This is a genomic window from Vibrio hibernica, assembly GCF_015223435.1.
Taxonomy (GTDB): Bacteria; Pseudomonadota; Gammaproteobacteria; order Enterobacterales; family Vibrionaceae; genus Vibrio; species Vibrio hibernica.
On record NZ_VHKO01000016.1, the window covers coordinates 1 to 57,671 of the forward strand.

A 57,671-nucleotide genomic window follows, 5' to 3' on the forward strand; every position below is an offset into this window, starting at 1 on the left:
GTAAGCGTTCACCAGGAACGTATTGACATAAAAAACGTGACCAATAGCACTTGATCCCACTTTGACTATTGAGTGATCATTTTCAGCGTTCAAGCTTACGGCATGACAAAGAAAAAATCCAAATTCTCATCTACGCCGCCTATAGCCTCGGACATCAACGAAGCGAACGCTTTGATCGTCGAGCTTTGGGAGCAATTGCGCGATTATGAAGACAAGCTAAAAATCAACAGCGCTAACTCTTCCAAATCCCCCTCGTCCGACGGGCCTAAAGAGCGAGCGGAACGAAAAAAGCTCAAAGCCCTAGTGGTCGCAATCCGAGAGGAGCTAAACAGGGTCACGAAGGGCATAAACGACAACTCTCTGAACTAAAACAATCTGATACTCAGGCACTCCTCCAATGACAATTAATGAACCTGGCATAGGATTCATCTTAAACTGTCGGTTCATAAGTATTTCCCTTTTATCTTTGTATGTAATTCAACCATCTAACAGCATTTTATATTGATGATAAGAGGTATTACTATATCGATAAATAAAAGTTTCCCTGTCTCAATAATGCGACAATTTAAAAATTAGCGCTTATTAATCCAGCGAATTAACACTATTTTGAAAATGATAATCTATAGGTACAAAAAAACCCGCTATCAGGCGGGTTTTATAAAATAACTGATAGATCAAACAGTTAGTATCTAAGATTACAGTTTATTGCTGTGGGCGCATTGCTGGGAATAAAATAACATCACGAATAGTATGTGTATTAGTAAATAACATCGCTAAACGGTCAATCCCAATCCCTTGTCCTGCTGTCGGTGGTAAGCCATGCTCTAATGCGTTGATATAGTCAGCATCATAAAACATTGCTTCATCATCACCTGCATCTTTCGCATCCACTTGTGCTTTAAAGCGTGCATCTTGATCTTCTGCATCATTAAGCTCAGAGAATCCATTTGCCACTTCACGACCACCAATAAAGAACTCAAAACGGTCAGTAAAGAACGAGTTTGAATCACTGCGACGTGCAAGTGGAGAAATATCCGCTGGATAGCCAGTAATGAAAGTCGGTTGAATCAATTGTGGCTCAGCCGTTTCACCAAAGATCTCTTCAAGTAACTGACCACAAGTCCAGAAAGTTTCAACATCAACATGAACAGATTTTGCGATCTTAACCATAAAGTCACGATCTTTCACCGTTTCTTCATTTAGATTAGCAATATCGGCGTGATCTGGATTGTATTGTTTAATCGCATCGATCATGCTCATACGTGCATATTTACCACCAAACTCAACACGTTCTTCACCGTATGGCATAGAAGTTTCACCTAACACTTCCACCGCAACCGTGCTCAGCATATCTTCGGTAAGATCCATCAGATCGTTATAATCGGCGTACGCCATATAGAATTCCATCATGGTAAATTCTGGATTATGACGTGGCGATAAACCTTCATTACGGAAGTTACGATTAATCTCAAATACTCGGTCAAACCCCCCCACCACTAAACGCTTCAAGTAAAGCTCTGGCGCAACACGCAAGTACATATCAATATCTAATGCATTATGGTGAGTAATAAATGGACGAGCCGTTGCACCACCAGGGATCACATGCATCATTGGTGTTTCTACTTCTAAGAACGCTTTCTTAGACATGAAGTTACGAATAGCCATCACTAATTTAGAACGGATAATAAAGGCATTGCGTGAATCTTCATTCACGATCAAATCAACATAACGCTGACGGTAACGCGTTTCTTGATCGGTTAAACCGTGGAATTTTTCAGGTAATGGACGAAGCGCTTTAGTCAGCAATTCGTAGCTTTCCATATTCACGTAAAGATCGCCTTTACCTGATTTATGCAGTGCACCTTTCACGCCAATAATGTCGCCAATATCCAAACCTTGATATTGCTCTTTTAAGGCTTTTTGAACATCTTTTGACGCATACGCTTGAATACGACCAGACACTTCTTGGATAACAAGGAATGGGCCACGTTTTGCCATAATACGACCAGCAATGGCAACCACATGGTTTAGAGTTTCTAATTCTTCTTTACCCTGCTCACCGAATTCAGCTTGAAGATCAGCCGCTAAATGCTCACGGCGAAAATCATTTGGGTGTCCATTGGCTTTACAGTTTTGACGAATATGATCGAGCTTTGCACGACGCTCAGCGATCAATTTATTTTCTTCTACTGCATCGATTTGATTTTGGCTATTTGATTCAGTCATCAGGTGCCCTTAAATTAGTAAATTGGTTTCTTCTTTCGAAAGTTATTTTGCTATTTTCTGCAAGTTTCTGGTTTCAACTACAAACCTGACTTCAAACTTGCTTCAATAAATTTGTCTAAATCGCCATCTAATACTGCTTGAGTATTACGATTTTCGATGCCAGTACGTAAATCTTTAATCCGAGAATCATCTAACACATAAGAGCGAATTTGACTGCCCCAACCGATGTCTGATTTCGAATCTTCACTGGCTTGTTTTTCTGCATTTTGCTTTTGCAGTTCATACTCAAATAACTTAGCGCGCAATTGTTTCATTGCTTGATCTTTGTTCTTATGCTGAGAACGATCATTTTGACATTGCACCACAATATTGGTTGGAACGTGAGTAATACGCACCGCAGATTCGGTGGTGTTCACATGTTGCCCACCCGCGCCCGAAGCACGGTACACATCAATACGCAGATCCGATGGATTAATATCGATTTGAATATTGTCATCAATCTCTGGATAAATAAACGCAGAGGCAAATGAAGTATGACGACGACCACCGGAATCAAATGGAGATTTACGTACTAAACGGTGAACACCTGTTTCGGTACGCAGCCAGCCATAAGCGTATTCGCCACTCACTCGCACTGTCGCCCCTTTAAGACCGGCTACATCTCCGTCTGATACTTCAATGATTTCAGTTTTAAAGCCTTTAGATTCAGCCCAGCGTAAATACATACGCAACATCATTGACGTCCAATCTTGAGCCTCAGTGCCGCCAGAGCCTGATTGCAAATCAATGTAGCAATCCGATGGATCATGATCGCCCGAAAACATACGACGGAACTCAAGCTTAGCCAGTTTGCCTTCAAGCTCAGCGAGTTCAGGTTCAATTTCATCGAAAGTTTCTTGGTCTTCTTCTTCAACCGCCAGTTCCAATAAACCTTCGACATCTTCACCACCTTGCTCAAGAAGATCAATGGTTTCGACCACCGCTTCTAATGAAGCGCGTTCTTTACCAAGGGCTTGTGCACGTTCAGGTTCATTCCAAACATCGGGTTGTTCAAGTTCTGCGTTAACTTCTTCTAGACGCTCTTTCTTAGCATCATAGTCAAAGATACCCCCTCAAAACGTTTGTGCGCTCGGCAACGTCTTGAAGGCGATTTTTGATAGGATTGATTTCAAACATTTTGGCTCATCGCTAATTTGGAGAAATGGGTTTATTTTAACCCGACGATTCTACCTAAATATGCTTGAATATCACAGCGTTTTCAGATCACTATTTAGCCTCTAAATGATCCACCATTAATTGCAACGATTGGTTGCCCCTAAACTCATTAATATCGAGCTTATACGCTAAATGGACCGTTTTAACGGAAGCATCCGGCCAGCGGCGTAAATCAATATTAAAAGCGATGGCATCAAGCATAATATTGGTGCGATTGTCTTGACCTTCTTGATTTGAAAAAATAGGTTCTAACATCATTTTTAAATGCTTCTCACCCACCAGTTTTTGATGAAGCAACTTAAACTCACCATCAAACACAGGTTCAGGAAAGGCTTGTCCCCAAGGTCCACCAGCTCGTAATACTTCAGCTGTCTGCATGGAAAATTCTTCTGGAGACAATTCGCCATCGGATAAAATAACCCCTTTAAGGTCAGATTCATCCAACTCGGCGCGAACGGCTTGATCAAATAATTGGCTAAAGTGTTGGTATTGGTCGAGTTGAATCGTTAGGCCAGCGGCCATCGCATGACCACCAAATTTAATGATCACACCAGGGTTTTGAGTATCAATTCGATCCAATACATCGCGCATATGTAAACCAGCAATGGAACGACAAGATCCTTTTATGACCGCAATACCTTGGTTATCTTCGCCGCCGTCAGCAAATGCAATGACTGGTCGATAAAATTCATCTTTAATCCGTGAGGCTAAAATACCTATCACACCTTGATGCCAATCGGCTTGATATAAAGTCACCCCGTACGGCAATTGACTGTCTTTAGCTAAGCAATCTTTACCATTAAGTAATCGTTCACAAAATGCCATCGCTTCTTGCTTCATGCCTTGCTCAATCTCACGGCGCATTTGATTTAAACCATCAAGTTCACTGGCCATTCTTCTTGCAGCATGAATGTTGTTACAAAGCAGTAATTCAACCCCATACGACATATCTTCTAAACGGCCGGCAGCATTGAGCCTTGGACCCAATGCAAAGCCAAAATCGGAGGCGACTAATTTTTTTGCATCTCGCTTTGCCACTTCAATAAGTGCTTGAATACCCGGGCGAGCTTTACCGGCGCGAATACGTTGCAAACCTTGATGCACTAAAATTCGGTTGTTTTCATCTAAAGCCACCACATCGGCCACCGTTCCAAGTGCGACGAGATCAAGCAACTCTGCTAAGTTTGGCTCAGCAATATTCTGCGCAGCAAACCAATTTTGTTGACGCATTTGTGCTCGCAGCGCCAACATAAGATAAAAAGCTACCCCAACCCCCGCTAAGGCTTTAGACGGAAATGAACACTCTTGCAGATTAGGATTGACCATGGCATCCGCATTGGGTAATTGGTGTCCCGGCAAATGGTGATCGGTCACAATCACTTTTAAACCTTGCTGCTTGGCATAAGCAACACCATCAATTGAGGAAACACCATTATCCACTGTCATGATCACTTGCGCGCCCAGTTCAATCGCTTGATCAACCACTTCAGGGCTTAATCCATAACCATCTTCAAATCGATTAGGAACTAAGTAATCCACGTTATTGCTGCCTAGCATACGGATTGCTAATACCGATAATGCGGAACTGGTAGCACCATCTGCGTCAAAATCCCCAACGACAATAATTCGTTGATTGGTTTTAATTGCCTCAAATAACAGCTCAACTGCGCGCGTAATACCATGCAATGACAGATAAGAGTGCAGCCCTTTCGCCCCTTTTTCTAATTGTGTCGCATCGGTAATATTACGATTCAAATAAAGGCGTCGAAGCAACGCGGGTATAGTATCGGGTAATAATGCGACATCAACATCTGGGCGTCGGGTAATAGCGGTCATAAATAATAGCGTTCTTTATTGAGGGGAAACTAAGTGATAATGAATGACATATAAAGCGTCAAGATCTGGATAAATCTCAGAAATCACGGTTTTTAATTCATCAAGCGTCATATTCTCTTGCTGCGCATGAAATTCATTTAGGTTGGAAAATGAAATCGACTCCACCGAATCAATCTGAAGCTGGCAGAAAACACGGCCCTGCTCTAAGGTTGAAACCGTCACCACACTATTAGGGACATAATGACTCTCAGCTTCATCTCGAATAGTAATCGTTTTCTTACCCGACAAAATATCAGCCTCAAAGCGAGCAAAAAAAGTCATCGCTGTTGGTTGTTCTTGATTGCTTAATTTATCCATTATCTCATAGACTCCAATGTTTTAATTAATTCGGTTGGTGGCAAATAACCACCCACTAACTGGCCATTAGGAAGCAAAATAGCAGGCGTACCGCTAATACCCACTAATGCACCAAAGGCATATTGTTCTTCAATTATTTTCTGACAGGTCGCTAAATTTTTACTATCAAAATCAAAACGACGATTTAATTTAACCGCATCCAGAGCAGATTTTTTATCATCGGCACACCATACTTTTGCCATGCTAGCGGCAACGTCGCCTCTCGGTCCTTGGCGTGGATAAGCCATATAACGCACAGTAATGCCTAAATCATTATAACCTTGCATATCTTTGTGCAATTTTACGCAATAACCGCAAGTAATATCGGTAAAAACAGTTACGACATACTTCTCATTTTTGGCCGGATACACAATCATATCACCAGAAAACTTCTCGACCATTTTGGCGTATTTCTTCGCCATTAAGTCCGTAAAGTTACCTTCCTGATCTAATCCGTACAGCTTACCTTGCAGGAAGTAATCCCCATTGGCGGTAACATAAAAAACACCTTGATTAGTCGTGACTTCAGCAAGCCCCGCAATGGGAGAGGCTTGAATCTCCGTTGTATTTAAACCTAATTTGCTAAAACGTGAAGTTATTTCTTGCTTGTTTATTGTGTTATCAACGGATTGATTATCAGCGGCTTGCGTCATAAATGAAACACAAGCAAGCAATGCTATACAACCGTGACGAATAAAAACTGAATAACGCATGATTCACCTTACCAATTTGAAGTAGAACATTAGAATAAAAAATTAAGCGCGTGGATGATGCTCTTGATGGATTTGCTTCAATCGCTCAGTGGCAACATGAGTATAAATTTGTGTGGTCGATAAGTCACTATGACCCAACAGCATTTGTACCACTCTAAGATCCGCGCCATGATTCAATAAATGCGTAGCAAAAGCATGTCGTAATACGTGAGGTGATAAAGCTTCCGTATCAATCCCAGCATGAACAGCATAAAATTTGATTCGATGCCAAAAGGTTTGCCGCGTCATTTGTCTGGCTCGTTTACTCGGAAAAACCACATCAGAGCTTTTTTCCCCTAACAATGCTGGTCGACCTTGCTCTAGGAACGTTTCAATCCATTCAATCGCATTTTCTCCAAGAGGAACTAACCGCTCTTTTCCCCCCTTCCCAATGACTCTCACCACGCCTTGACGTAAGTTCATGTTTTCCATTGTCAGGCTAATTAATTCCGTTACACGTAACCCCGTAGCATACAATAATTCCAGCATGGCTTTATCACGTAACTCAATCGGGTCTTCAACAATAGGTGCCATTAAAAGATCATTAATTTGTTGTTCTGATAAATCTTTAGGTAAACGCTTGGGTAGTTTTGGCATTAGTAATAATGCACTAGGATCATCTTCACGGACCTTCTCACGAGTTAAATATTGAAAAAATCGACGGATAGCTGAAAGCATTCTAGCGCGAGTCGTTTGCTTATAGTCTTTATCAACTAACCAAGCTTGATAGGTTTGAAGGTCAAGATGCTGGATTGTCAGCCAAGTCAGTGATGAATCCATCATCCAACCAACCAAACGATCTAAGTCGTGACGATAAGACTGTAAGGTATTTTCAGATAACCCTTTTTCTAGCCAAATCGCATCTAAAAAACGTTCAACTAAAATTAACTCAGTGTGTGCCTTTGAACCCGCTTGTTTTCCCCCCACGAACAACCTCATAAATGACTTTTACTTATGCAAGCGAGATTACGGCAGCCGATCGGGAATTACCACCCTTTTTGATTTGATATTTGCTAGAATACTTGTTCACCTCATTCATTACTTGCAAAGATTTATTTATGAAAATTGGTCTATTCTATGGCTCCAGCACTTGTTACACCGAAATGGTTTCTGAAAAAATCCGCGCCATCATGGGTGAGGATTTAGTTGATATTTACAACATCAAAGACACCCCCGTCTCGACCTTACAAGATTATGATTTCCTTCTTCTTGGCATCTCAACATGGGACTTTGGTGAAATTCAGGAAGACTGGAATGCGGTGTGGCAACAACTTGATGGACTAACATTAAGTAACAAGCATATCGCTTTATTTGGGCTCGGTGATCAAGAAGGCTATGGCGAATGGTTTTTAGATGCGATGGGATTACTGCATGATGAATTACAAGCCACTGGTTGCCAGTTTTTAGGGTACTGGCCAAATGAAGGGTATCAATTTGAACAATCTAAGGCGTTAACCGAAGATAAACAATTCTTTGTCGGTTTAGCATTAGATGAAGATTCTCAATACGAACTTACAGATGATCGTTTAGCCACTTGGTGCGAACAAATACTGATTGAATACCACGACAGCTTATAAGTTTCTTGCGTCTAAACACCTAATGAAAAGGCTTAACATTTGAATATTAAGCCTTTTTTAAAATATTAAATTTTATACGCGAAAATAAATCACCGCATTATTTGTGTTTTCAAACCACTTCGATGTCACTATTAATTGATACTTCGTCTTCTTGAACGTTCACTTTTTTGGGAACAATCAACATAAAAAAGATAGCAACCAAAGTCGGCAACATCCACGCCATACCATAATCAAATAGTGGCAAGAAATTCAAAGCTGACATATCAATACCTATCACTTTACCTGCATCAATTAAGGCAAAGAGTAACGAGATCAATACCACAACTCGATATGCTAATGGGCGATTAGGCAAACGAAAACGAACTAATGTTAAGAAAACAATCGCAATCGCTACCGGATATAATGCGAACAATACCGGCACAGATAATGTGATCAACTGTGATAACCCAACATTCGCCACTAATGCACAAGCCGAACCTACAATCACAACCCAAACTTTATAGCTTACCGGCGTTAATGAACTAAAGTAATCGGCACAAGCAGAAATCAAGCCAATTGATGTCGTTAAACACGCTAACAATACAATGGTTGATAAAACAAACTGCCCCTCAGTGCCAAATAATGCTTGTACATAAATACTCAGGATCGCCCCACCATTATCTAAACCAGAAGCAATAGAGTTACTCGTTGCCCCTAAATAGAACAATGAGATATACACCAAAGCCAAACCTGTCGCGGCAATAAATGCAGCATAAATAACGTATTTCGTTACCGCAGACTTTTCAGTAATATTCTTACTGCGCAGTGCTTCAATTATCAAAGTACCAAACATTAAAGAAGCAAAGGTATCCATGGTGTTATAACCATCAAGAAAACCGGTACTAAAGGGCTGCTGAATATAGTTAGCTTGAGCGGCTAAGACGTCACCTTGTGGATTCAAAAATACCATCACAGATAAAATGGCTAAACCAATAAATAAAACCGGTGTTAGCACCTTACCAATCACATCAAGCAACTTACCTTGTGACCAAGCAAAAGAAATGGCTACCACAAAAAATACGATAGAAAAGAAGGTTAATTGCATTTGTGACGGATTATCTAAAAATGGTTTAATACCCATTTCATAAGCGACCAAACCAGTACGAGGTGCGGCAAACGCAGGCCCAATAATAATAAAGAACAGCACCGCGACAATGGTTGCAGTCTTTTTCGGTAAGTCTTGCGTCAGCTTATCCCAGCCACCACCTACAACGGCAATAGCAATAATCCCTAATAAAGGCAATCCAACCGCTGTACTTAAAAAACCAAGCATAGTTGGAATAAGCTCATCACCAGCAAGTTGGCCTGCTCGTGGCGGAAAGATAATATTCCCTGCACCTAAAAAGAATGCAAATAACATAAAGCCTAAGGCAACAATATCGGTTATTTTTAACTTTTGGTTCAAAATAAACCCTTAATAATAAAAATGGATCCAAAGGTGTGCTTGAAAGTATAACAACCCCACCCGTTACAATAGGGGCAAGATAATGACGAAAACACAGATAATCCGCAACCTTTCGACAAAAAACACAACTATATAACAAGTTCACAACTATAATTCAGTTTTAAATTCCACATTAAAGCCACTTAAGCAGAGTAAAAAACTTAACATTTATGATAATTTAAATACACAAGACAAGATAAAAAACCAACAAACAACCAACAAATAGCACATACAGCTAATTAAGTTCTAAGTATTGATATGACCAATAAAACAAAGATATTTACTTTCAAGCAATTTTCAATATTCAGAGGTGACTCGGGTATGGCGGTCAGTACCGATGGTGTGCTGCTCGGAGCTTGGGCACAATTACAGAATGAACATCAGATTCTCGATATTGGAACGGGAACCGGTTTATTAGCCTTAATGTGCGCGCAGCGAAGTAGCCAAAGCCAAATACACGCCATCGATATTGATGAAGGTGCAGCTCAAGCCGCGCGATATAATGTCACACACAGTCCTTGGGCGAATAGAATACAAGTTCAACAAAGTAATATTACCGAAACTACATTTGAAAAAGGCTTTGATCGTATTATTTGTAACCCGCCTTATTTTACCTCTGGAGAAATCGCCTTAGATCACGCACGTGCCCAAGCTCGTCATACTCTGACTTTATCTCATCAGGCATTATTAACTGCATGCAAAAAAAACCTGACGAAAGAAGGTAAAGCCAGTTTTATCTTACCGAAAGTGGAAGGGACTGCTTTTATTGAATTAGCACTATCTCAAGGTTGGTTTTTAAGTCGCTTATGTCATGTTCATACCACGTCTAAAAAAACTAGCTATCGACTATTATTGGAATTAACGCTTACCCCTATCAAAACGGAGTCGAATGAGCTGGTGATACATCAAGATACTCAATACAGCGAGGCGTTTATCGCTCTCACTCAAGCCTTTTACTTAAAGATGTAACTTTTAACTCTTTGGGTATATAATGCGCGACCGTTTTACCATCCCTATTTATTGCGAGTGGTAACATCCATAACCACACGCTTGCTGGAGAATATACGTGATCAGAACTTTTGCTGAACTCGAACTAGACCAAAACCTTATTTCTGCTATTGAAGATATGGGGTTCGAGCGTCCAACTCAAATTCAATCTGAAGCTATTCCACAAGCACTTGATGGTAAGGACATTCTTGCTTCAGCACCAACCGGTACGGGTAAAACAGCGGCATTTGTTCTACCCGCATTACAATTTTTACAAGACTTCCCTCGTAAACGTGCCGGCCCTGCTCGTGTATTAATCTTAACGCCGACTCGCGAACTCGCAATGCAGGTCGCTGATCAAGCTCGTGCATTAGCGAAAAATACTAGCTTAAATGTCTTCACCATTACCGGTGGAGTCATGTATCAAGATCACGCTGATATTCTGGCCACGACACAAGATATCGTAGTCGCAACACCAGGTCGTTTGATGGAATACATTGAAGCAGAACGCTTCGATTGTCGTGCGATTGAATGGTTAATCCTGGATGAAGCCGACCGTATGTTGGATATGGGTTTTGGCCCTGTCGTGGATCGCTTATCGGCTGAATGTCGCTGGCGTAAACAAACCCTTTTATTCTCAGCCACACTTGAAGGTAAAGGCGTTGAAGGGTTCACGGCCGATCTTCTTAAAGATCCAGTCAGACTTGAAGCTGATCCTTCACGTCGCGAGCGTAAGAAAATCACTCAGTGGTATCATCGCGCTGATTCCTCTATCCATAAATTATCATTACTCAAGCATATTTTGACTGAGCAAGCTGAACGCACCATTATTTTTGTTAATACCCGTGAGCGCCTTGCTGCGCTGCGTGGACAATTAGAAAGTGCCCAGATTATTTGCTCATGGATACAAGGCGAAATGCCTCAAGATCGTCGAAACAACGCGATTACTCGTTTTCGTGAAGGGGAAGTCAATATCCTCATCGCCACGGATATTGCCGCTCGAGGTATCGATTTACCAGATGTTAGCCATGTCATTAACTACGATATGCCTCGTACCGCCGATGTCTATTTACATCGTATCGGACGTACTGCTCGAGCAGGTAAAAAAGGTAATGCGATTTCAATTGTAGCTGCCCACGACCAAGAGATGATTGAGCGTGTCATGCGTTATATCAAAGAAGAAATAAAAGAACGTTATATTAAAGATATGCGTCCAGAACACAAAAAACCGGCCCTGAAAAAGAAAAACAAGAAAAAAGTCAAAGCTGCTGCTGCCGCGAAGAAAAAGACGCCAGTAAAGAAGAAAAAGAAAGCTTAAGCTGAAATATAGCTTAGAGGAAAATCTAAAAAGGGAGCCTATATTTGCTCCCTTTTTTAATGGCTATTTTGCTCACTAAAGTGACATATACCAAAAGTGATTGAAGCTTAAAGTAAGATGGGCATCAACTACTTCTGCTCTTCTCGTTTGAAAACTAATTCTGTTGCCGTTGATTCAGCTTTCACAAAATAATATCCCGAAATATCAAACTGTTTCAATTGCTCCAGAGTGTTCACTTCATTTTCAATAATATAGCGCGCCATCATACCGCGAGCTTTTTTAGCATAAAAACTGATCACTTTATAAGTGCCATTTTTACAATCTTTAAACACCGGAGTAATGATAGTTCCGTCGACCTTCTTCGGTTTCACTGCTTTAAAATATTCATTCGACGCTAAGTTAATCACTGTAGAATCACCTTGAGCGGCCAATGCTTGATTAACTGCATCAGTAATAATATCGCCCCAGAATTGATACAAATTAGTTCCACGCCCATTCGCAAGACGAGTCCCCATTTCAAGCCGATAAGGTTGCATTAAATCCAAAGGCTTTAAGAGACCATATAAACCAGACAACATACGCAAATGTGATTGTGCAAATTCAAGGTTGGTATCTGAAAGACTCTCAGCATCCAAACCGGTATACACATCACCTTTAAAAGCAAAAATAGCTTGGCGAGCATTATCGAAATCAAAGGTTGGTCGCCATTGCTCAAAACGAGCCACATTCAAACCTGCAATTTTGTCACTAACCTTCATTAAGCTTGAAATGTCGTTAGGCGTAAGCTTACGGCACACATCAATCAATTCTGCCGAATGCTCAACAAACTCTGGCAGAGTATGGTTTTGAGTGCTCAGTGGTGAGTCATAATCCAATGTCTTTGCAGGGGAAACCAAAATCAACATAATTCATCCGTTCATTGAGAAGATTAATATTCAATATAACAAAAAAAACCGCACATCACTGTACGGTTTTTTCTATTACTGCAATAAGATTCAATAACACAAGCAAGAGATTATTTATTCTCTTCTTTCCCCCATACACCGGGTTCGATTTGTGACATCAACTCGGGGAAATCATCCGCTTTAAAAGTGGGTAATTTACCTTCATCTAATTGCTTATTATAATCTTTCGCAAGTTTAATAACGATACCAGAAAGCAATATAATAGCGACTAAGTTAACCATCGCCATTAACCCCATCGATGCATCTGCCAAAGCCCAAACGGTTGGAAGCGTGGCTAAAGAGCCAAACATTACCATCGCCAAGACAATCACACGAAAGATATTCTTAGCATGACGTGACTTTTTGAAGATAAACATAATGTTACCTTCTGCGTAAGAGTAGTTAGCAATGATTGAGGTGAATGCAAAGAAGAAAATAGCAATCGCAACAAACACTTTACCCCATTCACCGACTTGAGAGCTCAATGCATTTTGAGTCAGGATGATACCGGTTACTTCGCTATGAGGAACATATTCACCTGATAATAAAATAATAGATACCGTCGCCGTACAGATCACAATCGTATCCACAAACACACCTAGCATTTGTACATAGCCCTGTGATGCTGGGTGTGGTGGATAAGGCGTTGCCGCTGCTGCCGCATTTGGCGCAGAACCCATACCCGCTTCATTGGAGAACAAACCACGAGCCACACCCGTTTTAACTGCATTCATGACCGCATAACCGACACCACCAGCCGCGGCTTCTTGTAGGCCAAATGCGCTCTTAAAGATAAGCTCTAGCGCACCAGGAACTCGGTCTAAATTCATTGCAATAACGATCACAGCTAAAATTAAGTAGAAAATAGCCATAATAGGAACAAGAATTTCAGCGGTACGAGCAATTTTACGAATACCGCCAAAAATAACAAATCCAGACAGCACGACTAAAACGCCACCGACCATGGCTTTATTCCAATTGAAAGCGGTATGCATAGCATCAGCAATCGAGTTTGACTGCACTGCATTGAAAACTAAACCGAAAGCAATAATGAGGAAGATGGCGAATAAAATCCCCATCCAACGCATCCCTAGACCTTTCTCCATGTAATACGCAGGACCGCCACAATAAATGCCGTCATCACCACGCATTTTATACAGTTGAGCTAATGTACTTTCTGCAAATGCCGTCGCCATGCCTAGCATTGCAATTAACCACATCCAAAAAATAGCACCAGGGCCACCAACCGTTAACGCAACAGCAACACCCGCCATGTTCCCTGTGCCAACACGTGCCGCAAGACTAGTACAGAAAGCTTGAAACGATGAAATGCCAGAAACATCTGCTTTACGGCTATTTTTTAATACCGAAAACATATGACCAAAATGGCGGAATTGAATAAAACCAAGGCGTAATGTAAAAAAGATACCAACCCCAACCAATAAATAAACTAAAATCGATCCCCAAAGTAGATCGTTTAACAACGCGAGTAGATCCGTCACGTAAACCTCATATATTATTATGATAACATTCACACCCGCCATAACCTGGCAGGTTCCTTATGTTTTATCTTTTCTATCCCCTCTAAGTTAAGCGGCGACTTCAACTATTTTAAGTTTCTATAAAAGCCAGCTTTAGAGTCGTAGAGAAAAGCAAAACACTGACACTTTTCATTTCTTAGTGCCCATCAAATATTCCGACCGGCAGGATAATGCAGCCTTCAGCCTCAAAAATCAATATGAGTTTTATCTCATAACTATGCATTATTTAACCATTTAGTGTTAAATATTCGATATATTAAATCAGTAAAATGTCATATTTATAGTATTTAAATCTGATGTCAGCCCGATTTAAATATTAGCTATATAGAAAAAACAAATTGAACTCATCCAAAAAACACTAACTGAAACAAGGTATTTAGCGAACTAAACTTCCTAAAAAATATTTTCACTCCAAAATCAAAACTCTCCCCCGAAACATCCAATTACCTCATGCAAAATAAAGCAATGATCCATTAACACTCCCAGGAAAACTAGATGCTATTTTTTTATGTACAGAAAAGTAAATAACCGATTCTTAATCAAAAATATTAAAACTTTGATGAGCATTGCAAAATGATATAAAAGTTTCATTATTTCGAAATAAATGAGAAATAGTTCAAAGTTAACCTTTGAAAAAGTGTGATATCAATGACCTCTAAGAAAAGTGCAATCTGTGCTTTGCTTAGAAAATTATAGTAGAGAGGGATCGTATTATGGAAAGCTTTCAATTAGATGAAATAATGAACATGGAAACTGACCAATATCGCTCAACCAGAGCAAAAGCGACCAAACGAAAATGGAGAGAAATAGAAGCGATTCAAGACAGGCGGTTACTCCAAAAAGAGTTAATGGAGTTGGATTTTACGCGTGAATATAAACTTTCTGACATCCAAATTTAACGTTAACTTTTTCACTATTAACATTTGATATATTTACTTATCAAAAATAGGCGCCCATCGTGCCTATTTTTTGAAGAAAATCCGAGCATCTACTGCGATATCAACGCCTGTAATTTGGCGTAATCATTTTCGATGTCCGACCCAAATAATGGGTCTTTATCCTCCTCCCCCCATAGCTTTTCAACTTGCTGCCAGTCTTGAGCGGTAAACATTTTTTTTAATTGAGGTAAAATTTCACGTTCTTCAAAATCAAGATGCTTTTTTTGCTGATGGATAAAATGCGCTAAAGCCTGATAACACACATCATTAGGTACCACTGCATCATTATTTACCATTTCAACTAAGTCAGAAAACTCTCGTGTTACTTGCGCTAATTCAGAATGGGCCAAAGCTAAATTAGCAATTTTTTCACTTTCACCATAATGCTCTAAATAATAGTGATAAATAATATCTTCTTTAGGGTGATGAGTTTGTTCGGAATGCCGCTGAAGATAATGGATAATTTCCGCTACCACTTTATAGTCAACGGGTTCTTCTGATTTTAAATTATGAAGAATATCATCTAAAATGACTAACAACCGCACCATATAGCTGTGCTCTCGACTTACGATATCGCTTAACATAACCATCTCCTTGTACATTTTTCAATCATCTCTTTACTATAGACCCATTTAAGCCCTCACACTTATCACCGATCAATAAATCCCCTAAAACGCTAAACAACTAATCTAAAAACAAATCAGAAATCAGCACGGTTCCATCGGTAATGACCAGTCAATTGGGGCTTTGTTCAATGAATCAAGCAGCTGATTCGTTTGAGAAAAATGCTGACAACCTAAAAAACCACGATGTGCCGATAGTGGAGAAGGATGCGGCGCCGACAACACGAAATGTTTATTAGTATCAATTTTAGAACCTTTCTTTTGCGCATGTGCTCCCCATAATAGGAAAATAACGCCTGATAGATCTTGATTAATTTGTTCAATAATATGATCAGTAAACGTTTCCCACCCCGACTTTGCATGAGAATGTGCCTTACCTTGTTCAACCGTTAACACGGTATTAAGCAGTAAAACTCCCTGCTTGGCCCAACGTTCTAAATAACCATGTTTAGGCGTAATAAAACCATCAATATCCTGGGCTAGTTCCTTATAAATATTCGCTAATGACGGCGGCGTTTTAACGTTAGGCAGTACAGAAAAAGCCAAACCATGCGCTTGATTCAGACCGTGGTAAGGATCTTGCCCAAGAATAACCACTTTAACCTGCTCAAATGGTGTGAAGTCAAAAGCACTAAACACCTGATCTTGAGGTGGGAAGATCGCAATATTGTGATTTGATCTTTGTTCCGCCAAAAACGTGAGTAGTTGCTGAAAGTAAGGTAGCGATTGTTGTTGCCTTATTATTGTTGCCCAATTCATTTCATCACCATTATTATAATTAAATTCACTCAAACACATTCAGTTTGGCGTCCCCTAAAATTAAATCGACATAAAGTACCAAATCAACGTGCTGTAAAGCCACACAAACCAATCTTAACTTTATTTAAATCTTTAAAAAATAGCTCCAACCATTGTTAAATCAGGCTTTATTTACAACAAGCAGCCGTATCAGTAATCGAAATAAACTTCGTAATTTATTGACCTGTATCAATATTAACCCTTTAGTTAATATGCATATAATATCGCCATCAAGTCGACTGACATATAAAGGCTTTTATTCATTACACGAAAGTGGCAAAGGAGATCGCATGATCAAAGGCATTCAAATTACTAAAGCAAAAAACGATAAATTAATCAATTCAATCTGGCTGTTAGACAACGAGAAGAATGAAGCTCGTTGTGTGGCTGCAGAAGCAGGTTTTACAGCTGACCAAATAGTTGCAACTGAGACACTAGGCGAAATCGAATACCGTGAAGTTGCAATTGAATCGGCACCACGCGTGGAAGGTGGTCAACACCTAAATGTGAACGTACTTTCTCGTGAAACTCTTGAAGATGCAGTTGCTCACCCAGAGAACTATCCACAATTAACGATTCGTGTTTCTGGTTATGCGGTTCGTTTCAACTCTCTGACGACAGAACAACAACAAGACGTTATCGCTCGTACTTTTACAGAAAGCATGTAAGTTTTCATTGCTAGGATATTAGTTTCTAACCTCTAAAAATCAAAAAAGGTGCTCACATTGAGCACCTTTTTATTGTTCATTACTAGAGACTAACATTTCCTCTCAACAAACCTAATCTATCTTAAAACCTAAACTCTCTTAACAAACCTAAGCTTGTACTCTTCTTAATACCACTTTCAATAGATCAAAATTGGCAGCTAAATCTTCTGATAACAATTCCATTGCACCATGCTTTGCAAGTGGTGCAGGCACATCAATATCAGTACCTAGGATCTCATCCACCACTTCTTTAAACTTAGCTGGATGTGCAGTGCATAAGAATAACCCGGTCTCACCTTGTTGCAACTGTTCCGTTAGCACGCGGTAGGCAATCGCGCCATGTGGCTCGCACAGGTAACCAAGTTGATTTAATTCAACTACTGATTCTGCGCTTTGCGTATCCGTTACCATTCCTTTACCTAACGTATCTAAACCCCAACCTTTAATACGGCACAACTCTTCAATACGTGGCCAGTTATTCGGTTGGCTCACATCCATTGCATTTGAGGTAGTCGCAATCGTTGGTTTTGGATCCCATTTCCCCGTTTCAAGATAACGCGGCACGGTATCATTAGCATTCGTCGCAGCAATGAAACGCTTAACAGGCAAGCCTAATGCTTTAGCCAATAAGCCTGCCGTTAAATTACCAAAGTTACCGCTTGGTACCGAAATAACTAAGTTTTCACGTTCCGTTTTGCTCATTTGAGATGCAGCTTCAAAGTAATAACAGATCTGCGCCATTAAGCGACTAATATTAATAGAGTTCGCCGAATTCAAACCAATTTCTTCACGTAAAGGCTGATCATCGAATGCTTGTTTTACTAGTGCCTGACAAGCATCAAAATCACCGTCAATGGCAACCGTGTGAATGTTTCCACCTAAAGTACAAAACAACTTTTCTTGCAGCGGACTGATCTTTCCTTTTGGATATAAGATCACCACATTAATATTTTCCATGCCATAAAAAGCATGAGCAACCGCAGCCCCAGTATCACCAGATGTAGCGGTTAAGATCGTTATTTTTTGATTTTTATCTGCCCCTTCTTTTGGTAAAGAGACAGCCGCCAATGATTGCGCCATAAAACGGCCACCAAAGTCTTTAAACGCTAAAGTCGGACCATGGAATAATTCCAACGCATACACGCCATCTTTTATTGATTTAATCGGTGCTGGAAATTGAAATGCAGCACCCACAAGTTGTTGAACTTGTTCTTTAGGCAATTCATCGCCAATTAATGCTGATAGAATTTTACTGCTACGAGGAATAAAACCTTCGGCTAATAAGGCATCGATATCATCAAATTGTGGAATATCCGATGGGAAAAAGAGACCTTGATTTCTCCCTAGTCCTTGGCCTACTGCTTGGCCGAAAGAGACTTGCTCATCATTTTCTTTGATATTGTACAGCTTCATAATTCACTTCCTGTTACGCTCGAACCATCCTTGTCTAAGCGACAAATATGCACGAAACCTTCTTCGTTTTGTAGGTAATTTTCTTCTAACCAATTTGCGACGCGCTCTGCCACATCTTTTTTCGAACAAATTGTAAAAATAGTTGGTCCAGAACCAGAAATGCCGCAAGCCAATGCACCCGCCGACATCGCATACTGACGCGCTTGCGCAAAGCCAGGTAACAGCTTCTCACGATATGGTTCAGCGATCACGTCTTTGATGAGTTTTGCTGCCAGCTCTGGTTGCCCTGAATGACAAGCATGAATAAAACCACCTAAATGACGACCATGCGCAATAATATCTTGGCGACGATATTGCGATGGTAAAATCGAACGAGCTTCAGCCGTGGACACTTTAATTCCCGGATACGCCATCACCCAGTACCATTCATCAAAACACGGGACTTCTTGACTAATAATGCCTAGCTCTTCAAGCATTAATTGCAAGCCACCCAAATAGCACGGCGCAACATTATCATAGTGTACTCCACCAGATATTTGACCTTCCATCTCGCCCATTAAAGCAAGCAGATCCATTTCAGATAAAGGTTCACCATGGAAACGGTTAAGCGCATCTAACGCAGCCACAATAGAACAAGCACTCGATCCTAAACCAGAACCAATTGGCATGTTCTTTTCAAGCGTCATTTCTAACGGTAAAAGTTCAATGCCTTTTTTATCTAATTCACGAGCAAAAACACGCCAGCAATCGTAGATAATATTTTCTTTAGGGTTAGTGGGTAGTTTACTGACAAAGCGGCCAGCGGTTTTTAATTCAAATGGAACATCACTATCACTCGATGTCACCTGAACGCGATCGCCGAGTAACGTGCCATCGATAGGAGAAACAGCCGCACCTAAAACATCAAAGCCAACACTCACATTACCAATAGAGGCAGGAGCATAAACAACAACACTTTCATTTTTCATCGTCATAATTACACTCCTAATTTCCAGCCAAGGGTACGCATTACATCCGAAAATACGCCCGCAGCGGTCACTTGAGTACCTGCGCCATAACCACGTAATACCAGTGGGATTGGTTGATAATAACGGCTATAAAATGCAAGCGCATTCTCGCCGTCTTTAATTTTATACATTGGGTCATTATCATCGACTGAAATCATTTTCACTCGGCAAATACCTTCATCAATGCTACCAACGTAACGTAAGACTTTCCCGTCTTCAGCAGCTTTAGCGGCCAACTCTGTAAAGTAGCCATCAGCTTGCGGCAAGCGAGTCATAAACTCTTCAATACTACCCGAATCATCAAAACCTGGTGGCAGCGCTTGTTCAACAACCACATCGTCTAATTCAAGCACCATGCCGGCTTCACGAGCTAAAATAAGCAGTTTACGCGCCACATCCATCCCCGAAAGATCATCACGAGGATCCGGCTCAGTAAAACCATTCTCTTTGGCAATATTGGTTGCTTGGCTTAATGTCATGCCTTCATCTAACTTACCAAAAATATAAGAAAGAGAACCGGACAAAATACCATTAAATTTCTCTAATTCATCCCCTGCTGAAATCAGGTTTTGCAGGTTTTCAATAACAGGAAGTCCCGCACCAACCGTCGTTTCATACATGAATTTACGACGAGTACCGCGCGCAGTTTCACGCAGCTGATGGTAATAGCTCATACTCGCAGTATTTGCTTTTTTATTCGGCGTAACAACATGGAAACCTGCCGCTAAGAAATCAATATATTGATTAGCAATCACTTCACTTGAGGTGCAATCGACTAAAACCGGATTAATAATATGATTTCGTTGAACCAGTGCGATCATACGAGCAAGACTAAACTCTTCAGTCGCATGAGCCATACGCTCACGCCAACCTTCAAGTGGCAAACCGTCACTATCCAGCAGTAAACCTTTTGAGTTGGCTAAACCACAGACTCGAATCACAATACCTTTTTCAGCTAATTTAGCTTGTTGACGCTGGAATTGATCCACCAACTCACCACCAACACCACCGATACCAACGACAAACACATCTAGGAAATGCTTAGAATTAAACAAATTCTCATGACAAGCTTTAACGGCAACGGCAATACGATCTTCAGGAATAACCGCTGAAATAGCGCGCTCGGATGAACCTTGAGCAATCGCTACGACATTAACGTTAACTTCAGCCAGTGAGGCAAAAAATTGAGAGGCGACACCTCGTGCGGTGCGCATTTTATCACCCACTAAAGTCACAATCGCCACATCATCAGTGAATTCAATCGGATCAAGTAAACTATCTTTAAGCTCTAACTCAAAAGCCGCTTGCAGTGATTGCTCGGCTTTTAGTTTATCCGCCGCTTCAATACAAAAACTAATGCTGTATTCAGAAGATGATTGTGTGATAAGAACAATCGAGACACCAGAAATAGACATCGCACCAAAAACTCGGCTTGCCATGCCAACCATGCCTTTCATTCCTGGGCCAGACACATTGACCATCGTTAACTGGCTTAAAGTTGTAATGCCTTTTATCGCAAGATTATCTTCACCGGTATCTTGGCCTATTAATGTGCCCGCACCTTGAGGATTAAAGCTGTTTTTAATGAGGCATGGAATTTGAAATTGTGCGATAGGGGCAATCGTCTTCGGGTGTAATACTGAAGCGCCAAAATAAGACAGTTCCATCGCTTCTTGATAGCTTAATGATTTCAATAAACGTGCGTCTTCGACTAAACGAGGATCGCAATTGTACACACCATCAACATCCGTCCAGATTTCACAACAATCCGCTCGTAAGCAAGCAGCCAAAACAGCCGCCGAATAATCAGAACCATTACGTCCTAGTGTCACCAACTCACCTTGCGCATTGCCCGCGGTAAAACCAGGCATAATATGAATATAGCCTGCTGGGAGTGGATTATGTTGGAAATTAATAGCTGAAGCATCAACATCAACAGCGGCTTCAAGATAATCACCTTTTGCCAATAGGTATGCCACAGGATCAATTAAATTTACTTGCTTACCTTTTGCTTCAATCACCGCTTTCATCAGCTGAATAGAAATCTTTTCGCCTTTACTGATAATGCGGGCGTTAACATGATTTGGGCACATGCCTAATAACGCAATACCGTGAGCATATTGTTTGAGCTGTAGAATAGACGTCTTTACTTGACCGTCGAAACCTTGATTATCTAAATGACCAAGTTCAGACTTAATCGACTGAAACAAATCATAAAATGATTGCTCTAATTCATTAATTTGTAATTCAGCTTCACCGTTTTGTAATACGCACTCAATCACAGCAACCAATTTATTCGTGGTTTTACCTGGCGCAGAGAGCACCACCGCAACTTCTTCCTGTTGAGCATTATTAATAATAATATCCGCGGCTCGTAAAAATCGATCCGCATCGGACAATGACGATCCGCCAAACTTTAATACTCGCATCCCTTCCTCCAAATGACATAAAAAAAGGCCTGTATCTGGTGAGATACAGGCCTTTTTTTGAAAACTTTCGCTTACCAGCCTGCCCCAACATTAATTGTGTCGGTTATAATAATGGTGGTGGCCATAGCGATAGTCGAAAACATATAAAAATCTACTTAACTTAAGAACTGACTCTAGAAATACCGATTTAACGACAATGAGTCAATCAAAACTTCACTTTATTACCGTTAAACTCGATGAACCCCATAAAGCAACTTGATAGCATTAACTAAGTAATACTTCAAAAGCCATGAAATATTCTTAAAGTTTAGATATAAGCAAAATATTAGTACTGTAAATAATAAAAGAACGATAGATATAAAGAGAATCAACATCGCTAGATAATACTGCAACATTTGGGCATCAAAACATAAAAACGAAGACCAATATAAAGACTCGTCAGTAAACTTAATTATTCCATTGATGCAAATCAACAAAGTGAATGTTAGTTAACATTCACTTATTGTTAGCAAGCTGTTAAGACTGTAAACTCAATTCCATTAAATAATGATTAAAAGTATACATACTAAAAGTGGACACATCGCTATCAAGCATTGATATTAAAGGCTATTAGTCCAGTATCAAACCTTGCATTAGCCAATGTATTCACTAATGAGATGTTATTTTTCATCTACTATTACTGATATTATTCATGATTTAGGTACTCTTATGCATACCCCACAAATTCTTATCGTTGAAGACGAACAAGTCACACGCAATACGCTAAAGACTATTTTTGAAGCTGAAGGATACAGCGTATTTGAAGCTATCAATGGTGATGATATGCACCAGATCCTGTCTGAGAATAAAATTAACTTAGTAATTATGGATATCAATTTACCCGGTAAAAATGGCTTGTTACTGGCTCGTGAATTACGCGAGCAAGCAAATGTTGCACTCATGTTCTTAACAGGACGCGATAATGAAGTGGATAAAATTCTTGGCCTAGAAATTGGGGCTGATGACTACATTACAAAACCATTTAATCCTCGTGAACTAACTATTCGTGCTCGTAACTTACTGCAACGTTCAATGAATCAAGGTGATGTACAGGAAGAAAAGCACAACGTTGATAAATACGAATTTAATGGTTGGATCTTGGACATAAATAGCCGCTCTTTAGTTAACCCGGCTGGCGAAAGCTATAAATTACCTCGCTCAGAGTTTCGTGCTCTACTTCACTTTTGTGAAAACCCGGGCAAAATTCAAACTCGCGCTGATCTATTGAAAAAAATGACAGGACGCGAACTAAAACCTCATGACCGTACCGTCGATGTAACTATTCGCCGTATTCGTAAGCACTTTGAATCGGTTACTGATACGCCAGAAATCATTGCCACTATTCACGGTGAAGGCTATCGCTTTTGTGGTGAGTTTTCAGAGTAAGCAAGACTTCCTCGAACTTTAGACCATAATAATCCTAATAAAAATATAAACCCTCAAGCTTTTGAAGCTTGAGGGTTTATTTTTTAAGCTTTATTTATAGCTAAATATGACTAAATGATTAGCAAGGCTAAGATTGAAGGGTTTGCTTAAGCAATAAAATATCCGACTGATAATAATCTTTAATTTCATTAATCCATTCCATAACTTTTATTTCCCAATCAATACGTTCTGGAGATTGTGCCTTTTGTGCCAATTCTTGCAATCGCTTCAACCCAACAGAACCTGCTGCTCCTTTAATTTTATGAGCCTCGGACACCATATTCTCGGTATCCCAAATCACTGCATATTTATATAACTCATCGAGATATTCAGGCAGTGCGTGAGCAAACATATCTAAATTGTCCAGCATGGGCTGGACACCAACAATCTCAATATAAGATTCCAACATAGGCAAATCAAACAGATCTGTTAATGATTCTTCTGGCTCCACATTGGCCTCCTTAATACTCTCGGTTGAATCTAATCCAACCATATTCATACTTGTTATCGGTTGAGCTTGGTTTGAATTTGTTTTTCGGTTTTCGATGCATTCTTCAATAACCGCATAAATGGCTTTAATCGAAAGAGGCTTACTGATCGCGTCATCCATTCCTTTTTCAAAATATTCACTCTTATCCGTCATAGAATTGGCTGTTAATGCAACCAATGGCGGTAGTGACTTATAACGTTGACGCAACTCACGAGCTATATCAAAACCGGTCATATCCGGAAGTTGAATATCTAATAATACTAAATCGTAGTCATCGGGATTGAATCGTTTCAACGCATCCTTACCCGTCATGGCGACATCAACAGTATGTCCTAAGTTTTCCAGCACCGAGCGAGCAACAGTTACATTAAGCTCAATATCTTCAACCATAAAAATGCGCAGATTAGACTGAGATTGAAATTGATTTGATGTTATTTTTGGTAACTGGGCAATAGGTACCCGAATAGAAATATAAAAAGTACTGCCAAAGCCAAGCTCACTAGATACCGTTATTTCACCGTCCATCCTCTGGATAATTTCTTGAGAAACTGCCAAGCCAATTCCTGTCCCAACCGCGTGTAAATTATCCTTACCCGATTTGACTTGATAATACATACCAAAAATATTATCAATTTCAGATTGCGGGATCCCAATACCAGTGTCTTCTATTTCAAATTCAATATGGGCAAATTCATTGTCATAATCAGCACTAATATTGACCGTAACACCACCTTCTTTAGTAAATTTCATGGCATTGCTGACTAAATTCCACAACACCTGACGTAAACGTGATGCGTCAACACGAATTCCAATAGGTAAATCAGTTAAGCGATCCATTTCAAAACGAAGTCCTTTTTGCTCAGCCATCAAGTGAGAAATCGTTTCAATATCAGAAATAAAGCTATGGAAATCGGTAGCAACAGGTAAAAGTTCTAGCTCACTGCGATCTAGTTTATTTAGATCAATAACATCATTAAAAATATGACCTAACGTAATTGCACTGACATTAATGGTTTGCATGTATTTATTTTGTTCATCCGTCAGCGGCGAAGCCAATAAAATACGGCTGAGACCAACAATACCATTGAGAGGGGTTCTTAACTCATGACTTATCGTGGATATAAACTGAGTCTTATCTTGGCTCGCTTTCACTAGCGCATCTTGATAAACCTGACGTTCGGTAATGTCTCGGCCAAAACCAACTAATCCCAGCAACTCTCCATTTTTGCTATAAAAAGGTAATTTTCGGAATTCAAAATAGGCTTTTTTTCCATCGGGATACGTTAGCCAGATTTCATAGGTAAGCTCTTTATTTTCGGCGAAGACTCTAGCATCGGTAGCTTCAACCTGTTGACGCGTACCTGCATCGGTATAAACATCATAAATAGACAATCCCACCAATTGATTAAGCTTAAGTCCAATCAGATCTTCAAAAGCTTTATTGCATCCAGAGAACTCTCCATGAGTATTGCGGTAATAAATCAAATCGGGAGAAGCATCGAGAAAGGAGCGTAATAGCGCCGTGCGATCGGCTAATTCTACTTGCGTTTTTTCACGATGAAAAACTTCACTTTCTAAATCAACAATAGCGTCTTCTCTCGCTTCTTCTGCTCTTTTTCTTTCTTCTATTTGTTGGTTTAATTCTTTGATGTTTTTTTGTAATTTGATATGCAATTCAATATCACGAGTACGCATATCCTTTAACTTCCCAACCAACTTACTTAATCGTTGTCGAGAGTCCTCTAATTGCTCCACTACCACGGTAAGAAAATAGACCGCCCAAGGTGTCACTAGTAAGCCGAAGAAAATAGAACGAATGATGAGTAAATTTTCTACATCACCATGTAATAATATGCTGATACAGGCTTGAATTAAAACAGAAAATGATACCAGCGCAGCTGCAAGCAGCATCGAAAAACGAACGATGCCAAGCTTGACCAATAAATCCACATAGTATTGTGCAAGATTTTTTAACGGACTCATTTCCCACCCATTTAATTCACTAATAAATAATTTCTATAGTACAAGGAAAAGGGTTACGAATGCCCTATTTCAAATAATATTAAGTCTATTTTTCACCTACATGTATATAAAACAGAAAAAACATGAGACCAAAAAATACAAATAAAATAAAAATTTAACTTTAAAGCATAAAAAACCACTAAATAGCAGTTTCAAGTGTTTAATATTCAAGAGATGTAAAAAAATGTGACGATCGAGCAAACTTTCGTTGGAATTACATAGTACAAAAATGTAGGATATTGACATGATATTATCTTTTTCGTGAGGTTAATCACGTTATAAGGTTAGTGTCAGCCACTATCTTTTTTAAACTAGGCGACACCATCAACTGTAATACTTAAGAAAAATAGCAAGAGAAACCAAGGAATCATTTTTTTCGCATATTATTTTCTGCGAATGATGGAAAGGAATCGAGCTAACTTCTCAAGGTTGGGTTAAGTTCAGCAAAAGATTATAAGTAAATAAAAGGACAAAGTAGTTTTGGTTAATGAGCATGATGCCCATTCCATCACTACCATTTAACTTGGAAGGATGTATCTATGGTAAGTAGAGAGCAAAGTGCACATGGATTGTACACCCCAGAGCTAGAGCATGATGCCTGCGGGATCGGTTTTGTTGCTCACTTAAAAAACCGCAAATCTCATGCGGTTGTCACGCAAGCCCTCGATATGTTGGCTCGTATGGAGCACCGTGGTGGTCAAGGCTGCGATCCATGCAGCGGCGATGGCGCAGGTATTCTACTGCAAAAACCTCATGAATTTTTATTAGAAGAAGCCGTTAAACTCGGTATTCGCTTACCGTCATTTGAAAAATATGGCGTAGGTGTTGTTCTATTTCCTAAAGATGAATATAAGCGCCAACAGTGTCGCGATATTTTAGAACGTAATGCCGCTCGACTTGATCTTGAAATTATTGGCTATCGCGTACTGCCTGTTGATAATTCAATGATCGGCGAAGACCCTCTAAGCACAGAACCTCAATTTGAACATGTGTTTATTTCTGGTGGTCCAGCCACAACTCCAGCTGAACTTGAACGTAAGCTTTATGTTCTTCGTAATTACACTGTGCGTGTATGTTTAGAGTCAGTCTCCAATATTGGTGATGATTTTTACATCAACTCATTATCTTATAAAACATTGGTTTATAAAGGTCAGCTAACAACAGATCAAGTGCCTCAATATTTCTTAGATCTGCAAAACCCAAGCATGGTAACCGCACTTGCTTTGGTTCATTCTCGCTTTTCAACCAACACATTCCCAAGATGGCGCCTTGCGCAGCCTTTCCGTTACATTGCCCACAACGGTGAAATTAACACTGTCCGTGGCAATTTAAACTGGATGAAAGCACGTGAAGCGATCTTAGAATCAGACTTATTTACTCAAGCTGAAATCGACATGCTATTGCCGATTTGTTCTGAAAACGGTTCCGATTCATCAAACTTTGATATGGCGCTAGAGCTCTTAGTTCTATCAGGCCGTAGTTTGCCACATGCCTTAATGATGTTAATTCCTGAAGCATGGCAAGAAAACAAAAATATGGACCCGACTCGTCGTGCGTTTTATCAATACCACGCCAACATTATGGAACCATGGGATGGCCCAGCTTCCGTATGTTTCACTGATGGTGTACAAGTAGGCGCAACGCTGGACCGTAATGGGCTTCGTCCGTCTCGTTATACCGTGACTAAAGATAACTTCTTAATCATGGCATCGGAATCTGGCGCAGTAGAAATTGCACCAGAAAACATCGAATACCGTGGCCGTTTACAACCAGGTCGTATTTTTGTTGCCGATCTAGAACAAGGCCGCATCATTTCAGATGAAGAAGTGAAAGATGGTATTGCCAATTCTCAGCCTTATGAGCAATGGGTAAGTGATAATTTATTAAGCCTTAAACGCCTGCCTGATGCTGATAATATGCATCATCAACCGTCTTCAGCTCGCTTGCTTCAACACCAACAAGCATTTGGCATTAGCTCTGAAGAAGTCAAAGAGATCATTCAAGTACTAGCGAAAACAGGCTATGAACCATTGATGTCTATGGGTGCTGACTGGCCGCTAGCCGTGTTATCGCATCAATCTCAGCATTTGTCTCACTACTTTAAGCAATTATTTGCTCAGGTAACGAATCCACCGATCGATCCGATCCGTGAGCGTATGGTAATGTCACTTAACACCTATTTGGGTCGTGACCATAACTTACTTACCGAAACACCTGAACATTGCCAAAAAGTTGAATTAGAATCGCCGGTTCTCTCTAATGAAGAATTAGAAAAACTACGTGCGATTGATAACGAGCATTTGCAAGCAAAAACACTGGATATCGTTTTCCGTGCTACAGAAGAAAATGGCAAGCTAGAACGTGCGCTAAAACGTATTTGCCAATACGCTGAAGATGCAGTTATTGATGGCTACTCTATTATTCTTCTAACTGACCGCGCCACCAACTCAAACCATGCGGCTATTCCGGCAATGCTGGCGGTCGGCGCTGTGCATCACCATCTGATCCGTAAAGGTTTACGTGCTAAGTGTGACATCGTTGTTGAAACCGGTGATGCTCGTGAAACACACCACTTTGCGACTTTAATTGGCTATGGCGCAAACGCAATAAACCCATATCTTGTAACGGAGACCATTGTTGAACTTCAGAAAAAGAAAAAATTGGATCCAGAAACGCCATCGAATGAATTATTCAATAATTACCGTAAAGGTATTAATGCGGGTCTTTTGAAGATTTTCTCTAAAATGGGTATTTCAACGCTACAGTCTTACCATGGTGCACAAATTTTTGAAGCGCTTGGTATTAGCAAAACGGTCGTTGATAAATACTTCACCGGTACTGTTTCTCGTATCCAAGGCCTAACAATTGATGACATCGCCCGCGAAGTGCTGCTCCGTCACCGTGTTGGCTATCCAACTCGTGAAGTGCCACTTCAAATGTTGGATGTTGGTGGTGTTTACCAATGGAAACAACGTGGTGAAAAACACCTGTTTAACCCTGAAACCATTTCATTGTTACAACAATCAACACGAAATAAAGATTATTCTCAGTTTAAGCAATATGCAAAAACGGTAGATGACCAAGGTGATAATGCAGCAACATTGCGCAGCCAACTTGACTTCATTAAAAACCCAGCAGGATCTATTCCGCTAGACGAAGTAGAACCAATTGAAAGCATCTTAAAGCGCTTTGCAACAGGTGCAATGAGCTTTGGTTCTATCTCATACGAAGCGCACTCAACACTTGCTGTTGCCATGAACCGAATTGGTGCGAAATCTAACTCAGGTGAAGGTGGTGAAGACCCAATTCGCTTTGAGAAAAAAGATAATGGCGATTGGGAGCGTTCTGCGATCAAGCAAGTGGCTTCTGGGCGTTTTGGCGTAACCTCTTACTACTTGACCAATGCTGCCGAGCTGCAAATTAAAATGGCGCAAGGGGCAAAACCAGGTGAAGGTGGTCAGCTTCCTGGTGATAAAGTCGATGATTGGATCGGTGCAACACGTCACTCCACTCCTGGTGTTGGTCTGATTTCACCACCACCACATCATGATATTTATTCTATCGAGGATTTAGCTCAGCTAATCTACGATCTAAAAAATGCCAACCGTGATAGCCGCGTCAACGTAAAATTGGTTTCTGAAGCTGGCGTAGGAACGATTGCATCAGGCGTAGCAAAAGCCAAAGCAGACGTTGTTCTGATTGCGGGTTTTGATGGCGGAACAGGCGCATCACCGATGTCGTCAATTCGTCATACTGGTTTACCGTGGGAATTAGGCCTAGCAGAAACACACCAAACACTACTGAAAAACGGTTTACGTAACCGTATCGTGGTTCAATCCGATGGCCAAATGAAAACGCCTCGCGACTTAGCGATGGCGACACTTCTTGGCGCAGAAGAATGGGGTGTGGCAACCGCAGCACTTGTAGTTGAAGGTTGTATTATGATGCGTAAATGTCATAAAAATACTTGTCCAGTTGGTATTGCAACGCAAAATAAATCACTGCGTGAGCGTTTTGATGGCCGTGTAGATGATGTCGTAACGTTCTTCCAATATCTGGCTGAAGGTTTACGTGAAATCATGGCTGAATTAGGTTTCCGCACCATTCAAGACATGGTTGGACAGTCTCATAAACTAAAAGTACGTGATGATATTCAACACTGGAAATACAAGAATCTAGATTTAAGCCCGGTTCTCTACATCGAGCAACCCCGTGCTGAAGATGGCATTCATAACCAGAAACAACAAAATCATGATCTTGAAGATGTACTGGATCGTAAGTTAATTAAGTTGGCGCAACCTGCGTTAACTAAAGGTGAAGCAGTACAAGCTGAGTTCCCTATTATTAACACCGACCGAAGCACTGGCACTATGCTGTCGAATGAAATTTCTAAAGTCTATAAAGACAATGGCTTACCTCAACCGATGAACGTTAAGTTTACTGGTTCAGCTGGTCAATCTTTCGGTGCATTCCTGGCAAAAGGCGTAAAATTTGAAGTTGAAGGCGATGCTAACGATTACTGGGGTAAAGGCCTATCTGGCGGTACTTTAGTGCTCTATCCTGACCACAAATCAACGATTGTTGCAGAAGATAATATTGTCGTCGGTAACGTTTGCTTCTATGGCGCAACATCGGGTGAGTCTTTCATCCGTGGTTTAGCCGGTGAGCGATTCTGTGTCCGTAACTCGGGCGCACATGTTGTGGTTGAAGGTGTGGGTGACCATGGTTGCGAGTATATGACCGGTGGTACAGCGATAATCCTTGGCTCTACAGGTCGAAACTTTGCGGCAGGTATGAGTGGCGGTGTTGCTTACGTTTGGGATAAATCTGGCGATTTTGAAACTAAGCTCAATGACGAGTTAGTGGATCTAGACCCGCTTGAAAATGAAGATAAAGCCTTGCTACGCAGCATGTTAACAAAACATGTTGAATACACTGGAAGTGATGTAGCAAAAACCTTCCTTAGCGATTTTGATACTCACTTAGCAAGCATGGTTAAAGTCATGCCTCGCGACTATAAAGCAGTGATGTTAAAACGTAAGGCAGTGGCAAAAAACACGGAACTGTTGGAGGCAGTATAAGATGGGTAAGCCTACTGGATTTTTAGAACATGGTCGTGAACTTCCTAAAAAAGTTGACCCTAGTGTTCGCATACAAGACAACAAAGAATTCGTATTAGACGAAGACTTTGGTGAAAAAATTAACACGCAAGCTTCTCGTTGCATGGATTGTGGTGTGCCGTTTTGTCATAGCGGCTGCCCTATCGGCAATATCATTCCAGAATTTAACGATGCGGTTTATCGTGATAGCTGGGAAGAAGCTTGGCACATTTTGAGCAGCACCAATAACTTTCCGGAGTTCACTGGTCGAGTCTGCCCAGCGCCTTGTGAAACATCATGTGTTCTTGGTATCAATCAAGACCCGATTACGATTTGTAATATCGAAAAAAACATTGTTGAACGAGCTTACCAAGAAGGTTATGCCAAACCACGTAAACCTCGCTCACGCACAGGTAAAACTGTTGCTATCGTAGGTTCAGGTCCTGCGGGGCTTGCTGCTGCAGAGCAACTAAATGCAGCTGGCCATTCGGTGACTGTCTATGAGCGTGATGAGAAAGTCGGTGGTCTACTGCGCTTTGGTATTCCTGACTTCAAGCTCGGTATGGATGTCATTGACCGTAAAATTGATCTGATGCGTGAAGCTGGCGTGAAATTTGAAGTGAACGCGCATATCGGTGTTGATATCAATGCCCAACAATTGCGCCAAGACTTCGATGTTCTATTGCTCACTGGTGGTTCTACGGTTCCTCGTGATTTACCGATCCCGGGACGTGAATTCAAAGGCGTTCACTTTGCAATGGAATTCCTTGGTCAAAATAACCGTCGCGCCAACAACATGGATCTTAAAGCGGAAGAAATTCATGCTAAGGATGCTCATGTGGTTGTTATCGGTGGTGGTGATACAGGCTCTGACTGCGTGGGCACATCAAATCGTCATGGCGCGAAAAGCATTACTCAAGTTGAGATCATGCCAATACCGCCAGGTCAACGCCCAAGTAATCAACCATGGCCGCAATACCCAATGATCATGAAAACGACCTCTTCACATGAAGAAGGATGCGAGCGTCATTGGAATATTCTAACCAAAGAATTTATTGGTGATGAGCAAGGTAATGTCACCGGTTTACGTATTACTGATATCGTATGGCAAGATGCAAAACCGGGTGAACGTCCTAACTTTGATGAAGTGGCTGGCTCTGAGCGTGTCATACCTTGTACTAAAGCATTCCTGGCAATGGGCTTTTTATTCCCAGAGCCAACAGGTGTATTAGCGCAGTTGGACATCAAATTGGATGAACGTGGCAACGTTGCTAGCCAAGATTATCAAACAAACCAGAAAGGTGTATTTGCCGCAGGTGACATGCGCACAGGTCAATCTTTAGTGGTTCGTTGTATCAATGAAGGCCGTGAATGTTCACGCGCAATCGATAGTTACTTAATGGGTAGTTCAAACCTTGAAGCTCGTGCCGATTCATTAATGAAATCAGCATAAGGCAAGCGGAATATCCAAAGTAATTGAAGTTGCAGTGAGGTGGCAAAGTGAACGTAGCCAGCAAAACTGCAGCTTCAAGTAAGACGGGTATAAATCTTGATTATCTTAGCCCTACATAGTTTACTGTGTAGGGCTTTGTTCTTTTAGATTCTCAGACTTTAAAAAAATAAATCATTAAAGGAGGTTAATATCAATATTTATGAAAAATAATATGCTTAAATTCATCCCTTTCGCTATGGTTATATTATTAACCAGTTGCAGCAGTCAGAGCAAAGATATGGAATCAACAACTAAAAAACCACAAGCAGCAATGCTTTGCAGTTCAAAGCCTAACTGTGTTTCCACTCAAGAAACACGTAAAGATCACCAAGTGGCACCATTTACGTTAATGTCTTCCGATATTACGCTCGATCAAATTGAAGCAGTCGCATTAACCTTTGCACGAACCCAGACTCTAAAAAAGACAGATGATTACTTACACCTCACTTTTACAAGTTTGATTTTTCGTTTTACTGATGATGTTGAAATGGTAAAAGATGGTGTGAATTTGCATATTCGTTCTAAATCTCGTGTTGGCCATTCAGACTTTGGCGTCAATAGGGATCGCTTGGGAAAATTACGAGTTAAATTGCTCGAGAAAAACCTAATTCAACCTTAACTTTTATTTGCAGGCTTCACTCTACTGGTTTTACTATGCCGATTAAGTTTTTTAAAATCCTTATGATACAATCTCGCGATTATTGACCTAGATTGAAGCAGAGAAAATTATGAAAGTTGGCATTATTGGTGCGATGGAACAAGAAGTTGCGATATTAAAAGACGCATTAAGCAATAGTAAATCACAAATCAAAGGTAGTTGTACTTTCTATACCGGAACCATCAATAACATTGACGTTGTGTTGCTACAATCAGGAATTGGTAAGGTAGCAGCCAGTGTTGGGACGACTTTATTAATTGAATGCTTCCAACCTGATATCATCATCAATACAGGTTCAGCTGGTGGCTTTGATTCAAGCTTAAACCTTGGTGATGTGGTGATCTCTTCTGAAGTTCGTCACCATGATGCCGATGTGACAGCCTTTGGTTATGAAATCGGTCAAATGGCACAACAACCAGCTGCTTTTATTGCCGATGAAAAGCTCATCTTGCTAACGGAACAAGCCTTAGCGGCTATGAATGACAATACTCACGCGGTACGTGGCCTTATCTGCACGGGTGATGTATTTGTTTGCACTCCTGAAAAACAAGCTTTTATACGCCAACACTTTCCAACAACGGTTGCGGTTGAGATGGAAGCCGCTGCGATTGCCCAAACTTGTCATCAATTCTCTAAGCCTTTTGTTGTTGTACGTGCTATTTCAGATGTGGCAGACAAAGAGTCACCAATGAGTTTCGATGAGTTCTTACCATTAGCAGCCAAAAGCTCCTCGGCAATGGTCATTACGATGTTAAGCCTGCTTAAATAAATATCCCATCGGCTACTTTTGCTTTATTTTAAATTACTTCATCTTAAATAAAGATCAATAAAAGTAGCCGTTTACTGACGCGTTATGGATCCTGATATGTCAGCATTTCGAGCTTTGACCATCTTTTGTTTACTTACTTTATTTAGCCCATATAACTTTGCGCATAATGTCGCGCAACGCGTTATTACCCTTACACCCCATGCTACTGAACTCGCTTTTTCAGCAGGCCTCGGTGATAAAGTTATAGCCGTCAGTGAGATGAGTGATTACCCTCAACAAGCGTCAACATTAGAAAGAGTCGCTAACTATCAAGGTATCAAACTAGAACGTATATTAGCCCTAAAACCGGATCTTGTAATTGCCTGGTCAAAGAATTCCAGCCCAAGAGAAGTGGAACAACTGAAACGATTTGGCATCCCTGTATATTACTCGTCCATTAGCACGCTCGAAGATATTGCCGATAACTTAGACACCTTAAGTCAATGGGCTGAAGATCCTTCTATCGGGAAGAGTAATGCTAAAATATTTAGAGAGCAACTCAGTACTATTCGTCTGGTTAATCAAAAGAAAGAAAGTATCTTTTACTTTCATCAATTAAGTGAAGTTCCAATCATTACCGTATCCGATCCATACTGGCCAAGCGCTATTTTTGATATCTGTAATGGTAAAAATGTATTTGCAAACAGCCCTGCACCTTATCCCCAAGTAGGTAAAGAACAAGTCATTGCTGCAAAGCCTGACGTGATTTTCACCTCTAACCATATCAATGCCACCACAGAACTATGGCAAAAATGGCCTCAAATACCAGCAGTAAAACATAAGTTAATTTTTAATCTCAACCCTGATTGGCTAAACCGCCCAACAATGCGAAGCCTTCAAGCAATAAAACAAGTGTGCTCTGATTTTGATTTATCTCGTAAGTCGAATAAGCTTTTGCATTAAGATAAATTAACAGTAAAATCTGCTGCCTCATTCAACTTTATCGAACTCTAGAACACCACAATCATGGATATCAGTTTACTGTATTTTTTCGATTTATTTGGCACCGCCATTTTTGCTATATCAGGAGTATTACTCGCTGGTCGGCTTAAAATGGATCCCTTCGGTGTTATCGTCCTTGCTTCCGTTACTGCAATTGGTGGCGGTTCTATTCGAGATATGATGCTAGGCTCTACGCCTATTTTCTGGATTATCGACAATAATTATCTATGGGTGATTCTACTAACTTGCTTAGCGACTCTTACGTTAATTCGTCGTCCAACCAAACTGCCTTGGTATATTCTTCCTGTTTGTGATGCAATTGGGCTCGCGGTATTTGTTGGGATCGGTGTGGAGAAGTCTCTTCGATTACAAGATTCAATGATGATTGCTGTGATTATGGGCGTTCTAACCGGTTGCGGTGGCGGAATTATTCGCGACATTTTAGCTCGAGAGATCCCAATGGTATTACGCAGTGAAATCTATGCTGTAGCTTGTATTGCTGGGGGGATTGTTCATACCAGTGCTTTGTACTTTGGTGTTGCTAGTCCATCGGCCTTCTTGCTCGGTATCGTATCAACCTTAACCATTCGGCTTGCCGCTATTCGCTGGCATTTATCCTTACCTACTTTTCAGTTGAAAGGCTAAGTTTTACGATTAAAAAAGCCCGTCTCAAATTAATGTGACGGGCCTGAGTAATCTATAACAATAAGCAACTATAGCGACAAGTGACTAACGACAAGCAGCTAAGCACTCATGCTTTACTTTACTTGATCGTAATACGTGCAAACTTACGTTTACCAACTTGATAAATCGCCGTACCTATCTCAGGAATAAGCTTAGTATCTTCGATCTTCTCGCCATCTGATTTTGCAGCGCCTTGACGGATCATACGAAGTGCATCCGATGTAGAACTCACTAAATCGGCCTCTTTTAATAAGTTGGCAATTGCAATACCCGCTTCAAATTCAAATTCCGGCATTTCATCTGGCATTGCGCCTTTTTGAAAACGATTAATGAATTCTTGTTCGGCAGCGTCAGCATCTGCTTCGCTATGAAAGCGAGCAATGATTTCTTTTGCTAATAAAATCTTAATGTCACGAGGGTTTTTGCCAGCGTCAACATCAGCTTTAAATTGTGCAATCTCTTCTAATGGACGGAATGAAAGCAATTCATAGTAGCTCCACATTAGCACATCAGAAATCGACATAATTTTGCCAAACATTTCGGTTGGCGCTTCACTAACCCCAATATAATTATGAGCCGATTTAGACATTTTTTTCTCACCGTCTAAACCAACCAACAATGGCATCATTAATACGACTTGTGGCTTTTGACCATGAGATTTTTGTAGCTCACGCCCCATCAATAAATTGAATTTTTGATCCGACCCACCTAATTCGACATCGGTTTCCATCGCAACAGAATCGTAGCCTTGTAATAGCGGATACATAAATTCATGAATCGCGATCGGCTGATTTCCCGCATAACGCTTTTTAAAATCATCACGCTCCAGCATGCGAGCAACAGTTAAGTTGGATGCTAAACGGATCATCCCCTCAGCACCTAATTCGTTTAACCATTCAGAGTTAAATTGAATTTTAGTTTTAGCGGGGTCAAGAATCTTAAATACTTGTTGCTTATACGTTTCAGCATTGGCCAATACATCTTCACGAGTCAATGGAGGCCGAGTCGTGTTTTTTCCTGATGGATCCCCCACCATACCGGTGAAATCACCAATCAAAAACGTCACTTCATGACCAAGCTCTTGGAAAGCTCTTAACTTATTAAGAATAACGGTATGACCTAAATGGATATCTGGTGCTGTTGGATCCGCCCCCAATTTAATACGTAAAGGGCGATTTTCTTTTAATTTCTCAATCAACTCTGCTTCAGGAATTAATTCTTCCACACCGCGCTTAATTTCAGCCAATGCTGCTTCAATACTCGCCATTTAGGTTTACTCCGAAAATTAGGCATAAAAATTGTATCAAGACATAATACGCAATAGCGCCCTTTTTGGAAACCAGTTAGACTGGCTCATCCCATTTTTTCGCTATTTATATCACTCTTAATGACTATGAGCATAACATTGACTCGGCTTCCCAAGTTACACAAAGTATCGATTGCTTTTATCTCCGTCATAATAACGATCACTTTGTTTTCTCTCCCTGATTTTGACGATCTCACTCGTAATCAGCCAAAGCTAGAAGTTGGTAAAATTTACCCTTTGGAGATGACGAACGAATTCTTACAGTCAAAAGCGCCCAGTAAAAACTGGCTACAATGGCAACTCCATACCATCCAATCAGGAGAAAGTGCTTCTGTCTTATTTAGTCGTATCGGTTTACCCGCAAAATTATTGCATCAATTAATCACGAGTGATACTGATATAAAAACTCAATTATCACGACTTCGACCCGGTGATATCTTAAACTTTGGCTTCAACCAAAATGATCAACTAATCGAGTTAATTCGCCCTTTGTCTGCTTATCAATCTTTTCACATCTATAAACAAGGTGATGTATTCACTTCTAAAATAGAGAGTAAAAATATTGATATTCAATATAATTACACCCAGGCAATCATTACCTCAAACTTCTGGAATGCAGCATCAAATTCAGGTTTAACTCCAAATCAAATAATGTCATTAGCAGGTATTTTTGGTTGGGATATTGATTTTGCGTTAGATCTACGTGCTGGTGATCACTTTGAAGTGTTATATGAAGATCGTTTTATTGAAGGCCGAAATATTGGCCAAGGCAACATTATTAGCGCTGTGTTTACCAGTCAAGGATCCACGTTCAAAGCTATTTTGAACCCAAAAGATGGCAATTATTATGATGAGGATGGTAGAGCAATGAAAAAAGCTTTTCTGCGCTCACCTATTGATTTTCGTCGCGTGACATCCAATTTCAATCCAACTCGCCGCCATCCAGTGACAGGAAAAATCGTCGCGCATAGAGGCACAGATTATGCTGCGCCAGTTGGAACCCCCATTTGGGCTGCTGGTGATGGCGTGGTCGAAAAATCGGGTTATAACCAATTTAATGGTAATTACGTATTTATTCGCCATAGCAATACTTATATTACCAAGTACTTGCACATGAAAAAACGATCCGTTAATACAGGGCAACGAGTAAAACAAGGCGATACGGTAGGCACGCTTGGCGGAACGGGGCGAGTGACGGGGCCACACTTACATTATGAATTTTTAGTGAATGGTATCCATAAAAATCCAAGAACGGTTAACTTGCCTCAGTCAAAATCATTAACGGGCCAAGATAAAAGCAACTTTATTGCTCTGGCGCAGCAAAATTTAGCCCAACTAAAACGCTACAATCATCTGCTTATTGCAAAAGAATAACCCAAACAAAAAAGCCCTGAAAACTTCTTATTCTCGACGAAAAAGAAATTTTCAGGGCTTTCTTAAAATAGGTTACTGAAAGCCGGTTTATACGCTAAATGAAGCCCCACAACCACACGTTGTTGTGGCATTTGGATTGCTGACAAAAAAGCGAGAGCCTTCTAGTCCTTCCGTATAATCCACTACACCGCCAATCAAATATTGTAAACTCATAGGGTCAACCACTAACGTTACCCCTCGCTTTACGATGGTCATGTCACCATCATTAACTTTCTCATCGAAGGTAAAACCATATTGAAAACCACTGCAACCACCACCGGTAATATAAACGCGTAGTTTTAATTCTGGATTTTCTTCTTCCTCAATCAATATCTTCACACGCGACGCTGCGGTTTCAGAAAAAGATAAAGGTAATTGTTCATCGCTCATGACGACCTCTCTCATTAGCGTAAATATCAACAGATACAATTAATAACGTTGATACAAGATACGATCGCTGACACTACTTAGCCATACGTTCAGACTTAATTAGTCCGATTATCTAATACCTGACCTAATCGTTCAAGTATTCATCTTGTTTTCAGAACAATAAATCGTTTAAACCTTATTCACATCAACAGTATCTGATTTTGTTTTCTAAATAAGTGCAAAAAGTCTCAGCTTAGTTACAATACTTACAGTTAATTATCTCGACTAAAGTGCGGTAGCATACTAACCGCACCAGACTTGCGCCTTAAGTGAAATAAACTTATCGCAATAAGATATTATTTAAAGGATCCCCCCATGAGTAAATCATCAGAACTGTATCAAAAAGCACAACAAACGATTCCCGGTGGCGTGAACTCTCCAGTACGCGCATTTAATGGTGTTGGTGGAACTCCGCTTTTCATCGACCGCGCAGACGGCCCATTGATTTTTGATGCCGATGGCAAAGCTTATATTGATTATGTAGGTTCTTGGGGACCAATGATTTTGGGGCACAATAATACGGCAGTACGTAATGCGGTGATTAAAGCGGCTGAGCGTGGTTTAAGTTTTGGAGCACCGACAAAATCTGAAATAAAAATGGCCGAAAAAGTATCTGAAATGGTTCCGTCAATGGAACAACTTCGCATGGTGAACTCTGGTACTGAGGCGACGATGAGTGCGATTCGTTTAGCTCGTGGTTTTACTGGTCGTGATAAAATCTTAAAATTTGAAGGTTGTTATCACGGTCATGCTGACAGTTTATTAGTAAAAGCAGGATCAGGTGCATTAACATTAGGTCAACCAAGTTCACCAGGTGTACCTGCTGATTTTGCTAAATACACATTAACCGCGACTTTTAATGATCTTGGATCAGTTAAAGCATTATTTGAAGCTAATCCAGAAGAGATTGCTTGCATCATTGTTGAACCTGTCGCGGGTAACATGAATTGCATCCCTCCTGTTGAAGGCTTTTTAGAAGGTTTGCGTGATATTTGTGATTCTTCTGGCGCATTACTGATTTTTGATGAAGTAATGACGGGCTTTCGCGTCGCACAAGGTGGCGCTCAAGCTTACTATGACATCAAACCAGACTTAACCACTTTAGGTAAAGTCATTGGTGGTGGCATGCCAGTCGGTGCTTTTGGTGGTCGTCGTGACGTCATGCAATTTATTGCCCCTACTGGTCCTGTTTACCAAGCTGGCACCCTATCTGGAAACCCTATTGCTATGGCAGCAGGTCTAGCTTGCTTACAAGAGCTGGAAGGCGAAGAAAACGAGGCTCGTTTAGCAAAACGGACAAGACAGCTAACTAAAGGCTTAAAAAAAGCGGCAGCGGAGCATGGTATTCCTCTCGCAATTAATCGTGTTGGCGGCATGTTTGGTTTCTTCTTTACGGAGCAAAAAACCATTACTTGTTACGAAGATGTCACCAAATGCGATACTGAACGCTTTAAACGCTTCTTCCATTTGATGCTTAAACATGGTGTCAACTTTGCGCCATCAGCATTTGAAGCAAGCTTCATGTCATTGGCGCATTCACCACGTGAAATTGAAGCCACAATTGAAGCGGCAGATCGCTGTTTTTCAATCATGGCGAAAGAAAACGAAGCGCAATAATAAAGCAGTCATCATACATAAGTACTTTTCTCGCTTGTCTTCGTTTTATTTACGAGCAAGCGAGAAACTTGATTAAGTATCCATCTATAAAACCAAACTTATAAATGATTCTGATCATTTACGACTGCCAGTTTAAAACAACCAATACAGCCATAAAGACAATAACGACCATTAACCAGGGAATGTTCTTTTTTTTCTTATTGCTGCAACACTCTTTTTTATCACAACATCCCATATATTACCCTCCAAGTTCAAAGAATCTTTAATTGATAAGCGTTTGCTTTACCGCCATTATATACCAATATAAAATTACAGCACGCCATCAGGATGAAACATGACCAACAAGTTTAAATTGGACTCAACACACTGGGTATTGATCATTGCGCTACTATTTTCAGCCTATGCTTGTTATTTATTGATTTCACCTTATATGAACTCGATTGTTATGGCGTTTATTATTTCGCTTTTAATTTATCCTTTACATCAAAAAATAGAGCTACGCTGGCCAAGTTTCCCTAATAGTCTTGCCTTTATCTCATGCTTATTTCTCACCTTTGTTATTGTCATCCCATTGCTGGCTATATTTGCAGCCATCATTCAGCAAGGCGCTAACTTTTCACAGACAGTTTACGACTGGGCAAGTGTGGGCGGGATCCAAGAATTGCTAAGCCATCCCTATATTTCAAAGCTTTTACATATTGCTAACCAGTACCTTCCATTTGATAATCTTGATCCAAAACAAATAGCGCAAAAAGCCGCGCACTTCATATCTCAGTTTGGTACTGTTTTAGTGTCTGTAAGCGCTAAAATTTTAGGTGATGCAACTGGGTTTCTAGCCAACTTCTTTTTAATGCTTTTTGTTTTGTTTTTCTTACTGCGCGACCGTGAAAAGCTGGTTAATAGCATTCACCATATTTTGCCTTTATCACGCAGCCAAGAAGATCGCCTATTAAACGAAATAGAACAAGTTTCTAAATCGGCGGTATTAGGATCGTTCCTTACCGCTATCGCACAAGCTATTGTCGGTGGTTTTGCATTATGGCTGGTCGGCTTACCGGGCTTATTCTGGGGAACTATGATTGGCGCTGCCTCTTTTATTCCAGTTGTAGGGACCGCATTAATTTGGGTGCCCGCTGCCGCTTATTTATTCTTAACTGGCGATATCGGTTGGGGAATATTTTTAGTGGTTTGGGGCGTTGTCGTCATTGGTTCAATTGATAACATTATCCGCCCACTCCTTATGCAAGGAAGCTCAGGCATGGATACCTTACTTATCTTTTTCTCGTTATTAGGCGGGATCCAGCTATTTGGATTAATCGGCTTAATCTACGGACCACTGATTTTTGCCATTACCATGGTGCTATTTAAAATGTATGAAGAAGAATTTAAGCAGTTTCTTAACATGCAAGATAATAGCTAACCACATTAACAGCAATGAACTCTCAAGTGATTTAATTGGTATCTAGGCCAGATTATGCGAAAATCTGGCCACTGCCCATAGAGAGTGACCATTAATGTCAAGCTATACTCCTCCTAGCCAAATTGCTCAGCGTCAAATTGAGTACTTTTCAAATAAACGCGTATTAATTGCAGGCGAAGCCGAAGATTTATTTTGTCTTGAACTTGCTAAGCACTGCCAATCCGTCTGCGTTTTTACAACCCATTATGGTTACCATCAACAATTTAGTCAGCATGATAATATTACGTCTTACTTTGGCGCCGAACTGACTGACAATATTGATGCAGATATGCTCCTGCTGTATTGGCCAAAAGCTAAAGCCGAAGCTCAGTATCTACTTGCAATGTTGATGGCAAAACTTAAAACCGGCACTGAAATCTGTGTCGTGGGTGAGAATCGCTCTGGTGTTAAAAGCATTGAAAAAATGTTTAGCCAATATGGCACCGTGAAAAAATACGATTCTGCACGTCGCTGCTCTTTTTACTGGGGCCAATACCAAACAGAGGCGCCAGCCTTTAATTTAGATGAATGGTATAAAACTTACCCTCTCACTATCGGTGACGATACGCTTCAAATTAAAAGCCTGCCTGGCGTATTCAGCCATGGTGAATTTGATAAAGGTACAGAGCTCCTACTTGAAACCCTACCAAGACTCAAAGGTAAAGTACTGGATTTAGGCTGTGGCGCTGGCGTAATTGGTTGCGTTATTGCAACGCGCTACCCTAAAGCGAATGTTGATATGTGCGACATCAGCGCCCTCGCGATTGAATCAAGTAAAGCGACGTTAGAAATTAACGGCTTAACCGGACAAGTCTTTGCCTCTGATATTTACTCCAACATTGGCAAAGGATACGACTTCTTAATTAGTAACCCACCTTTCCATTCAGGTTTAGATACTCAATACAGTGCAGCGGAAACCTTATTATCCCAAGCGCCGCATCATTTATCGGCTCGAGGACAAATGCTGATCGTTGCCAATAACTTCTTAAAATATCCTCCCATTATTGAGAAAGCTTTTGGGCACTGCAATATTGCAGCTAAAAACACTAAATTCAGTATTTATCACACCAATAAAGCATCTCAATAGTCAGTTATTATTGAGAGCCCATTATATTCATGAGCCTAGCCTCTAGGCTCATATTTTCACCCAGCACTTCATAATAATTGCCCTCGGTCACCTTTTTTTTCCTTGAAAATAAAGCTTCCTTTCTTCTCGTCAAATATCATAGTAAAAAGGTTTTGCTTATTAACTTCATAAAACTATTCAACCCCTGGCTTTTTCTGCTTCTAAGCCATCACTCAGAGAAATTGTAAGTAGCCACCTATGCTCAAATTAAGAAAGGTACATAAATTTCAAAGACTTCAACATACATTAATGATCGCATTTTTAGTATTAAGTCTGACACCTTTCACTGTTATTGCTTTATTTTTTCTCCAATCACACACTCAAGATCTACAAGAACAAAGTACCTCATATTTACTGTCAATTCGTGACACGAAAAAACAACAAGTTAACGATTATATAAAATCTAAAGAATCGGAAGTCATGGGTGTGGTTCGCTCAGAATTTGAAGTGGCATAGTTAATTTGGCCACCTAGTTAGAGGTGATATCATCACCTCATAATTTAATAGGTGACACTATGACTAAAAGAATACGTCCTAATTTTACACCCGAATTTCGATTGGAATCAGCACAACTCGTTTTAGACCAAGGCTACTCCGTAAAAGAAGCAGCTGAAGCGATGAATGTCGGTAAATCAACAATGGATAAGTGGGTTCGGCAGCTTAAAGATGAGCGTGGTGGGATTACACCAAAAGCAACACCAATGACGCCTGATCAGCTTAAAATTCGTGAGTTAGAAAAGAAGATTAAACGGATTGAAATGGAGAAAGAAATACTAAAAAAAGCAACCGCTCTTTTGGTATCGGACTCATTCAAAACTTCATTTTAGTTGATGAATTAAAAGCTTATTATCCTGTATCTATCATTTGCAATGTCTTTAATATTCATCGCAGTAGCTATAAATATTGGACTAAACGGCTTAAAACGCAGTCAAAAGAGCAAATACTATTATCTAGTGAAGTGAAGACTGCACATCGTGCAAGTGGTAACTCAGCAGGAGCCAGAACGATTGCAGGTATCGTTACAACTAAAGGCGTACCGTTAAGTCGATATAAAGCCACTAACATCATGAAAAATTTAGGGTTAGTTAGCTGCCAGATTAAGAAGCATCGTTATAAAAAAGCAGAAAATGAACATCTAAATATCCCTAATACATTAGATCGCCAGTTTGCAGTTACTGAGCCTAATCAGGTTTGGTGTGGCGATGTGACGTATATTTGGTCAGGACAACGTTGGTTGTACCTTGCTGTTGTGATTGATTTATTTGCCCGTAAAGTGATTGGCTGGGCAACGTCAGGCTCACCCAATACAGATCTAACAGGTAAAGCCCTTTCGATGGCTTATGAAGTTCGAGGAGCCCCTAAAGGTGTCATGTTTCATTCCGATCAAGGCTGTCATTATACAAGTAAACAATTTCGTCGGTTACTTTGGCGGTATCAAATTACACAAAGTATGAGTCGCCGTGGAAATTGTTGGGATAATGCCCCAATGGAACGATTTTTTAGAAGTTTTAAAACAGAATGGATGCCAACGGCGGGTTATCGTTCATCGAATGAAGCTAAAGTGGCGATCACTAAATACATTATCCGATATTACAACCAAGTCAGGCCTCATCAATATAACGGTGGCTTGACGCCTAATGAATCAGAACGCCGATTTAATAATGAATACAAATCAGTGGCCAATTTTACTTGACCACTTCACCGAAGGCCGTATTCACTTAGAGTCAAACACACTGGCAGTATTATCAGGCTCAGTATCGCAAGAGCGTGGCGAACGTGCGATGGATTCTGTTGATGAGCACCTGTATTCACCATACGGCTTGCACTTGAACTCTCCTTCTTTCTCGACGCCAAATGATGACATTGGTTTTGTGACTCGTGTTTATCAAGGCGTAAAAGAGAATGGTGCGATCTTCTCTCATCCAAACCCTTGGGCATGGGTGGCAGAAGCAAAACTCGGTCGTGGTGATAAAGCGATGAAGTTTTATGACGCACTTAACCCATACAACCAAAATGACATGATCGAGCAACGTATTGCCGAACCCTATTCTTATGTGCAATTCATCATGGGACGCGATCATCAAGACCATGGCCGAGCCAACCACCCTTGGTTAACCGGTGCATCTGGTTGGGCCTACTTTGCTGTCACTAACTTCATTCTTGGTGTCAGCTTAGGGTTTGAAGGCTTAAATATTAATCCATGTATTCCAACCGATTGGCCTGGATTTGAAGTTACCCGTCAATGGCGTGGCGCGACTTTCAACATTACAGTGAAAAACCCAGATGGTGTCAGCAAAGGCGTGAAATCTATCACTTTAAATGGTGAATCAATTGAAGGTGCAATCCCCGCTCAAGCCGATGGCAGCGTGCATGACGTTGTAGTGGTAATGGGATAGTTAATTTCAAAATAAAAACTGTCATCCCAAAAGCGAATATCGAACGGTTTGGGATGACGGTAACAAGTTGATAGCAGAATTTTTAAGGATATTATTATGATCAAATTCGGAACTGGTGGTTGGCGATCATTTATTGGGGAAGAGTTTACCCAAACCAATGTTCGCCTTGTTGCTCAAGCAATTGCCAATATCATAATCAATGAAAATGCAGTCGATAAAGGCTTTGTGATTGGTTACGACCGCCGCTTTCTCTCAGACAAAGCCGCCAAATGGTTTGCCGAAGTATTAGCCGCTAATGGCATTACGGTTAGCTTCATTAATCGCTTTGTCCCAACTCCAATTGTGATGTTTCAGTGCAATAAAATGGGCTGTATTTATTCCGCTTGCATCACAGCATCTCACAACCCAGCCGACTATAACGGCATTAAAGTGTTTATCGAAGGTGGGCGCGACGCCGATGAAATCATCACCGAAAAAATCGAAACACAAATTGCAGGTTTAACCGAAAGCGACGTCAAGTTAGTTGAATTCGAAGAAGCGTTGCAATCGGGCAAAGTTAACATCATTAATCCAATGAACGATTCTGTGATTAACTTTATCGATATTGAAGCAATCAAAAAAGCCAACTTACGCGTACTGATTGATCCAATTTTTGGCGTAGCAAAAAATGCGTTGCAAACCGTCTTGATCACTGGGCGTTGCGATGTGGATGTGATCAATGATGGAGAAAACCCCTCTTTTGGTGGACTCATGCCATCCCCAAATGCGGCTACATTATATCGATTGAAACACTTAGTCGCAGCAGAAGGTTATGATATTGGGATTGGTACCGATGGCGATGCTGACCGCCTAGGCATTATTGATGAGAAAGGTAACTTCATTCACCCAAATGAAGTTCTCATGTTGCTGTATTACTACTTACTGGAATACAAAGGATGGAAAGGTTCTGTGGTGCGTAACATTGCCACTACTCATCTACTCGATAAAATTGCCGCCGATCACGGTGAAAAAAGCTTTGAGGTTCCAATAGGCTTTAAGCACATAAGTAGCCAAATGGAAGCCGACGATGCATTACTAGGCGGAGAAAGCTCAGGTGGCTTAACCATTCGTGGACACATCAAAGGTAAAGATGGCGTATTTGCCTCAAGCTTATTAGTCGAATTGATCAGTGTAACCGGTAAGAAGTTATCCGAAATGCTAGATGAGATCTATGCGCGCTATGGGTATGCCTATACAGCAGAAGGTGACTGCACCTTTAAAGCCTCTCAAAAAGAAGTTTTACATACTAAGATTTATATCGAAAAACAGCTCCCTGAATTTGAGTATGACATCGACAAAGTTAGCTACGATGATGGTGCCAAAGTGTATTTCAAAAATGGTGGCTGGGTGATCGCTCGCTTCTCGGGTACCGAACCACTGCTGCGTATTTTTTCAGAAATGGAAGATAAACCAACGGCAGAAAAAATTGTTGCTCAGATGACGGCATTTTTAGCGTTATAGCTTATCTACACAACTCGTTTCTAAAAGAGATCATAGTGAAAACTACGGTCTTTTTTTTATATTTGAAAGCTGGTTTTTTTTAGCATTAGAAAATCTAATCCATAATCTTGATTTTCTCTTGCAAACATCATCACATTCTTATTGCTGAATCCTATACTTACTCCTAATATTCACGCCTTCAGAACCCCCATTTAACATATTGTTTTTTATTAGCAATCTAGACCTTTTATGCAGGAGAAAGTGCATGTCTGCGCCGCTGAGTTTTATCAAACTTACTTTTTTGATCGCCATTTTGGCTGCTGTCGGGCAAATGACACAAACCATGTATGTGCCATCAATGGGCTATATGGCGCATGAATTTCAAGTCTCTGCAGCATCAATGCAAGCAGTAATGGCGTGTTACTTAATCCCTTACGGTTTATCCCAATTCATTTATGGTCCACTCTCCGATCGTTTAGGTCGTCGTCCAATTATTCTAGCGGGTTTAGCCATCTATATTCTTGGCGCTATCATTGCTCTTTTTTCCCATAATTTTAGCTTATTCCTAGTCGGAAGCTTTGTTCAAGGTATGGGTATCGGTTGTGGCGGTGCAATGGCAAGAACACTAAGTCGAGACTGTTTCTCTGGTGCTGAGCTTCATAAGGTTAATAGCTTAATCAGCATGTGTTTGATGTTTTCACCATTAATGGCTCCGCTATTAGGAGGATACTTAACCGAAGCGTTTAATTGGCGCTCTAGCTATTTATTCTTGGCACTCTTTAGTATCGGAGTCACCATTGTGATGTTTACTCATATGACTGAAACCCTACCAAAAGAATCGCGCCGCTTTGATTCCGTCGCCACCAGCTATCGTTACGTTTTATCCAGTAGGCAATTCCAAGGTTACTTACTGTGTTTGGTCGCCACTTTTGCAGGCGTAGCGGTATTTGAAGCCGCTGCGGGTGTATTACTTGGTGGTAAACTTAAACTGGCAGCCACTACCGTTAGCTTATTATTTATAGTGCCAATTCCCGGATATCTATTGGGCGCAGCAATGTCGAGCTGGATTGCCTCTCGTCACTCAGAAAAACGAGCTTTAAATTTTGGTTTAGTGGCGATTGCCATTGGTTCATTGGTTGTTTTTATTCCGGGTGTATTTGGTTATACCAATGCGTTGAGTTTGGTCGGTGGAGCTACCATTTACTTCTTAGGCGCTGGCGTATTGTTCCCTGCTGCCACCACCGGTGCAATTTCCCCTTTCCCACACCATGCAGGAACGGCAGGTGCTTTATTGGGAGGAATACAAAACTTTGGTGCAGGGCTTGCCACCTTGATTGCGGCAATGATCCCCGCGCACAACCAAATGCCATTGGGCGCATTAATGCTTGCGATGTCTTTACTGGCAGTAATGGGCTTACACCGAGTCAACAAAACCCCGATCTCACCCAATACTTTGGGATCGGCTATTTAATACCAATCGTACTAATTTCCTGATCATTTAAAAAATAAAGCGGCACTAGAACCTAATCTAATGCCGCTTTACTGTTTCCTGAATTTAGGTTTGTAATGAAAGTTTAAACCTATTTTAATGCAGTCGCTGAAAACTCAATACCATTCCAACCATGAATAATAAAATTGCGAATGTTTTGATGATCATCGTTATCTGGGTGCTCTAATACATCATGACGATAAAACTTCCCAAAACAAGCCAGAGTTTGCGCTTCAGTTAAATTATGCATTTGAGCAAAAGCAAAAATCTTACACGATCCATTATTCTGCCCAGCTTCATTATCAACATCACCATTTTTGAATGCGGTCGGCGTAAAGGTAAAATTACTATCAATAACACCTATCGCTTGCTTAAACTCTACCGATAATGGTTCTGTCGTGACTTGATGTAAAAACTCAGTTAATTCCATCGACTATTTTCCTTTATAAAGTATCAATGTAGATATTATCAGCTTAACACTAGATAAAATTCAGTTCGAGGTCTGACGATGATTCATTATTTCAAAGCCATATTACTGCTCAAAAATGACTGCAGAACTCGTATCAATACTCACCGATACGCTTTGCCCAGCCATCAATAATTGATTCGATTGCGCTAATAGCTTAACCCCTTGAACATTAATTACGTAACGACAATGATCGCCCATAAATTGTTGCTCAATTACTTTGATCTCGCTATCAGCATCAGCGTGGATCATTACTTGTTGTGGGCGTAATAAAATCTCACATGCGCTCCCTTCACCCACATTAGAATCCATCACTTCAAGTATTCCCAATACGGTATCAAAATTATTTTCAGATCTTTTAACCGCAGGTAAATAGGTTCCGCCACCTAAAAAATTAGCAACAAATGGACTCGATGGTTGATAATAAAGCTCTGCAGCACTACCAAATTGTTCAATAACGCCTAAGTTCATCACCGCCATTTTATCTGAGAAAGCAAACGCTTCTTCACGGCTATGTGTGACAAAAATTGCAGTCACTCCCTGGGCTTTGAAAATAGAACGAATATCTCGTATCAGATCATGACGTACTTGGGTATCAATATTAGAAAAAGGCTCATCCAATAATAATAAATCCGGCTGATAAGCCAGTGAACGAGCGATAGCAACACGTTGTTGCTGGCCACCCGATAATTGATGAGGATAGCGGTCATTGAGCCCAGATAAATGCACCAGTTCTAGCATGTTTTCTACGATTTTGGCTCGCTCAGGTTTATTCAAATCCGTTAACCCAAAGGCTACATTTTCACTGACGGTTAAATGTGGAAATAAAGCATAATCTTGAAAGATAAGACCAATATTGCGAGATTCAGGCGGTAGCCAAGTAATACCATTATCGATCACAGTATTAGCAAGGGTTATTACTCCTTTCGATAAAGGAAGCAAACCAGCAATGGCTTTTAATAACGTAGTTTTACCGCATCCACTCGCCCCCAATAAACAGACAATTTCACCTTTCTGAACCGTTAAATCTAGATTTTGTAACACCGCTTGATTCAATGATTGCCCATTATAGCTGCACGTCAGGTTGCGTATTGTTAATGCCGGTTGTTCAGCTCGATTTTGAGTGTTTTCAAACATCATTAATGCGCCTTTTCTAATGAGCGGTTAACTAAAATAAGCGGGATCAAACCAACCAAAATCAATAAAATAGCCGGTAATGCCGCCATTTCTAGTTGCTCATCAGAAGCAAAGTTATAAACGTAAGTCGCCAAAGTCTCAAAATTGAAGGGGCGTAGTAGTAAAGAGGCATTTAACTCTTTCATTGATTCTATGAACACGAGTAAGCCTGCAATTAACACACCACGAGAGACTAAAGGTAAATGAATTCTACGTAACATCTGATTGCTATTACAACCCATCGTTCTAGCGGCCATATCAAGGCTTGGTGCAACCTTACTTAGTCCACTTTCAATGCTGCCAATCGCCACAGCGGAAAAACGGACCGTCAACGCAAAGACCAACGCAAACATAGTGCCAGAAAAGATCAGGCCAGGTCTCCCCCAATCCATATATTTAGCGATATCGTTCACACTATGATCAAGCGTTAATACTGCCACCATGATCCCAATCGCCAATACTGTCCCCGGCACCGCATAACCAAGTGAAGACAATCGCATGGGTAATATACTTCCCTTCTCGTGAGATAAACGTCGATAGAAATTCACGATTAATGCCACACACACGGCGGTTACCGCAACACAAAAAGAAACATATAAACTATTTATCGCATACACGGCGAATTCATTGGTCCAGCTACGAGTAAAGTAGCGCTTGGCATAATCACTTAGTTGAAGAATGGGAAATAAGAAGCCTGCGCACACTAAGCCCCAGCACCAGAAACTGGCAGCCCATTTCTTCCAACCCACTAGCGCATAGCGATTATCTTCATGGCTAGAAAATTGAGTTTGAAACCGCTTTTGTTTACGGCGGCTATAACGCTCAAGACTTAATAAAAATACGACGACAAGCAACATAATAGACGATATTTTGGCCGCAGCAATTAAGTTAGAATAGCCCAGCCAAGTATCATACACAGCCGTGGTTAAAGTTCTCACTGCAAAATAATTCATAGTGCCAAAATCCCCTAATGCTTCCATTGCCACCAATGAGAGACCAACCGCAATCGCAGGGCGAGCAAGAGGTAAGGAAACTCGACGAAAGCTTTGCCAAGGACTGCATTTTAATAAACGAGCAGAATGAAGAAGTGATGAGCTTTGCTCCATAAAGGCAGCACGAGCCAATAAATAAACATAGGGGTAAAGTACTAAAGCGAGAACAATAATCGCGCCCTGAAGCGTTCGTAAATCAGGAAACCAATAAGCTCGAACCTGCCAGCCTGTGAGCTCCCTTAATAAAATTTGAATGGGTCCTGCTACATCAAACCAATCGGTATAAATATAACCCACAATGTATCCTGGCATCGCTAATGGCAAGACTAATGCCCATTGCAAAACCTTTTCACCGGGCATCCGACACATCGCCATGCACCAAGCCGCGGGAACGCCAAACACGGCACTCAGCAACATAGTGCCAGCCACTAAAACAACGGTGTTGTAAGTATACGTTGGTAAGACCGTGGCAAATAAATGAGAAAATAAATCATCCGTTTTGCCAACGGAGGTATTAAAAAGTGCCGTGTAGAAGATCGCTAAGATCGGTAAAACCAGCAATAGAGATAGCCCCAAACTGCTGGTTTTCCATAATGAAAATTTTTCTTTCATTCCCAACTACTTAATGGTTGAAAGCGAATGATAAAAGAATCCTTACTTTTATCATTCAACATTAGATTGATTACAGGTCAAACTTCACTTCATCGAGCAGTTTAATCGCCGCTTCATGATGAGCTGCGATCTCATCTAAAGATAGAGTATCCGCTTTAAATTCACCCCATGAAGCCACTAATTCTGAAGGTTTCACCCCCACTTTTACTGGCGATTCAAAATTATCTTGTGCGTACATGCTTTGTGCTACATCACCAGATAAAAACTCCATTAATTTTAGAGCGCTATCTTTATTTGGTGCGTATTTCGCCATCGCCATACCACTTATATTGACATGAGTGCCTTTTGCTTCTTGCCCAGGGAAATTGATGTAGACGGCATCTGCCCATGCTTTTTGATCTTTATCGTTCAGCATTTTGCCTAAGTAATAGCTGTTACCAAGGGAAACATCACAAAGGCCTTCTTTGATCGCCTGCACTTGACCACGATCACTGCCCTGAGGCTTACGTGCTAAGTTTGCTTTAACGCCTTCCAGCCACGTTTTGGTTTCAGCTTCGCCATAATGAGCAATCATGGCTGACACTAAGGAAACATTGTAAGGGTGCTTACCTGAGCGAGTACAAATCTTGCCTTTAAATTCAGGTTTAGCCAGATCTAAATAGTCAAATGAAGCGGGTAATTTACCGATACGATCTTTAGATGAATAAACTGCTCGAGCTCGAGTCGTTACACCAAACCATTCCCCTTCTTTATCACGATATTGCGCGGGAATATTGGCATCAATCACTTTACTGTTAACCGGTTGGACGACATCCATTTTAGTTAACTCAGCAAGACGACTAATATCAACCGTTAAAACAACATCTGCTGGGCTATATTCACCCTCTTGTTTGAGTTTCTCGGCTAACCCTTCTTTAGCAAATTTCACATTCACTTTAATACCTGTTTCTTCTGTGAACTCCTTCAGCATAGGCTCAACTAAAAATGGCTGACGGTAAGAATATACATTCACTTCTTCGGCTGCCATTAGGTTTGGTGAAAATGCACTCACAGCAATAGCAGAAGCAAGAAACAGCTTTTTCATATTCAATCCTTTAATAAAATAAACATAAGTGATAATAATTCTCAATGCGATTATTTTATAGAGATAATCGTATAACTCAATATTCAGTAATGGATAAATGTGAGAAAGCCCCACTCAAATGAGCAGGGCTTTGTAAGCAAATGTAAATATCAACCATAGTTAAAATTTATTTAGATGAAGAAAACTCGGGATAAGCCACTACACCACAATCGTGAATATCCATACCGTCTAGCTCTTCTTCTTCGGTTACACGGATACCCATCGTCGCTTTAATGATCCCCCAAACAACTAAACTCGCAATAAAGACCCAAGCAAAAATAACTACTGTACCGAATAGTTGAGTGCCAAAGCTTGCATTAGTATTACTAAATGGCACAACCATTAAACCGAAAATACCGCACACGCCGTGTACCGATAATGCACCGACTGGATCATCAATCTTCACTTTATCAAACGCTAGAATACTCAACACCACTAAAATACCCGCGATACCACCAACAATAACAGCAGCAACAGGAGAAGGAGACAGTGGATCAGCAGTAATAGCGACTAGACCAGCTAATGCCCCATTCAGAATCATCGATAAATCGGCTTTGCCCCAGATTGATTTAACCATAATCAGTGCGGCAATCGCACCAGCACAAGCCGCCGCATTAGTATTCAAGAAGATTTGACCGACTGCGGTTGCATTTTCAAAGTTAGATAAAGCCAATTGAGAACCGCCGTTAAAACCAAACCAACCCATCCATAAAATAAATGTACCTAAAGTAGCAAGCGGCATGCTTGATCCTGGAATTGGGTGGATTTCTCCATTCCGACCATATTTACCCTTACGAGCACCTAATAATAAGACCCCGGCTAGTGCAGCAGAAGCACCCGCTAAATGCACAATACCAGAACCGGCAAAATCACTAAAACCAGCAGCTGATAAGAAACCACCGCCCCATGTCCAGTAACCTTCCATTGGGTAGATAAAACCTGTCAGTACAACAGCGAAAACTAAGAAAGCCCATAATTTCATGCGCTCAGCAACTACGCCAGAGACCACTGACATTGCGGTTGCAACAAACACGACTTGGAAAAAGAAATCCGAACCCAATGAATGATCGGCGCCTTCAGCTTGGGTACCAATAAATGTTCCAATCGAAGGAATAATGCCTCCTTCATCATTACCGACATACATGATGTTGTAGCCAACTAACAAGAAAACCGTACAAGCAATGGCATAAAGCACAAAGTTTTTAGTTAATATTTCAGTGGTATTTTTAGAGCGTACTAAGCCAGCTTCTAGCATCGCAAAACCTGCGGCCATCCACATCACTAATGCCCCAGAAATAAGGAAGAAAAAAGTATCAAGTGCGTAACGAAGTTCGGCTACTGTGGTTGAAAGTTCCATTTTAAATTCTCCAATCGATTTAATCTAAGCGCCTACCTATTTCTATTAGGCTGCCTGTTTTTTAACTGTCTATTTCAGTAAATGATCTGTTCGAATAAGGGATCTATTCGATCTTTCGATCCAAAGAAATCAGTATTACAGGGCTTCATCATCCGTTTCACCGGTACGAATACGCACCGCATGTTCTAAGTCATAGACAAAAATTTTACCGTCACCAATCTTCCCGGTTTGAGCGGCTTTAACAATTGCCTCAATAACTCGATCAACATTATCCGATTGAGTCGCTATTTCGATCTTAACTTTCGGTAGAAAATCGACTTGATATTCCGCGCCACGATAGAGTTCTGTATGGCCTTTTTGACGCCCAAAGCCTTTCACTTCAGATACCGTCATACCGTCAATACCCACATCAGCTAACGCTTCACGAACATCGTCTAATTTAAATGGTTTGATAATTGCATTAATTTGTTTCATTACATTCCCTCGCCAGATCCGTCTTGATTGTTTAACTCAATGCTGCCTGAGTTTTTGTTCCTTAGATAAAGACAATCAAATTACGTGCCAAGTTTTTAACTAATTGTTAAATAAGGAATAACGAGGTTATGATAAGAATTGCACGAAAATAGACGCACTAAGTAAGTGCAAATGCCTCACGATTCGAGGCAAGATAGGAAAAACGAAATTATTGACTGACAAATGCTCGCCAAGATTGTAAAACTTGTTCAAAATCCTCAATGCCACACCAAGAAACACTCTCTTCATCGTAAGCAGAAAGTGAATCATCAAACTCATCCTCTTGATCGGAATCTATATTTAACAAATGGTTAGCGCTGATGTTAATTTCATTTTGCTCAATCGATAACGTCCAATCCTTTCCCTGCTGACGCCACTCTTGATTGATGTTTTTTTGTGCACCAAGTTGTTGCACAATAGCATCCAACTTTTCCGTATTGGTGCCAATTTCTTCAATCAACCAATGTCCAATCGCTTCATGTCCTGATGAAAACACCACACGATAACTGCCGTCTAAAGTATTTTTCTTAAATTCAAAGTCCATAATGCATCTTTATTTTTTCAAAGGGATAAAGGAAGTTTACTTGTAAATGGATAATTTTTCGACCTAGAAACGCAAGCTAAGAACTAGAGAGTTTTGCGAAACATCTTATACCAATAGCACTAAGATCATATTTGTTGGTTATCAACACATAAAAAAACCGCTGAACTTGTCAGCGGTTTGATTTCATTGGCAATGCAAAAACATTTATGCCGGTTCTTGGAAAATAACCGTATCTGCTTTCTTAGTGTAATGTTCCATCTTGTGGAAATTCAGGTAACGATAAGTATCGGCAGCCGTCGCGTTAATTTGATCCGCGTATTGCATGTACTCTTCTTTGGTTGGGATTCGACCTAAAATCGCACCAACTGCAGAAAGTTCAGCAGACGCTAAAAAGACATTAGCCCCTGTACCTAAACGGTTAGGGAAGTTACGGGTTGAAGTCGACATCACTGTCGCACCGTCTTCCACTCGCGCTTGGTTACCCATGCATAACGAACAACCCGGAGTTTCAATACGAACTCCAGCACGACCAAAGATACCGTAATAGCCTTCTTCAGTAAGTTGATCACGATCCATCTTCGTCGGTGGTGCAACCCAAAGGCGCGTATCAAGCGAACCTTTATGCTTTTCAAGTAACTTACCTGCCGCACGGAAATGGCCAATGTTGGTCATACAAGAGCCGATGAAGACTTCATCAATCTTCGTACCTTGAACTTCAGAAAGCAGACGTGCATCATCAGGATCGTTTGGCGCACAAAGAACAGGTTCTTTAATATCTGCCATATCAATCTCAATCACGTGTGCATATTCCGCATCAGCATCCGCTGACATCAACTCAGGGTTCGCTAGCCACTCTTCCATCGCAGTAATACGACGCTCAATCGTACGGCGATCGCCATAACCTTCCGAGATCATCCATTTAAGCATGACGACGTTTGAGTTTAAGTATTCAGCAATCGACGCTTCAGAAAGCTTCACAGTACAACCAGCAGCTGAACGCTCTGCCGATGCATCTGATAATTCAAATGCCTGCTCAATGGTTAAATGCTCAAGGCCTTCAATCTCAAGGATACGACCAGAGAATTCATTCACCTTGCCAGCTTTAGCAACGGTTAATAAACCTTTTTGGATCGCAACATAAGGGATAGCATGCACCAAGTCACGCAGAGTGATACCCGGTTGCATCTCACCTTTAAAGCGAACCAAAATTGATTCAGGCATATCCAATGGCATAACACCGGTTGCCGCAGCAAACGCCACTAAACCAGAACCCGCAGGGAATGAAATACCTAATGGGAAACGTGTATGTGAATCACCACCAGTACCAACGGTATCAGGCAGAAGCATACGGTTTAACCATGAGTGAATGATGCCATCGCCAGGGCGAAGTGATACACCGCCACGATTCATAATAAAATCAGGTAGCGTATGGTGTGTATTTACATCAATTGGTTTTGGATATGCTGAAGTATGACAAAAAGACTGCATGGTCAAATCAGCAGAGAAACCTAGGCAAGCCAGATCTTTAAGCTCATCACGCGTCATTGGACCCGTAGTATCTTGCGATCCTACCGTAGTCATTTTTGGCTCACAATAAGTATCAGGACGAACGCCCGCGACACCACATGCTTTACCGACCATCTTTTGAGCTAGAGTAAAACCTTTATTTGACTCGGCTGCCGGTACAGGACGACGGAATACTTTCGATGGCTCAAGTCCAAGTGCGACACGAGCACGGTCAGTTAAACCACGGCCAATAATCAAAGGAATACGACCACCAGCACGAACTTCATCATATAGCACGTCGGTTTTTAGTTTAAAGGTCGAGATAACTTCGTCAGTATCGTGCTTGCATACTTTTCCATCATGAGGATAAATATCAATCACATCACCCATGTCCATTTTAGACACATCGAGCTCAATCGGCAGTGCGCCAGCATCTTCCATAGTATTAAAGAAGATTGGTGCAATTTTCCCACCCAGACAAAAACCACCAGCACGTTTGTTTGGCACAAATGGGATGTCATCCCCCATTAACCAAAGCACGGAGTTAGTCGCTGATTTACGAGAAGACCCCGTTCCAACCACATCACCAACATAAACAAGTTGATGGCCTTTTTCTTTCAGCGCTTCAATTTGCTTAATCGGGCCTATTTCACCGGCTTGATCAGGTTCAATACCTTCACGCTCATTTTTTAGCATCGCGAGGGCATGTAATGGAATATCAGGGCGAGACCAAGCATCTGGCGCTGGTGATAGATCATCAGTGTTAGTTTCACCGGTCACTTTAAATACAGTCAATGTCACCTTGTCTGCAGTTTTCGG

Annotated in this window: 45 protein-coding genes, 2 pseudogenes and 1 other annotated feature (1 of these 48 running past the window's edge); of the genes and pseudogenes, 22 read left to right on the forward strand and 25 right to left on the reverse strand. The window is 40.8% G+C overall.

All coding sequences use genetic code 11. From position 1 onward, the window contains the following. The first annotated feature begins 102 nt into the window (after nucleotides 1-102). Complete coding sequence (locus FH976_RS08240) at nucleotides 103-369, forward strand: DUF6444 domain-containing protein (RefSeq protein ID WP_228767377.1); 267 nt, start codon at nucleotides 103-105, stop codon at nucleotides 367-369. Between the two features lie 333 nt (nucleotides 370-702). Here FH976_RS08240 and lysS read toward each other — a convergent pair whose 3' ends face one another. The 6 genes from lysS to xerD all read right to left on the reverse strand — a co-directional run bounded on the left by lysS (nucleotide 703) and on the right by xerD (nucleotide 7,364). Continuing rightward, nucleotides 703-2,226, reverse strand: coding sequence for a lysine--tRNA ligase (lysS, locus tag FH976_RS08245; RefSeq protein WP_194090393.1), 1,524 nt, complete (start codon nucleotides 2,224-2,226; stop codon nucleotides 703-705). Nucleotides 2,227-2,303: 77 nt separating this feature from the next. Beyond that, a protein-coding gene (prfB, locus tag FH976_RS08250) for a peptide chain release factor 2 (protein ID WP_194090394.1) occupies nucleotides 2,304-3,402 on the reverse strand; the annotation gives its coding sequence in 2 pieces (ribosomal slippage) (nucleotides 2,304-3,326 and nucleotides 3,328-3,402; 1,098 coding nt in all). Between the two features lie 90 nt (nucleotides 3,403-3,492). Beyond that, nucleotides 3,493-5,277: a single-stranded-DNA-specific exonuclease RecJ gene (gene recJ, locus FH976_RS08255; RefSeq protein WP_194090395.1), complete on the reverse strand. Its 1,785-nt coding sequence runs from the start codon at nucleotides 5,275-5,277 to the stop codon at nucleotides 3,493-3,495. A 15-nt stretch (nucleotides 5,278-5,292) separates the two neighbouring features. After that, a complete protein-coding gene (yqfB, locus tag FH976_RS08260; RefSeq protein ID WP_194090396.1) occupies nucleotides 5,293-5,634 on the reverse strand; it encodes a N(4)-acetylcytidine aminohydrolase in 342 nt (113 codons plus the stop codon). Continuing rightward, nucleotides 5,634-6,386, reverse strand: coding sequence for a bifunctional protein-disulfide isomerase/oxidoreductase DsbC (gene dsbC / locus FH976_RS08265; protein WP_194090397.1), 753 nt, complete (start codon nucleotides 6,384-6,386; stop codon nucleotides 5,634-5,636). Before dsbC ends, yqfB begins: the two co-directional genes overlap by 1 nt. A gap of 42 nt (nucleotides 6,387-6,428) precedes the next feature. Continuing rightward, a complete protein-coding gene (gene xerD / locus FH976_RS08270; RefSeq protein ID WP_194090398.1) occupies nucleotides 6,429-7,364 on the reverse strand; it encodes a site-specific tyrosine recombinase XerD in 936 nt (311 codons plus the stop codon). A 119-nt stretch (nucleotides 7,365-7,483) separates the two neighbouring features. On the opposite strand from xerD, the gene fldB reads away from it, so the two are divergent. Then, nucleotides 7,484-8,002 carry a flavodoxin FldB gene (gene fldB, locus FH976_RS08275; RefSeq protein WP_194090399.1) on the forward strand — a complete coding sequence of 173 codons (519 nt, stop codon included), beginning with the start codon at nucleotides 7,484-7,486 and terminating at the stop codon, nucleotides 8,000-8,002. Between the two features lie 109 nt (nucleotides 8,003-8,111). Here the strand turns inward: fldB and brnQ are convergent, their stop codons facing one another. Further along, the gene (gene brnQ / locus FH976_RS08280) at nucleotides 8,112-9,446 is read right to left on the reverse strand and encodes a branched-chain amino acid transport system II carrier protein (protein WP_194090400.1); all 1,335 of its coding nucleotides are present in this window, start codon (nucleotides 9,444-9,446) and stop codon (nucleotides 8,112-8,114) included. A 297-nt stretch (nucleotides 9,447-9,743) separates the two neighbouring features. Here brnQ and FH976_RS08285 point away from each other — a divergent pair, with 297 nt between their 5' ends. Continuing rightward, on the forward strand, nucleotides 9,744-10,454 hold the full coding sequence (locus FH976_RS08285) for a tRNA1(Val) (adenine(37)-N6)-methyltransferase (RefSeq protein WP_194090401.1): 711 nt from the start codon (nucleotides 9,744-9,746) through the stop codon (nucleotides 10,452-10,454). Nucleotides 10,455-10,551: 97 nt separating this feature from the next. Continuing rightward, nucleotides 10,552-11,790 carry an ATP-dependent RNA helicase SrmB gene (gene srmB, locus FH976_RS08290; RefSeq protein ID WP_194090402.1) on the forward strand — a complete coding sequence of 413 codons (1,239 nt, stop codon included), beginning with the start codon at nucleotides 10,552-10,554 and terminating at the stop codon, nucleotides 11,788-11,790. 128 nt (nucleotides 11,791-11,918) lie between these two features. Here the strand turns inward: srmB and yaaA are convergent, their stop codons facing one another. Together yaaA and FH976_RS08300 are read right to left on the reverse strand one after the other, a co-directional pair. Next, entirely contained in the window at nucleotides 11,919-12,695 is a 777-nt protein-coding gene (yaaA, locus tag FH976_RS08295; protein ID WP_194090403.1) for a peroxide stress protein YaaA, read from the reverse strand. A 110-nt stretch (nucleotides 12,696-12,805) separates the two neighbouring features. Further along, nucleotides 12,806-14,236 carry an alanine/glycine:cation symporter family protein gene (locus FH976_RS08300; protein ID WP_194090404.1) on the reverse strand — a complete coding sequence of 477 codons (1,431 nt, stop codon included), beginning with the start codon at nucleotides 14,234-14,236 and terminating at the stop codon, nucleotides 12,806-12,808. 752 nt (nucleotides 14,237-14,988) lie between these two features. On the opposite strand from FH976_RS08300, the gene FH976_RS08305 reads away from it, so the two are divergent. Beyond that, nucleotides 14,989-15,174, forward strand: a complete 186-nt coding sequence (locus FH976_RS08305; RefSeq protein ID WP_194090405.1) for a DUF3545 family protein — start codon at nucleotides 14,989-14,991, stop codon at nucleotides 15,172-15,174. A gap of 89 nt (nucleotides 15,175-15,263) precedes the next feature. Here the strand turns inward: FH976_RS08305 and FH976_RS08310 are convergent, their stop codons facing one another. Next, nucleotides 15,264-15,797: a hemerythrin domain-containing protein gene (locus FH976_RS08310; RefSeq protein WP_194090406.1), complete on the reverse strand. Its 534-nt coding sequence runs from the start codon at nucleotides 15,795-15,797 to the stop codon at nucleotides 15,264-15,266. A gap of 123 nt (nucleotides 15,798-15,920) precedes the next feature. Beyond that, a complete protein-coding gene (ung, locus tag FH976_RS08315; protein ID WP_194090407.1) occupies nucleotides 15,921-16,595 on the reverse strand; it encodes a uracil-DNA glycosylase in 675 nt (224 codons plus the stop codon). Between the two features lie 329 nt (nucleotides 16,596-16,924). Here ung and grcA point away from each other — a divergent pair, with 329 nt between their 5' ends. Further along, nucleotides 16,925-17,302, forward strand: coding sequence for an autonomous glycyl radical cofactor GrcA (gene grcA, locus FH976_RS08320; protein WP_194090408.1), 378 nt, complete (start codon nucleotides 16,925-16,927; stop codon nucleotides 17,300-17,302). Between the two features lie 147 nt (nucleotides 17,303-17,449). Here grcA and thrC read toward each other — a convergent pair whose 3' ends face one another. From thrC to thrA, 3 genes are read right to left on the reverse strand one after another with little or no spacing between them, the layout of a single operon-like run. Next, the gene (gene thrC, locus FH976_RS08325; RefSeq protein WP_194090409.1) at nucleotides 17,450-18,754 is read right to left on the reverse strand and encodes a threonine synthase; all 1,305 of its coding nucleotides are present in this window, start codon (nucleotides 18,752-18,754) and stop codon (nucleotides 17,450-17,452) included. Then, entirely contained in the window at nucleotides 18,751-19,722 is a 972-nt protein-coding gene (gene thrB / locus FH976_RS08330) for a homoserine kinase (RefSeq protein WP_407701638.1), read from the reverse strand. Before thrB ends, thrC begins: the two co-directional genes overlap by 4 nt. Nucleotides 19,723-19,730: 8 nt before the next feature. Beyond that, nucleotides 19,731-22,190: a bifunctional aspartate kinase/homoserine dehydrogenase I gene (thrA, locus tag FH976_RS08335; protein ID WP_194090411.1), complete on the reverse strand. Its 2,460-nt coding sequence runs from the start codon at nucleotides 22,188-22,190 to the stop codon at nucleotides 19,731-19,733. 18 nt (nucleotides 22,191-22,208) lie between these two features. Beyond that, nucleotides 22,209-22,326, reverse strand: a sequence feature (Thr leader region). Between the two features lie 572 nt (nucleotides 22,327-22,898). Here thrA and arcA point away from each other — a divergent pair. After that, nucleotides 22,899-23,615 carry a two-component system response regulator ArcA gene (arcA, locus tag FH976_RS08340; RefSeq protein WP_194090412.1) on the forward strand — a complete coding sequence of 239 codons (717 nt, stop codon included), beginning with the start codon at nucleotides 22,899-22,901 and terminating at the stop codon, nucleotides 23,613-23,615. 127 nt (nucleotides 23,616-23,742) lie between these two features. On the opposite strand, the gene arcB is transcribed toward arcA, so the two are convergent. Beyond that, a complete protein-coding gene (gene arcB / locus FH976_RS08345) occupies nucleotides 23,743-26,127 on the reverse strand; it encodes an aerobic respiration two-component sensor histidine kinase ArcB (RefSeq protein WP_194090413.1) in 2,385 nt (794 codons plus the stop codon). Between the two features lie 578 nt (nucleotides 26,128-26,705). On the opposite strand from arcB, the gene gltB reads away from it, so the two are divergent. The 6 genes from gltB to FH976_RS08375 all read left to right on the forward strand — a co-directional run bounded on the left by gltB (nucleotide 26,706) and on the right by FH976_RS08375 (nucleotide 35,810). Next, nucleotides 26,706-31,247: a glutamate synthase large subunit gene (gene gltB, locus FH976_RS08350; protein ID WP_194090414.1), complete on the forward strand. Its 4,542-nt coding sequence runs from the start codon at nucleotides 26,706-26,708 to the stop codon at nucleotides 31,245-31,247. A gap of 1 nt (nucleotide 31,248) precedes the next feature. Then, a complete protein-coding gene (locus FH976_RS08355; protein ID WP_194090415.1) occupies nucleotides 31,249-32,718 on the forward strand; it encodes a glutamate synthase subunit beta in 1,470 nt (489 codons plus the stop codon). A 211-nt stretch (nucleotides 32,719-32,929) separates the two neighbouring features. Next, the gene (locus tag FH976_RS08360; protein WP_194090436.1) at nucleotides 32,930-33,376 is read left to right on the forward strand and encodes a DUF1499 domain-containing protein; all 447 of its coding nucleotides are present in this window, start codon (nucleotides 32,930-32,932) and stop codon (nucleotides 33,374-33,376) included. 109 nt (nucleotides 33,377-33,485) lie between these two features. Beyond that, nucleotides 33,486-34,184 carry a 5'-methylthioadenosine/S-adenosylhomocysteine nucleosidase gene (mtnN, locus tag FH976_RS08365; RefSeq protein WP_194090416.1) on the forward strand — a complete coding sequence of 233 codons (699 nt, stop codon included), beginning with the start codon at nucleotides 33,486-33,488 and terminating at the stop codon, nucleotides 34,182-34,184. A 96-nt stretch (nucleotides 34,185-34,280) separates the two neighbouring features. Then, a complete protein-coding gene (locus FH976_RS08370) occupies nucleotides 34,281-35,126 on the forward strand; it encodes a helical backbone metal receptor (RefSeq protein ID WP_194090417.1) in 846 nt (281 codons plus the stop codon). 63 nt (nucleotides 35,127-35,189) lie between these two features. Beyond that, complete coding sequence (locus tag FH976_RS08375) at nucleotides 35,190-35,810, forward strand: TRIC cation channel family protein (protein ID WP_194090418.1); 621 nt, start codon at nucleotides 35,190-35,192, stop codon at nucleotides 35,808-35,810. Between the two features lie 118 nt (nucleotides 35,811-35,928). Here the strand turns inward: FH976_RS08375 and tyrS are convergent, their stop codons facing one another. Then, nucleotides 35,929-37,116 (reverse strand): tyrosine--tRNA ligase, encoded by a 1,188-nt coding sequence (gene tyrS / locus FH976_RS08380; protein WP_194090419.1) that lies wholly within the window; start codon nucleotides 37,114-37,116, stop codon nucleotides 35,929-35,931. A 126-nt stretch (nucleotides 37,117-37,242) separates the two neighbouring features. On the opposite strand from tyrS, the gene FH976_RS08385 reads away from it, so the two are divergent. Then, complete coding sequence (locus FH976_RS08385; RefSeq protein WP_194090420.1) at nucleotides 37,243-38,529, forward strand: peptidoglycan DD-metalloendopeptidase family protein; 1,287 nt, start codon at nucleotides 37,243-37,245, stop codon at nucleotides 38,527-38,529. A gap of 87 nt (nucleotides 38,530-38,616) precedes the next feature. On the opposite strand, the gene erpA is transcribed toward FH976_RS08385, so the two are convergent. Then, nucleotides 38,617-38,958 (reverse strand): iron-sulfur cluster insertion protein ErpA, encoded by a 342-nt coding sequence (erpA, locus tag FH976_RS08390; protein WP_194090421.1) that lies wholly within the window; start codon nucleotides 38,956-38,958, stop codon nucleotides 38,617-38,619. Between the two features lie 354 nt (nucleotides 38,959-39,312). Here erpA and hemL point away from each other — a divergent pair, with 354 nt between their 5' ends. The 8 genes and pseudogenes from hemL to emrD all read left to right on the forward strand — a co-directional run bounded on the left by hemL (nucleotide 39,313) and on the right by emrD (nucleotide 48,545). Beyond that, the gene (hemL, locus tag FH976_RS08395; RefSeq protein WP_194090422.1) at nucleotides 39,313-40,614 is read left to right on the forward strand and encodes a glutamate-1-semialdehyde 2,1-aminomutase; all 1,302 of its coding nucleotides are present in this window, start codon (nucleotides 39,313-39,315) and stop codon (nucleotides 40,612-40,614) included. 334 nt (nucleotides 40,615-40,948) lie between these two features. Next, nucleotides 40,949-42,034, forward strand: coding sequence for an AI-2E family transporter (locus tag FH976_RS08400; RefSeq protein WP_194090423.1), 1,086 nt, complete (start codon nucleotides 40,949-40,951; stop codon nucleotides 42,032-42,034). Between the two features lie 94 nt (nucleotides 42,035-42,128). Next, complete coding sequence (gene rsmC / locus FH976_RS08405; protein WP_194090424.1) at nucleotides 42,129-43,160, forward strand: 16S rRNA (guanine(1207)-N(2))-methyltransferase RsmC; 1,032 nt, start codon at nucleotides 42,129-42,131, stop codon at nucleotides 43,158-43,160. 237 nt (nucleotides 43,161-43,397) lie between these two features. Next, nucleotides 43,398-43,640, forward strand: a pseudogene (locus tag FH976_RS08410) (hypothetical protein); the annotation flags it as partial. Nucleotides 43,641-43,714: 74 nt separating this feature from the next. Then, nucleotides 43,715-44,892, forward strand: a protein-coding gene (locus tag FH976_RS08415; RefSeq protein WP_194090425.1) for an IS3 family transposase whose coding sequence is annotated in 2 segments (ribosomal slippage) — nucleotides 43,715-43,985 and nucleotides 43,985-44,892 — 1,179 coding nt in all. Because the reading frame shifts where the segments join, the coding sequence is not laid out codon by codon here. A 10-nt stretch (nucleotides 44,893-44,902) separates the two neighbouring features. Continuing rightward, nucleotides 44,903-45,595, forward strand: a pseudogene (locus tag FH976_RS08420) (GH36-type glycosyl hydrolase domain-containing protein); the annotation flags it as partial. A gap of 96 nt (nucleotides 45,596-45,691) precedes the next feature. Then, nucleotides 45,692-47,095, forward strand: coding sequence for a phosphoglucomutase/phosphomannomutase family protein (locus tag FH976_RS08425; protein WP_194090426.1), 1,404 nt, complete (start codon nucleotides 45,692-45,694; stop codon nucleotides 47,093-47,095). A 244-nt stretch (nucleotides 47,096-47,339) separates the two neighbouring features. After that, nucleotides 47,340-48,545, forward strand: a complete 1,206-nt coding sequence (gene emrD / locus FH976_RS08430; protein WP_194090427.1) for a multidrug efflux MFS transporter EmrD — start codon at nucleotides 47,340-47,342, stop codon at nucleotides 48,543-48,545. A 109-nt stretch (nucleotides 48,546-48,654) separates the two neighbouring features. Here the strand turns inward: emrD and FH976_RS08435 are convergent, their stop codons facing one another. From FH976_RS08435 to acnB, 8 genes are all read right to left on the reverse strand, one after another. After that, nucleotides 48,655-48,993, reverse strand: a complete 339-nt coding sequence (locus FH976_RS08435) for a HopJ type III effector protein (RefSeq protein ID WP_194090428.1) — start codon at nucleotides 48,991-48,993, stop codon at nucleotides 48,655-48,657. 102 nt (nucleotides 48,994-49,095) lie between these two features. Next, nucleotides 49,096-50,166 carry an ABC transporter ATP-binding protein gene (locus FH976_RS08440; protein WP_194090437.1) on the reverse strand — a complete coding sequence of 357 codons (1,071 nt, stop codon included), beginning with the start codon at nucleotides 50,164-50,166 and terminating at the stop codon, nucleotides 49,096-49,098. A gap of 2 nt (nucleotides 50,167-50,168) precedes the next feature. Further along, a complete protein-coding gene (locus FH976_RS08445) occupies nucleotides 50,169-51,809 on the reverse strand; it encodes an ABC transporter permease (protein WP_194090429.1) in 1,641 nt (546 codons plus the stop codon). Nucleotides 51,810-51,879: 70 nt separating this feature from the next. Beyond that, nucleotides 51,880-52,893 (reverse strand): Fe(3+) ABC transporter substrate-binding protein, encoded by a 1,014-nt coding sequence (locus FH976_RS08450; RefSeq protein WP_194090430.1) that lies wholly within the window; start codon nucleotides 52,891-52,893, stop codon nucleotides 51,880-51,882. Nucleotides 52,894-53,059: 166 nt separating this feature from the next. Then, entirely contained in the window at nucleotides 53,060-54,289 is a 1,230-nt protein-coding gene (locus FH976_RS08455) for an ammonium transporter (protein WP_194090431.1), read from the reverse strand. Between the two features lie 135 nt (nucleotides 54,290-54,424). Further along, nucleotides 54,425-54,763: a P-II family nitrogen regulator gene (glnK, locus tag FH976_RS08460; protein ID WP_194090432.1), complete on the reverse strand. Its 339-nt coding sequence runs from the start codon at nucleotides 54,761-54,763 to the stop codon at nucleotides 54,425-54,427. Nucleotides 54,764-54,971: 208 nt separating this feature from the next. Next, complete coding sequence (locus FH976_RS08465) at nucleotides 54,972-55,346, reverse strand: YacL family protein (RefSeq protein WP_194090433.1); 375 nt, start codon at nucleotides 55,344-55,346, stop codon at nucleotides 54,972-54,974. 204 nt (nucleotides 55,347-55,550) lie between these two features. After that, on the reverse strand, nucleotides 55,551-57,671 hold the 3' portion of the coding sequence (acnB, locus tag FH976_RS08470; RefSeq protein ID WP_194090434.1) for a bifunctional aconitate hydratase 2/2-methylisocitrate dehydratase. It continues 477 nt past the right edge of the window; the window shows 2,121 of its 2,598 coding nt (coding positions 478-2,598); the start codon falls outside the window, past its right edge; the stop codon is at nucleotides 55,551-55,553.

Excerpts from the sequence above, each read along its gene's own strand:
- FH976_RS08425 (WP_194090426.1), top strand. The coding sequence starts at position 45,692 with ATGATCAAATTCGGAACTGGTGGTTGGCGATCATTTATTGGGGAAGAG.
- FH976_RS08455 (WP_194090431.1), bottom strand. The coding sequence starts at position 54,289 with ATGGAACTTTCAACCACAGTAGCCGAACTTCGTTACGCACTTGATACT.
- erpA (WP_194090421.1), bottom strand. The coding sequence starts at position 38,958 with ATGAGCGATGAACAATTACCTTTATCTTTTTCTGAAACCGCAGCGTCG.
- dsbC (WP_194090397.1), bottom strand. The coding sequence starts at position 6,386 with ATGCGTTATTCAGTTTTTATTCGTCACGGTTGTATAGCATTGCTTGCT.
- thrA (WP_194090411.1), bottom strand. The coding sequence starts at position 22,190 with ATGCGAGTATTAAAGTTTGGCGGATCGTCATTGTCCGATGCGGATCGA.
- thrB (WP_407701638.1), bottom strand. The coding sequence starts at position 19,722 with ATGAAAAATGAAAGTGTTGTTGTTTATGCTCCTGCCTCTATTGGTAAT.
- grcA (WP_194090408.1), top strand. The coding sequence starts at position 16,925 with ATGATCAAAGGCATTCAAATTACTAAAGCAAAAAACGATAAATTAATC.
- thrC (WP_194090409.1), bottom strand. The coding sequence starts at position 18,754 with ATGAAGCTGTACAATATCAAAGAAAATGATGAGCAAGTCTCTTTCGGC.
- xerD (WP_194090398.1), bottom strand. The coding sequence starts at position 7,364 with ATGAGGTTGTTCGTGGGGGGAAAACAAGCGGGTTCAAAGGCACACACT.
- FH976_RS08385 (WP_194090420.1), top strand. The coding sequence starts at position 37,243 with ATGAGCATAACATTGACTCGGCTTCCCAAGTTACACAAAGTATCGATT.
- FH976_RS08465 (WP_194090433.1), bottom strand. The coding sequence starts at position 55,346 with ATGGACTTTGAATTTAAGAAAAATACTTTAGACGGCAGTTATCGTGTG.
- fldB (WP_194090399.1), top strand. The coding sequence starts at position 7,484 with ATGAAAATTGGTCTATTCTATGGCTCCAGCACTTGTTACACCGAAATG.
- FH976_RS08445 (WP_194090429.1), bottom strand. The coding sequence starts at position 51,809 with ATGAAAGAAAAATTTTCATTATGGAAAACCAGCAGTTTGGGGCTATCT.
- FH976_RS08370 (WP_194090417.1), top strand. The coding sequence starts at position 34,281 with ATGTCAGCATTTCGAGCTTTGACCATCTTTTGTTTACTTACTTTATTT.
- emrD (WP_194090427.1), top strand. The coding sequence starts at position 47,340 with ATGTCTGCGCCGCTGAGTTTTATCAAACTTACTTTTTTGATCGCCATT.
- FH976_RS08435 (WP_194090428.1), bottom strand. The coding sequence starts at position 48,993 with ATGGAATTAACTGAGTTTTTACATCAAGTCACGACAGAACCATTATCG.
- FH976_RS08375 (WP_194090418.1), top strand. The coding sequence starts at position 35,190 with ATGGATATCAGTTTACTGTATTTTTTCGATTTATTTGGCACCGCCATT.
- FH976_RS08285 (WP_194090401.1), top strand. The coding sequence starts at position 9,744 with ATGACCAATAAAACAAAGATATTTACTTTCAAGCAATTTTCAATATTC.
- FH976_RS08450 (WP_194090430.1), bottom strand. The coding sequence starts at position 52,893 with ATGAAAAAGCTGTTTCTTGCTTCTGCTATTGCTGTGAGTGCATTTTCA.
- tyrS (WP_194090419.1), bottom strand. The coding sequence starts at position 37,116 with ATGGCGAGTATTGAAGCAGCATTGGCTGAAATTAAGCGCGGTGTGGAA.
- glnK (WP_194090432.1), bottom strand. The coding sequence starts at position 54,763 with ATGAAACAAATTAATGCAATTATCAAACCATTTAAATTAGACGATGTT.
- FH976_RS08360 (WP_194090436.1), top strand. The coding sequence starts at position 32,930 with ATGCTTAAATTCATCCCTTTCGCTATGGTTATATTATTAACCAGTTGC.
- FH976_RS08305 (WP_194090405.1), top strand. The coding sequence starts at position 14,989 with ATGGAAAGCTTTCAATTAGATGAAATAATGAACATGGAAACTGACCAA.
- FH976_RS08355 (WP_194090415.1), top strand. The coding sequence starts at position 31,249 with ATGGGTAAGCCTACTGGATTTTTAGAACATGGTCGTGAACTTCCTAAA.
- FH976_RS08400 (WP_194090423.1), top strand. The coding sequence starts at position 40,949 with ATGACCAACAAGTTTAAATTGGACTCAACACACTGGGTATTGATCATT.
- ung (WP_194090407.1), bottom strand. The coding sequence starts at position 16,595 with ATGAATTGGGCAACAATAATAAGGCAACAACAATCGCTACCTTACTTT.
- arcA (WP_194090412.1), top strand. The coding sequence starts at position 22,899 with ATGCATACCCCACAAATTCTTATCGTTGAAGACGAACAAGTCACACGC.
- FH976_RS08440 (WP_194090437.1), bottom strand. The coding sequence starts at position 50,166 with ATGTTTGAAAACACTCAAAATCGAGCTGAACAACCGGCATTAACAATA.
- yqfB (WP_194090396.1), bottom strand. The coding sequence starts at position 5,634 with ATGGATAAATTAAGCAATCAAGAACAACCAACAGCGATGACTTTTTTT.
- FH976_RS08310 (WP_194090406.1), bottom strand. The coding sequence starts at position 15,797 with ATGTTAAGCGATATCGTAAGTCGAGAGCACAGCTATATGGTGCGGTTG.
- arcB (WP_194090413.1), bottom strand. The coding sequence starts at position 26,127 with ATGAGTCCGTTAAAAAATCTTGCACAATACTATGTGGATTTATTGGTC.
- mtnN (WP_194090416.1), top strand. The coding sequence starts at position 33,486 with ATGAAAGTTGGCATTATTGGTGCGATGGAACAAGAAGTTGCGATATTA.
- hemL (WP_194090422.1), top strand. The coding sequence starts at position 39,313 with ATGAGTAAATCATCAGAACTGTATCAAAAAGCACAACAAACGATTCCC.
- lysS (WP_194090393.1), bottom strand. The coding sequence starts at position 2,226 with ATGACTGAATCAAATAGCCAAAATCAAATCGATGCAGTAGAAGAAAAT.
- FH976_RS08240 (WP_228767377.1), top strand. The coding sequence starts at position 103 with ATGACAAAGAAAAAATCCAAATTCTCATCTACGCCGCCTATAGCCTCG.
- recJ (WP_194090395.1), bottom strand. The coding sequence starts at position 5,277 with ATGACCGCTATTACCCGACGCCCAGATGTTGATGTCGCATTATTACCC.
- gltB (WP_194090414.1), top strand. The coding sequence starts at position 26,706 with ATGGTAAGTAGAGAGCAAAGTGCACATGGATTGTACACCCCAGAGCTA.
- yaaA (WP_194090403.1), bottom strand. The coding sequence starts at position 12,695 with ATGTTGATTTTGGTTTCCCCTGCAAAGACATTGGATTATGACTCACCA.
- rsmC (WP_194090424.1), top strand. The coding sequence starts at position 42,129 with ATGTCAAGCTATACTCCTCCTAGCCAAATTGCTCAGCGTCAAATTGAG.